The 41,282-nt window shown below is 60.9% G+C and carries 29 protein-coding genes, 1 tRNA gene and 1 pseudogene; 16 read left to right on the top strand and 15 right to left on the bottom strand.

Annotated features, from left to right (window positions below):
- Positions 1–101 precede the first annotated feature (101 nt).
- Positions 102–542 carry a winged helix-turn-helix domain-containing protein gene (locus CKO42_RS20470; protein WP_200248131.1) on the bottom strand — a complete coding sequence of 147 codons (441 nt, stop codon included), beginning with the start codon at positions 540–542 and terminating at the stop codon, positions 102–104.
- Between the two features lie 40 nt (positions 543–582).
- The gene (locus CKO42_RS20475) at positions 583–3,450 is read right to left on the bottom strand and encodes a ribonucleoside-diphosphate reductase subunit alpha (RefSeq protein WP_242479571.1); all 2,868 of its coding nucleotides are present in this window, start codon (positions 3,448–3,450) and stop codon (positions 583–585) included.
- A 987-nt stretch (positions 3,451–4,437) separates the two neighbouring features.
- On the opposite strand from CKO42_RS20475, the gene CKO42_RS20480 reads away from it, so the two are divergent.
- Positions 4,438–5,247 (top strand): c-type cytochrome, encoded by an 810-nt coding sequence (locus tag CKO42_RS20480; RefSeq protein WP_200248135.1) that lies wholly within the window; start codon positions 4,438–4,440, stop codon positions 5,245–5,247.
- Positions 5,248–5,298: 51 nt separating this feature from the next.
- On the opposite strand, the gene CKO42_RS20485 is transcribed toward CKO42_RS20480, so the two are convergent.
- Together CKO42_RS20485 and CKO42_RS20490 are read right to left on the bottom strand one after the other, a co-directional pair.
- Positions 5,299–7,110 (bottom strand): oxygen-binding di-iron domain-containing protein, encoded by a 1,812-nt coding sequence (locus tag CKO42_RS20485; protein ID WP_200248137.1) that lies wholly within the window; start codon positions 7,108–7,110, stop codon positions 5,299–5,301.
- A 356-nt stretch (positions 7,111–7,466) separates the two neighbouring features.
- Positions 7,467–10,700, bottom strand: a complete 3,234-nt coding sequence (locus tag CKO42_RS20490; protein WP_200248138.1) for an efflux RND transporter permease subunit — start codon at positions 10,698–10,700, stop codon at positions 7,467–7,469.
- A 232-nt stretch (positions 10,701–10,932) separates the two neighbouring features.
- On the opposite strand from CKO42_RS20490, the gene CKO42_RS20495 reads away from it, so the two are divergent.
- Complete coding sequence (locus CKO42_RS20495; protein WP_200248140.1) at positions 10,933–11,100, top strand: hypothetical protein; 168 nt, start codon at positions 10,933–10,935, stop codon at positions 11,098–11,100.
- 14 nt (positions 11,101–11,114) lie between these two features.
- Entirely contained in the window at positions 11,115–12,077 is a 963-nt protein-coding gene (locus tag CKO42_RS20500) for a Gfo/Idh/MocA family oxidoreductase (RefSeq protein WP_200248142.1), read from the top strand.
- Between the two features lie 5 nt (positions 12,078–12,082).
- Here the strand turns inward: CKO42_RS20500 and pdxA are convergent, their stop codons facing one another.
- The 3 genes from pdxA to CKO42_RS20515 are packed head-to-tail and all read right to left on the bottom strand — an operon-like array spanning position 12,083 to position 16,518.
- A complete protein-coding gene (pdxA, locus tag CKO42_RS20505) occupies positions 12,083–13,099 on the bottom strand; it encodes a 4-hydroxythreonine-4-phosphate dehydrogenase PdxA (RefSeq protein ID WP_200248144.1) in 1,017 nt (338 codons plus the stop codon).
- Entirely contained in the window at positions 13,083–14,426 is a 1,344-nt protein-coding gene (locus CKO42_RS20510; protein ID WP_200248146.1) for a peptidylprolyl isomerase, read from the bottom strand. The genes pdxA and CKO42_RS20510 overlap by 17 nt, the downstream gene beginning before the upstream one ends.
- Positions 14,407–16,518 (bottom strand): LPS-assembly protein LptD, encoded by a 2,112-nt coding sequence (locus CKO42_RS20515; RefSeq protein ID WP_242479569.1) that lies wholly within the window; start codon positions 16,516–16,518, stop codon positions 14,407–14,409. Before CKO42_RS20515 ends, CKO42_RS20510 begins: the two co-directional genes overlap by 20 nt.
- Positions 16,519–17,257: 739 nt before the next feature.
- On the opposite strand from CKO42_RS20515, the gene CKO42_RS20520 reads away from it, so the two are divergent.
- A complete protein-coding gene (locus tag CKO42_RS20520; protein WP_338034964.1) occupies positions 17,258–18,310 on the top strand; it encodes an aminoglycoside phosphotransferase family protein in 1,053 nt (350 codons plus the stop codon).
- Here CKO42_RS20520 and purD read toward each other — a convergent pair.
- Positions 18,277–19,701, bottom strand: coding sequence for a phosphoribosylamine--glycine ligase (gene purD / locus CKO42_RS20525; protein WP_200248148.1), 1,425 nt, complete (start codon positions 19,699–19,701; stop codon positions 18,277–18,279). The two genes, CKO42_RS20520 and purD, sit on opposite strands and share 34 nt — an antisense overlap.
- Positions 19,702–20,176: 475 nt before the next feature.
- Here purD and CKO42_RS20530 point away from each other — a divergent pair, with 475 nt between their 5' ends.
- From CKO42_RS20530 to CKO42_RS20545, 4 genes are all read left to right on the top strand, one after another.
- Positions 20,177–21,697, top strand: a complete 1,521-nt coding sequence (locus tag CKO42_RS20530; protein WP_200248150.1) for a mannose-1-phosphate guanylyltransferase/mannose-6-phosphate isomerase — start codon at positions 20,177–20,179, stop codon at positions 21,695–21,697.
- 221 nt (positions 21,698–21,918) lie between these two features.
- Entirely contained in the window at positions 21,919–23,010 is a 1,092-nt protein-coding gene (ychF, locus tag CKO42_RS20535; protein ID WP_200248152.1) for a redox-regulated ATPase YchF, read from the top strand.
- An 80-nt stretch (positions 23,011–23,090) separates the two neighbouring features.
- Positions 23,091–23,167, top strand: a tRNA-Met gene (locus CKO42_RS20540).
- A 356-nt stretch (positions 23,168–23,523) separates the two neighbouring features.
- On the top strand, positions 23,524–23,688 hold the full coding sequence (locus CKO42_RS20545) for a hypothetical protein (protein WP_200248154.1): 165 nt from the start codon (positions 23,524–23,526) through the stop codon (positions 23,686–23,688).
- Between the two features lie 80 nt (positions 23,689–23,768).
- On the opposite strand, the gene nadN is transcribed toward CKO42_RS20545, so the two are convergent.
- Entirely contained in the window at positions 23,769–25,709 is a 1,941-nt protein-coding gene (nadN, locus tag CKO42_RS20550; RefSeq protein ID WP_420844338.1) for an NAD nucleotidase, read from the bottom strand.
- 271 nt (positions 25,710–25,980) lie between these two features.
- On the opposite strand from nadN, the gene CKO42_RS20555 reads away from it, so the two are divergent.
- The gene (locus CKO42_RS20555) at positions 25,981–26,622 is read left to right on the top strand and encodes an outer membrane beta-barrel protein (protein WP_200248156.1); all 642 of its coding nucleotides are present in this window, start codon (positions 25,981–25,983) and stop codon (positions 26,620–26,622) included.
- A gap of 236 nt (positions 26,623–26,858) precedes the next feature.
- On the opposite strand, the gene CKO42_RS20560 is transcribed toward CKO42_RS20555, so the two are convergent.
- Positions 26,859–27,056, bottom strand: a complete 198-nt coding sequence (locus tag CKO42_RS20560; RefSeq protein WP_200248158.1) for a hypothetical protein — start codon at positions 27,054–27,056, stop codon at positions 26,859–26,861.
- A 464-nt stretch (positions 27,057–27,520) separates the two neighbouring features.
- Here CKO42_RS20560 and CKO42_RS20565 point away from each other — a divergent pair, with 464 nt between their 5' ends.
- The 3 genes from CKO42_RS20565 to CKO42_RS20575 all read left to right on the top strand — a co-directional run bounded on the left by CKO42_RS20565 (position 27,521) and on the right by CKO42_RS20575 (position 29,626).
- Positions 27,521–28,408, top strand: a complete 888-nt coding sequence (locus tag CKO42_RS20565) for an IMP dehydrogenase (protein WP_200248160.1) — start codon at positions 27,521–27,523, stop codon at positions 28,406–28,408.
- Positions 28,409–28,602: 194 nt separating this feature from the next.
- The gene (locus tag CKO42_RS20570) at positions 28,603–28,764 is read left to right on the top strand and encodes a hypothetical protein (RefSeq protein ID WP_200248162.1); all 162 of its coding nucleotides are present in this window, start codon (positions 28,603–28,605) and stop codon (positions 28,762–28,764) included.
- Between the two features lie 292 nt (positions 28,765–29,056).
- Entirely contained in the window at positions 29,057–29,626 is a 570-nt protein-coding gene (locus tag CKO42_RS20575; protein ID WP_200248164.1) for a YMGG-like glycine zipper-containing protein, read from the top strand.
- 40 nt (positions 29,627–29,666) lie between these two features.
- Here CKO42_RS20575 and CKO42_RS20580 read toward each other — a convergent pair whose 3' ends face one another.
- The 5 genes from CKO42_RS20580 to CKO42_RS20600 all read right to left on the bottom strand — a co-directional run bounded on the left by CKO42_RS20580 (position 29,667) and on the right by CKO42_RS20600 (position 36,790).
- On the bottom strand, positions 29,667–31,112 hold the full coding sequence (locus tag CKO42_RS20580) for a hypothetical protein (RefSeq protein WP_200248166.1): 1,446 nt from the start codon (positions 31,110–31,112) through the stop codon (positions 29,667–29,669).
- Between the two features lie 135 nt (positions 31,113–31,247).
- Positions 31,248–32,111, bottom strand: a complete 864-nt coding sequence (locus CKO42_RS20585) for a hypothetical protein (RefSeq protein WP_200248168.1) — start codon at positions 32,109–32,111, stop codon at positions 31,248–31,250.
- 51 nt (positions 32,112–32,162) lie between these two features.
- The gene (locus CKO42_RS20590; RefSeq protein ID WP_200248170.1) at positions 32,163–32,708 is read right to left on the bottom strand and encodes a hypothetical protein; all 546 of its coding nucleotides are present in this window, start codon (positions 32,706–32,708) and stop codon (positions 32,163–32,165) included.
- A gap of 7 nt (positions 32,709–32,715) precedes the next feature.
- Positions 32,716–33,357 carry a tetratricopeptide repeat protein gene (locus CKO42_RS20595; protein ID WP_200248183.1) on the bottom strand — a complete coding sequence of 214 codons (642 nt, stop codon included), beginning with the start codon at positions 33,355–33,357 and terminating at the stop codon, positions 32,716–32,718.
- A gap of 28 nt (positions 33,358–33,385) precedes the next feature.
- A complete protein-coding gene (locus CKO42_RS20600; RefSeq protein ID WP_200248185.1) occupies positions 33,386–36,790 on the bottom strand; it encodes a caspase family protein in 3,405 nt (1,134 codons plus the stop codon).
- Between the two features lie 514 nt (positions 36,791–37,304).
- Between CKO42_RS20600 and CKO42_RS20605 the strand changes: the two genes are divergently transcribed.
- The 4 genes and pseudogenes from CKO42_RS20605 to CKO42_RS20620 form a co-directional block, all read left to right on the top strand.
- Positions 37,305–38,030, top strand: a complete 726-nt coding sequence (locus CKO42_RS20605) for an OmpA family protein (RefSeq protein ID WP_200248188.1) — start codon at positions 37,305–37,307, stop codon at positions 38,028–38,030.
- Positions 38,030–39,667, top strand: a complete 1,638-nt coding sequence (locus tag CKO42_RS20610; RefSeq protein WP_200248190.1) for a caspase family protein — start codon at positions 38,030–38,032, stop codon at positions 39,665–39,667. The genes CKO42_RS20605 and CKO42_RS20610 overlap by 1 nt, the downstream gene beginning before the upstream one ends.
- A 200-nt stretch (positions 39,668–39,867) precedes the next feature.
- The gene (locus CKO42_RS20615; RefSeq protein ID WP_200248193.1) at positions 39,868–40,959 is read left to right on the top strand and encodes a CsgG/HfaB family protein; all 1,092 of its coding nucleotides are present in this window, start codon (positions 39,868–39,870) and stop codon (positions 40,957–40,959) included.
- Positions 40,960–41,082: 123 nt separating this feature from the next.
- Positions 41,083–41,282 (top strand): annotated as a pseudogene (locus CKO42_RS20620) (hypothetical protein); the annotation flags it as partial.

Below are 41,282 nucleotides of genomic sequence, written 5' to 3' on the forward strand. Positions count from 1 at the left end.
GTGGTGGTATTCTTCAATGTGAAACGCCAGATTCTCTTTCAGCGAGCGCAAGGGATCTTGCCGTGCAAGGCTTTGGGTTTTGACCATGAGACGTCCAGAATCTATTTGTTACGAGCTGCCTGGAAAAATGATAACAATATCAGATGCATAGAGCAAGATAACAAAGTAGTATTATCCGCGATCCCATCCGTCGCTGATGAAGGGCTGCGGAAGTTTCGGTACTCATCAAACTGCTTCAATATTTTCAAGTCTATTCGGTCAGGGAAGTCGCGGAGCACTTCCCGACCACGATCGGTGATGACCGAAAGACCTCGCCTAGGTGATGCGAGGAGGCCTGCCTGTCGGATGTGCGTTTTAGCCCATCCGATACGATTGTCGAATAGGCGCGAAGTGCCACTTGGCAACATTTCCCGCCGGTCTTCATCGTCTAGTTCGAAATGGTCCGCAAGCAGCGCGACCAAATCTCGATTGCGATGCTCTACCCCGTCGCTATGGGCCTCAAGCAATGGCCGCATAATCGATTGGAAATCGGGTATTGCCATCGATATCAGCCTTCTACCAAGAGAAGCGCCAAATCCAGCATCACTGACAGCTCTCGCACTCCGGATCATCGATCGAGCAGGCTTTAGGAGCCGGGTCGACAGGCTTGCCGCCACCATTCGACTTCGCCTTACCCGGTGACTGATAGGAGCCACCGACGGCTGAGAGGCGGTTCGCTCTGCTGGTATCCGCCATGGTCGACTTCTCGACGTGTGTGGCGCCCATGGAGCGCAGGTAATAGGTGGTCTTTAGCCCCCGTACCCAAGCCAGCTTGTAGAGGTTGTCGAGCTTCTTGCCACTCGGCTCGCTCATGTAGAGGTTCAGGCTCTGCGCCTGATCCAGCCATTTCTGCCGTCGGCTGCCGGCCTCGACCAGCCAGCGTGGATCGACCTCGAAGGCGGTCGCATAAAGCTCCTTCAGCTCATCGGGGATGCGGTCGATCTGCTGCAGGCTGCCGTCGTAGTACTTCAGGTCGCTGACCATGACGCTATCCCAGAGCCCTAGTGCCTTGAGATCACGCACCAGGTAGGGATTGACGACGGTGAATTCGCCCGACAGGTTCGATTTGACGAACAGGTTCTGATAAGTCGGCTCGATCGATTGGCTGACGCCGACGATGTTGCTGATGGTGGCGGTGGGCGCGATGGCCAGGCAGTTGCTGTTGCGCATGCCGATCGTCGTTACCCGCTCGCGCAGGCCGTTCCAGTCCAGCGTTGTGCTGGTGTCCATCTCCAGATAGCCGCCGCGGCCTTCGGCGAGTCGCTGAACGCTGTCGATTGGCAGGATGCCCTGGCTCCAGAGGCTGCCATCGAAGCTCTGATAGCGCCCACGCTCGGCGGCGAGATCGCTGCTGGCCTCAATGGCGTAGTAGCTCAGCGCCTCCATGCTGTGATCGGCGAAGCGCACCGCGTCTTGGCTCGCGTAGGGGATGCGCAACTCATAGAGCGCATCCTGAAAGCCCATCAATCCGAGCCCGACCGGCCGGTGGCGCAGGTTGGAATTGCGCGCTTGCGGCACGTTGTAGAAGTTGTAGTCGATGACGTTATCGAGCATCCGCATCGCGGTGCGCACGGTCTTGCGCAGCTTGGCGGTGTCGAGCCCGCGTTCCGTCACATGGGCGGCCAGGTTCACCGAGCCTAGATTGCAGACCGCGATCTCCCGATCGTTGGTGTGCAGGGTAATCTCGGTGCACAAGTTGCTGCTATGCACCTGCCCGACATGCTGATTGGTATAGCGCAGGTTGCAGGGGTCCTTGAAGGTGATCCAGGGATGGCCGGTCTCGAACAGCATCGCCAGCATCTTGCGCCAGAGGTCGACCGCCTTGATGCGCTTGGTCACCTTCAGCTCGCCACGATCGGCGCGGGCCTCGTAGCCGAGATAGGCCTCCTCGAAGGCTTGGCCCATGAGATCGTGCAGATCGGGCGTCTCGTCGGGCGAGAACAGGGTCCATTGCTGATCCTCGGCGACGCGCTTCATGAACAGATCCGGCACCCAGTTGGCGGTGTTCATATCATGCGTGCGGCGGCGTTCATCACCAGTGTTCTTACGAAGATCCAGGAACTCCTCGATGTCGATGTGCCAGGTCTCGAGGTAGGCGCAGACCGCGCCTCGCCGCTTGCCCCCTTGGTTAACTGCCACCGCCGTATCGTTGGCCACTTTGAGGAAAGGCACCACACCCTGGCTCTTGCCGTTGGTGCCCTTGATATGAGCGCCCATTCCGCGCACGCGCGACCAGTCGTTACCGAGACCGCCGGCGAATTTGCTCAGCAGCGCATTGTCCTTGATCGCGCCATAGATGCCATCGAGATCATCCGGCACTGTAGTCAGATAGCAGGAACTGAGCTGCGGGCGCAGGCTGCCGGAGTTAAACAGGGTCGGCGTGCTGCTCATGAAATCGAAGCTCGACAGCAGCTCGTAGAACTCGATCGCACGCTCCTCGCGGTCGATCTCGTTGATCGCCAGCCCCATCGCCACGCGCATGAAGAAGGCCTGTGGCAGCTCGATGCGCGGCCCTTCGGCGGTGTGGATGAAGTAGCGATCATACAAAGTCTGCAGGCCGAGATAGGTGAACTGCAGATCGCGCTCGGGCTTGAGCGCGGCGCCTAAGCGGGTCAGGTCGAAGCGGCTTAGCTGTTTGTCGAGCAGCTCCAGGTCGCCGGCGGTCTTGATGTAGGCGCTGAAATAATCGGCGTAGCGCTCGGCCAGATCGGCCTGGGTCTCGACCCCGACCGCCATGCCCAGCTCGCCCAGTGCCTCGCGCCGCATCACATCGAGCAGCAGCCGCGCAGCCGCTTGGCTATAGGCCGGCTCGCGCTCGATCATCGCGCGGGCTGACATCACTAGCGCTTGGCCGACATCGGCCTCTTTGACCCCATCGAACAGGTTACGCAGCGTATCGGTGATGATCGCCTCGTCATCGACCCCCTCGAGCCCGGCGGCGGCCTCGCGCGTCAGTCGGCGCAGGCGATCGACGTCCAACGGTCGCGTGCTGCCATCGGCGAGGGTGACGTTGATCCCCGTCGTTTCGTCGGCCGCTGTGGTCGTGGCGCTGGCGGCCTTCTCGGCGCGCTCACGGGCGCGGGCGTCGCGATAGATCACATAGTCGCGCGCGACCTTGTGCTCACCGGCACGCATCAACGCCAGCTCGACCTGATCCTGGATATCCTCGATATGGACGGTGCCGCCACCCGGTAGACGGCGGGTGAGTGCCGAGACCACCTGCTCGGCAAGCTCATCGACCAGATGATGGATGCGGCTGGATGCCGCTGCGCCGCTGCCCTCGACCGCAATGAAGGCCTTGGTCATCGCGACCTTGATCTTGCTCGGGTCGAAGTGAGTGACCTTGCCGTTGCGACGGATGACCTGGACCTGCCCCGGGCGATGGCTGGCGACCTCGCTGCTTGGGCTCATCGCCGAGATGGCAGCCGAACTAGCAGCCGAATTGACGGCCTGAGACGACTCCGGCTCGACGCGAGGCTGATGCAGGGTGGGCGTTTGCGCAGTGGCGTCGGTCTTCTCGGAGGCGGCGGCCATAGTTCAGTCCTCGTCTGATGTCATCTGGTGCAGTTTGTCTGGCGCTGTTCGCTGCGTTGAAACAGACAGCGATTGGGGCCCTTGATCGGTCCGAAGCCCAGTGGGTTTCGCTGGGCTTAAGGCGATTTCTGTCAAAGCTCATACCGCCTTGCTAGTCTTTTCGCTCGCCTTCTTCGTCGCGCCGCCGGTCACATAGCCCGGCTATGCTCCCGGCGACGCTCCTCGAAGGCAAACGAAAATCCTGCGCAATTCGGTACGAGCTTTTCCGGCAATCGCCTAAGCGAGCAGGTATTGATCGCAAGCGACTACGGCTGACCGGGTCCACGATCTGCATGCTGACCTGCTCCGCGCGAACTCTGCTGAGTCAGGTGTTCAGCCCGGATGCAGTCAGGCAAAGGTGGTCTGACAACGCAGTCGGTGGCCCCTGTCGCCGGGTTTAATATCAAGGATGTCAGTTGCTAGCAGCAGCGGCGAGCAAGGCGAGCAGGCGAAGGCTTGGTCAACTGGAGCCGCTCTCGCGATCTCAATATATACCCATCGGGTTCACTGTCAACCACTATATCTTGTGGTTTAGTTGCTGATAACCGCATGTGCAGCCTGTGCCTGAGCTGTGGATAATTTTGTCTGATTCGGCGTTTGAGGGCGCCGTTGAGGGGTTTTGCTGTGGATAACCTCAGCCTGCAATTTGCCCTTGCTGGCTTGGGCCGAGACGGCATCAGCAGCGCTATACTCAACCCTCGCCGTTCGCCCAGTCGGGACGTTTCGGCGCACACTCGAAACAACACCAAATGGCGCCGTCAGCGCCAAGCCAAGACACGGCGAAGAAACCGTGGTGATGGCCTGGACGGCACAACGGAGGACTGTATGAGCCGAACGATGCTGCGCACCTGCATAACCCTACTGGGTTGTGCGCTAGCGATGCCGTCGCTGGCCGACACGCCAGCCGAGACCCCGGCCGAGATCGCCAAGCGTGAGTACGATCAGGTCTTGACGCTGACGCCAGATATCGAGCGTGGGCGCAGGGTCTATCTGACCTGCGCCGTGTGCCACTTGCCGGAAGGCTGGGGCAGCGTCGATGGCGTCTATCCGCAGATCGCGGGTCAACTGCGCACCGTGATCATCAAGCAGCTTGCCGACTTCCGTGCCGGCAATCGCGACAATCCGCTCATGTATCCATTCTCCGTGCCGGAGATCTTGGGCGGTCCGCAGGAGATCGCCGATGTTGCCGCCTATGTCGCCGCATTGCCGATGACGGCGAACAATGGGCTCGGGCCAGGCACCGACTTGGCGCTTGGCGAGCAGCTCTATGGCGAGCACTGTGCCGATTGCCACGGTGCGGCTGGCGAGGGCGACGAGGCAGAGCACATTCCTGCCCTTGCTGGGCAGCATTACGCCCATCTGATGCGACAGTTCGATGCCATCCGCAGTGGCGAGCGTAAGAATGCGGACTCGAAGATGACCGACGAGATCAGGGACATCGACGCGCAGCAGCAGTCAGCGTTGTTGGACTATACGGCGAGGCTGCGTCCAGCGGCCGACAAGCTTGCAGCGGAGGGTTGGCATAACCCCGACTTTCCGCAGTATGTGCGTGATGCAATGGGATTGAGAGCACCGCCGCCAGCGGTGCTTGCGCCCCAAGCGCCAGACTCGGAGGCGGCGCCGTCGCAGCGGTAGGCGAGCGCGGCGGCAGCGCTCTCGGCCTCGGCAGCGCTCTCGGCCTCGGCCTCATTCGGCGATGGTGAAGCGATCTCGGCCGGCGCGCTTGGCCTCGTAGAGTGCCATATCGGCATTGTGGATCAAGGCTTCGAGTGATTCGTCGGGCTTTAGTTGGGCGACGCCGAGACTTGCCGTGACTTTTAACGGGCTGTCCGCATCGATGTCGAACGGATGTTCCGCGATCCCAACGCGGAGCCGTTCGGCCAGCTTGGTCGCGCCACTCAGCGTCTGACCGATCACCAGCACCAGGAATTCTTCACCACCGAAGCGCACCGGGACATCGACACTGCGGCACTCGCTTTGGATCAGCTCCGCGACCTGTTCGAGCACCCGATCTCCAGCGCCATGCCCATGGGTGTCGTTGATCTGCTTGAAGTGGTCGAGGTCGAGCATCACCGCTGCGACCGATGGGGCCATGTCGCGTTCCTGCAGGGCCAAGTGGCGTTTCATCACATCTTGCATATAGACGCGCGTGAAGAGCTTGGTGAGCGGATCGCGGATCGAGCGTTGATAGGCGCGCTCGCGCTCGAGGTCGATCGACCGGTAGATCACCTCGCGCTCGAGCGCAATCTTCAACGGCTCGATCATCTGCACGATCAGTTGCGCGGTGCTCGAGGTGATCAGCGGGCGCCTGTCGAATGCGAGGATGGCCATCGCTTCGATCTGTTCGCTGTTCTGGGCCGTGAGTGGAACCGCGATCGTCGCGCCTCCCGAGGAGGTCTCTGGCTGCAAGCAAAAGCCCTCGGCATGGAGGTCGTGGTTTGAGGGCGCGGTATCATCGACGTGCGCGCGCTTCCAGTCGCTGAGTGTGCGCCCCACAAACTTGCAGGTGTCTGGGACCCGCGCATCAACGATGCCAACAAAGCGTGCCTTGGCGGCGAGTGTCAGCACCTGACCATCGGGCAGCGCCGCGTAGTAGTCGATATGCGTCACAGGCAGGCTGCGCTGGACGACCTCGAGGAGTCGCGTCGCGATGTCGCGGAAGTCGCGGTACAGCAGCATCGTCTCGGTGATGTCGCGCAGGGTCCGGTTGAGCTGTGAGAGCCGCCGAATATCGGTGTCGCCTTGACCGAGCAGGTAGAGGCCGCAGTCCAAGTGCCTGAGCTTGTCGATGATAAACCCGACCAGCTGCTGCGGGATGATCGAGCCATGCTGGGCCGCGATCATCTCCACCGGGTAGCGCTCGATCTGGCTCAGCGCATAGTCGAGGATGTCGCTGCTGGGCATGTAATGCTCGTGAAACGGGCGCACAGCGTCGAAGTGCGATTCATCCAGTGCGACCAATTGCGGCACTTCGGTGAAGCCGCCGAACAGATCGCTCGAGAAGAGCACGCCAGTGCTGCGATCGAAGCTGCAGAAGGCGCCCGGAAAGTGCGCATAGGGAGTGAAGATAAATTCTAGCGTTCGATCTTCGAGCTCGAGCCTCCAATCGTGCTCGTCAACGAGCCAGAATGGCATCTTCAGGCCGTAATGTTTGAGCAGTGTCGCCGCGCGCCAATGGGTGACGACCGCTGCGTCCGAGCGCGTATTGAGCTCATCGATCAGCGGCAGTGCGGCCGCGATGTCTGGATCTTGATGATGGCAGACGTAGTAGCGAATCGCGCTCAGCGAAACAACCTCCTCGACCTTGCGCAGCGTGTGGGCAAAGGTTAGGCGCGACCCGGGGTCGAACAACACCGATTGGTCGCCCTGCTCGAGCAGGTAGACATGGCACTGGAACTTGTCTTCGGGGATGACATGGCCAACCCACCAAACGCGCTCTGCGATTTCGATTGCGTGGTTGGTGTCGGCGTGACGGAGGGTTTCGAGTGTCGCTGGCATTGCTCGCTAGATCGATTAAGCGGCGTCCGATGCCGGGCTGAAGAAGGGCTTCCGTGGTTGCCAGACGCACTGCGTCGCGCCGCCGGCCACAGAGCCTGGCGATGCTCCCGGCGACGCTCCTCGAAGGCAAACGAAAATACTGTGCAATGCGGTACGCGCTTTGCCGGCAGTCGCCTAACGCGCATGGCGCGGCGCCACCCCGAACAATGAATCGCGTGAGCTGCACATGATGAACTTCACATCGTGAGCTTCATATCGTGAGCTTCAAATATTAAGTGTAACCGAGACTGCACCCGCGCGGCCGGCTTTTGCAACCAGTTCCCGTGGGTCTCTCCCGAGCGAATGGACTCACCGGTCTATGGCTTACCTTTTTGATCCCTGATGGCGGCTGAGTCTAAGCGCAAGGCATTGACCGCCCGGGCCGCTGTTGGACTCGCTGCTTCGGCCGGGGTGCGCACCGTTCGGGCGCCCAGCAGACGATAGATGCTCGGGACCAGTAGCAGCGAGACCAGGGTCGAGAAGCTGAGTCCGGCAACGATGGTGATCGCCAACGGGCTCAACATCTCCGAGCCCTCGCCAATGCCGAGCGCCAGCGGCAGCATGCCGAAGACGGTGGTGAGGGTGGTCATCAGGATCGGCCGGAGCCGCAAACGCGCCGCCTCGATGATGCCCTCATCGCGCGAATCGCCAGCCCGACGGCGCAGCTCGATGAACTCGACCAGCACGATCGCGTTGTTGACGACGATGCCGGCGAGCATGATCATGCCGAGCCAGACTGGCATCGATAGACCGGTGTCGGTCCAGCTTAGCCCGAGCGCCACCCCGATCAGCGCGAAGGGCACCGAGAGCAGGATGATGAATGGATTGCGCACGGACTCGTACTGCACCGCCATCACCACCAAGACCAGAAACACCGCTAGGGCCAGCAAGAGCCGACCGATGTCTTGTCCCTGCTGCAGGGTCTCGAGACTGCCGGCCTCATAGAGGCTGTAACCCGGCGGCAGCGGCACCTCGGAGGTTGCCGCCAGTGCTTGCTCGATGGCGCTGGCCAGCGTCAGATCGCCGCCGATCGAGGCGCTGATCTCGATGATCCGCTGCTGACGATCGCGCATGATGGTCTCCGGCTGCAGCAGGACGCTGACCTGGGCGAGGTCGCCGAGCCGGATCGGACGTCGTTCGCTGCGTAGTCTGGCGTCATCCCTGGCGTCAACCGCCGTACTCACGCGATTTCCAGGCTCGCGGCCAAAGATGATGATCGACTCGAGATCCCCTGGGGCTGCGATATCGTCGCGGTCCAAGCGCAGGCGCACATCGATGCTGCGGTCGCCCTCGATCAGCTCGGTGATGACTTGGCCCTCGAGCGCGAGCCGGAGCACGCGCCCGATGTCTTCCACGTCCAGCCCATGGCTAGCGGCGCGCTGCCGGTCGACCTCGATCGAGAGCTCGCGGGTCGGCTCCTGATTGGAGTGCTGCAGATTGCGCAGACCCTCGATGCCCTGGAGCCGCTCGAGCATCTGGTCGGCGAGTGCAATCAGGGTGTCGAGCTCGGGGCCTTTGAGCCGCAGGCTGAGATCATCATCGCCGCGATTGAAGCGAATGCCGCGAATACCCCGGGTGTAGAGGTAGACGCGCAGCCCGGGGATCGCGGCCGCCTTGATCTCGGCTTTGACGCGCTCGATCCATTCGGCCGTGCCGAGGTCGCGCTCGGCAAGCGGGACCAGCTGTACCTGAAGACTGGCGCGATGGCTGTTTTCAAAGCTCGAGCGGCCGAAGACGAAGCCGCCGACGGTGGTGAAGATCGAGCGGGTTTCCGGTTGGGCGTCGACGATGGCCTCGACTTGGCGTGTCAACGCATCCATCTGTTCCAGGTTGACGCCGCTATCTGCGGTCAAGCTGATGCGCACATCCCCTTCGTCGAGCTCCGGCAGGAAGGCGGGGGTTGCCGAGAAGAGGCTCGGCACGCTGGCGACGAGGGCGACGATGAACACTGGCAGCAGTAGCCAGGGCCTTGGTAGCAGGCGCCGCAGTATCCACTGATAGCCGTTCTCGAGTGCCTGCATGGCGCGGTCCACCGCTCGCCGTAAGGGGCCATCGCGCCCTGCGGGTAGCTGCCGTGCTAAGGCCGGAACCAGTGTCAGCGCGACCACGAGGGAGGCGACGATGGCCGCCGAGATGGTAAAGATCAGCTCCCGGAACAAGAGCCCGATCAGGCCGCCGATAAACAGAAACGGCAACACGGCGGCCAGGTTCGTCGAGGTGGATGCGATGATCGCGCCGCTGACCTCGCGCGCGGCATTGCTTGCTGCTGTCAGGGGTGGCTCGCCGCGGCGCTGATGGCGATGGATATTCTCGAGCATCACGATGGTGCTATCGACCAGCATGCCGATACCGAGCGCCAGGCCACCCAGGGTCATGATGTTGAAGGTGAGGCCGAAGGCGGCCATCAGGATGAAGGTAACCAGGATGGCGATCGGGATGGCGCTGCCGATGATCAGGGTTCGGCGCAGGCTGCCGAGGAACAGATAGACCACCAGCATCGCCAACAGCGCGCCGCCGAGTGCGGCCTGGATCGCGTTGTTCAGCGACTGGCGGATGTAGCGAGCCTGGTCGTCGACCTTGGCAATCTGGATATCATCGGGCACCAGGCCCGCGGCCTCGAGTCGGGCGAGCTCTGCATCGACGGCGTTGACCACGGCGACCGTGTTGCTGAGTGGTTGCTTCTGGATCGAGAGCTTGATGCCGGGGGCGTCGTTGAGCCGAATGCGCAGGCGCTCCTCGGCACCGCTATCGATCACCCGTGCGACCTCGCCGAGCCGCAGCTGCTCGGCACCGCGGTTGGCGGCATCGCCAAGCGGCAGCCCGGCGATCTGCTCGACCGAGTCGAAACGCCCGCCGGTGCGCGCGCTGATCTCGCCATCGCGCATCAGCAGCCGACCGGCGGGCACGTCCTGATTGGCCGTTTGTAGCCGCGCCTGCAGATCGAGCACATCGAGCCCGAGACCGGCGAGTCGGAATTGATCGGCAATAATGCTGACCTCGCGCTCGAGTCCGCCGCCGACCTCGACCGCCGCCACCCCGGGCAGGGTCAGCAGCTGGCGTCCGAGATCGTAGTCGACCAGATCACGCAGTTCGATGGGGTCACGCAGCCTCGAGCCGACCACATATTCGGCCACGGGTAATTGGAACGGATCACGCTTGTAAATGATCGGCGGATCGATGCTGTCGGGCAGAAAGCGTTTGGCGCGGTCGAGTCGCGCGCTGGCATCGCGCAGGGCCTGGTCGACATCGTCGCCATAGCGAAACGAGAGGTCGATGGCGGAACGGCCTTCGCTGGTGCGTGACTGAATCGCGATCACGCCCTCGGTGATCGCCAACTGCTCTTCGAGCTGGCGGGTGATCTCGTCTTCCATCACGGTCGCCGGCGTGCCGGGGTCGAGCACGCGGACGCGCACGTCCGGGTAAGTGATCTGCGGCAACAGGTCGACGTTTAATTGGTTGAGCGCGAAACCGCCGAGCACCATGACCGCGAGCGTCATCATGACGACGCCGATTGGATGTCGGACAGACCAGGTCGAGAGTCCTGAATTCATTGCATATTCCGAAGCGACAAGCGGTCGATAGGCAAACTGCGGCGGGTGCGCCGGCGGTTCTCCCGAGCGGGTTCTAAGACGCGCGCGTCAGGCTAATGTGATCCAGTCCGCAGACATCGGGGCGATGGTCGTGGATAATAAAGTACCGTTAGGCATAGACGGTTCAGCCTTGTCCCCAAGGATCCTCCGATGGGCACCACCTATTTACCGCCAGAGCGAGTCCACCGAGCACATGTCACCGAAGCGCCGCGGCCGCCAACCCGATCTCTTCAAGGTCCTCGTGGTCACGTTAGCGATTGGGATGACCCTAACGCTTGGCTACCAGATTAACCTGTACTACGTCGGCCAGGTCCAGCCGATGGCTGAGCGGACGCCAGCGCCGCCGATCATCGATGGCTAAACGGTGCTGACTGCGTGAGCCAATCGCCTCCACTCAAGGTTGGGGTCGTCGGAGTCGGTTACCTCGGACGCTTCCATGCCCTCATCTATTCTCGCCTCGCACAGGTCGAGCTGGTTGGTGTTTGCGATACAGACCCTGAGCGTGCTGCGAGTGTCGCTGCGGAAGCGGTTTGCGCGGCTTGGGATGATCCATTGGCCCTTATCGGACACGTCGATGCGGTGAGTATCGCGGTGCCGACCAGTGCCCATCATGCGGTGGCCTGCGCCTATCTCGAGCAGGGCATCCATGTGCTCCTCGAGAAGCCGCTCGCAGTGGACGCGCGCGAGGGTGCCGAGATCGTGCGGATTGCCGAGCAGCAGGCCGCAGTCTTGCAGGTCGGTCATCTGGAGCGCTTCAACGCCGGCGTGATGGCGCTGGCGGCGCGCATCGATGCCCCGCGTTACATCGAAGCTCAGCGCATGGGCGGCTTCGTTGAGCGAGCGACCGATGTCGACGTGGTCGCTGATCTGATGATCCATGACATCGATATCATCCTGGCCCTAGTTGATGCCGAGCTAGTCGATGTGCGGGCGGTTGGCACCCCGGTGATGACGCCACGCGTCGACATCGCTAGCGCACGCCTTGAGTTCAGCAACGGAACCGTCGCCAATGCGGTCGCGAGTCGTGTCTCGGACAAAAAGACGCGGCGTATTCGGGTGTTCCAGCCGCAAGGCTATCTGTCGCTCGACTTCATCGGCCAGACCCTGGATAGCGCAGTGCCGCAGCAACGCGAAGCCGGCGAGCGCCCTGAGATCCAGCGCTCGCGGGTGATGGTTGAGCCGGTTCAACCGCTGGATCGAGAGATCGAGGCCTTCATCGACTGCGTGACCCATCAAACCCGGCCGCTCGTCGATGGCCGTACTGGGCTACGTGCGCTTGAAGTCGCGTTGCAGGTGCAGGCCAGCATCGCTGACCAGCAGAACGCAATGCTCGGCTAACGGTCCTAGCGCGTCGTCTGGACCATCTCCGCCGCAAGGGCGATGGCCGCAGTCAGGCTGCCGAGGTTCGCGCGCCCCGTCCCGGCGATGTCCAAGGCCGTGCCGTGATCGACCGAGGTGCGGATGATCGGCAAGCCCAACGTCACATTGACCGCCTGACCGAAGCCGAGATGCTTGAGCACCGGCAGTCCCTGATCGTGATACATCGCCAGTACCGCGTCGGCCTGCTGTAGTCGATGCGGCACAAACACCGTGTCGGCTGGTAACGGCCCTTGCAGGTCCATGCCCTCTGCCTGCAGTCGGCTGATCACCGGGATCAGCACCGCTTGCTCCTCGTGCCCGAGATGCCCGCCCTCACCGGCGTGCGGGTTCAGTCCGCAGATCAGAATCCGCGGGTGGGGGATGCCGAGGCGTTCGCGGAGGCCGTTGACCATGATCCGGATAATGCGTTCGAGTAGCGGCTCGGTGATGGCCTTGGGAACCTCCGCGAGCGGGAGATGGGTGGTCGCTAAGGCGACCCGCAGCCCGGGCGTTGCGAGCAGCATCAATGGGGTTGGTGTGGGCTCACCGTCGCGTCGGCAGCGCTCGGCAAGAAATTCGGTGTGACCGCTGAAGGCCAGGCCGGCGTCGTTGATGACGCCCTTGTGTACCGGTCCGGTCACCATGGCGTCCCAGCGTCCATTCAGGCAGCCGTCGCAGGCGGCCCGCAGCGTGTTCAACACGTAGGCTGCATTCGCTGGGTTCAGCTCGCCCGCTTGTGCGGGGGCCGCAAGGGTTGCTGCGGCGTCGAACAGGAGCCTGCCGGGGACTGATGGAGTCGGCGGTCGCTCTGGATCGAAGGGCTCCAGTGCTAGCGGCAGTCTGAGCCTGGCTGCCCGCTCCGTCAGTAGCTCAGGATCGCAGACCGCGATCAGCTCCTCCGCCTGTGCCTGTTGAGCGGCCGCGATACAAAGGTCGGGGCCAATCCCGGCCGGTTCGCCCGGTGTCAGCGCCAGCCGGCAAGTCTCAGTCATCGAGCTCATCGAGTCGAATCTCCACATAGGCCTCGTCACGCAGCCGCTGCAGCCAGAGCTCTTTGGCCTCTTCGGCCTTGCGTAGGCGCAGGGCATCCTTGGCGCGCAGCCTGAGCAGTTCGTCAGCGGTATCCTGCTCGCGGCGCTCGGTGACCTGCAGGATATGCCAGCCAAACGGGCTCTCGAAGGGTTGGCTGATCTCACCGGGGCTGAGCGCATCCATCTCGCGCTCGAAGGCCGGTACCGTGTCGCCAGGGCTCACCCAGCCGAGGTCACCCCCGTTTAAGGCCGAACCGGTGTCGTCGGAATGCGAGCGGGCCAGGGTGGCGAAGTCGTCACCGCCGACGATGCGCATGCGCAACTGTTCGAGCCGCCGCTCGGCGTCTTGGTCGGACACGACTTCACTGGTGCGGATCAGGATATGACGGGCTTGGGTTTGGGTGATGGGCTTTGGTGTGTCCCCTTTGATATCGCTGACCCTGATGAGATGGAAGCCGCTGGGGCTGCGGATCGGGTCAGTGACCTCGCCGCGGGCCAGGGTTTGCGCCGGCTGCGCGGCTAGGCTCGGGACCTCGCCGAGCGCGAACCAGCCGAGATCGCCGCCTTCCTGTGCACGGCCGCCGTCTGACTTGGCGCGTGCCAGGCTCGCGAAGTCTTCGCCCTGGCGTATGCGTCCGGCTAAGGCCTGAGCCTCGTCCCTGGCCTGTTCGACCTGCGCCGCGCTTGGATTCTCAGGCAAGGCGATCAGGATGTGGCTGAGTCGGACCTCGTTGCGTGTGACCAGGCTGTCACGTTCGGTCTCGACGAAGCGATCAACCTCCTGTTCGCTGACGCGGACCTCTTTGACGACCTCCTCTTGTTGCAGTCGCGAGGTGATGATCTGGTTGCGGGTGTCATTACGAAAGGCGTCGTATGAGACCTCGTTGGCCTCGAGGGCCTCGCGCAACTCCATCAAGCCCATGCCGTTGCGGGCCGCGATGTTGGTCAGCGCTTCGTTTAGGGTGGCCTCATCAACCTCAATGCCGAGGGTCTTGGCGCGTTGAATCTGAAGTCGCTCCAAGACGAGCTGATCGAGTACCTGCTCTTCGAGGGTTGTCGGGTCGGGAATGGTCGCGCCGCGCGCTTGCAGCTCGGGAATCAAGAGCTCGATCTGACTATCGAGCTCGCTCTTTACGATCACATCGTCATTTACCACGGCGACGATCGCGTCAAGTGGTTGTATCTGAGCCTGGGCCAAACTGCTGTCGGCCCAAGCGCTCGCCAGGCAGGCGCTCAGGAGCATGATCAGTGCTGGCGCTGTAGGGCGCCCTAGGTCTTTAATCGACTTGATAGCCATAGACTTCTCGTTGCAGGAAACTGTCCACGGAGCTGCCAAAGGCGCCGAGGCCGGCGAGCTCCACTTGTAGCATGACGGATGTATTCGCTGGGCTGTCGGCGCGGTTCTTGAAGTGGCGCCCGAGCACGCGGATCTTCCAGCAGCACTGGCCGAACTCGATGCCGGCGAAGGCGTCGCTGGTTTCCTCGGTTTCGAGTGAATAGAGCCAGCGGCCGACGACATTGACCTCGTTTGAGACCGGCAACCGGAAGGAGAGATCGGTGGTTTCAAAGCGGTTGTCGATGTTATTGCCGCGATCGAAGCGATAGGCCAGATTGACCAGCCGCTCGGCATTTGGCTCTATGTATTGTAGCTGCAGCGTGCGTCGGCCCCACTGATCGGTCTCTTCTGCCGGGTCCCACTCGAAGCTTGCGCGCCCGCGCCAGCGGTCGAAGAGCTGGGCCGCGATCTCGCCGGTGACGGGCGACTCGTTCGCGACCTCAGTCGGTCCGAAGATCTGCACCTGCCGATCGGCAAAGTACAGGATGCGGCCAACGCTCAAACGCAGCATCTCCGCGCCGGTGCGTGCATCCAGGAAGCGCGAGCTGAGGGCGGTCGTGATCTGGTTGGCGTCACCGATACGGTCGCGGCCGGTAAACCGATTGCTCCTGAAGAGATTGGCGAAATTGAACGTGAGGTCAGAGCTATCGAACACCGGCGTCGCTGACTGATCCTCGAACGGGGTGTAGAGGTAATAGAGCCGAGGCTCCAAGGTTTGCAGTGCTGCGGTGCCAAACCAGTTCGCATCGCGCTCAAAGACGAGCTTGCCGTCGACCTCAATCGAGGGGATCGAATGACTTGGCGAGGTGGGCTGACCGACCGCCGTGTTGGTCAGGTCATAGCCGCTCAGGTTGAGCGAGAGCGTCGGGATCAGGTGACCGTAGCTACGGCGAAGCGGCAGGCTCAGGCTCGGCTGCATTGCCAGGCGTTGACCGTAGACGATGTGGTTGTGATCGAAGTAATCGTATTCTGCGTTGACGCGGGCGATGAGGCCAGCACCTACCTCGACCGGGCTCAGATTAAAGATTACCTGCGGCAGCCGACCATAGGGCCGCTGCTCGGGGGTGAGCTCGGGGTCGACGGTCTGATAGCCCTGCAGCGCCGTCTGCAGTGACCAGCCATCGCCGAAATAGCTCACTGTTCCACGTTGCAACAGCTGGCGGGTACTGGTGATATCGAGCCCGTTGCCGAAATCCTGGAGATAGCGGTCATCGGAGACCGCGCTGAACTCGACCAGGGTGTTGAAGCGGCCAAACCAGGTGCCGGTTTCCTCCAGATTCAGCGCCCAGCGTGCCCCGTTTCCTTCGTACTTCGCATCGTTGGGGATGAATTCGCCCTCGATCCGGCCGCTGTCGTTGCGCGTCATGTAGCGCAGCTCAGTGCCCATGAGCAGGCCGCGCTCGCTGAGGAAATGCGGTGAGAGGGTCGCGTCGAGGTTCGGTGCGATATTCCAGTAATAAGGCACGATCAGCTCGAATCCGCTCTCGTCCGAGGTGCCGACGGTTGGGATCAGGAAGCCGCTTCGGCGACGATCGTCGATCGGGAAGCGCAGGTAGGGCGTATAGACCACCGGCACGCCCTTGATGCGTATGCGAGCGTTGCGAGCAACACCGATGCCTTCGTCTTGATCGAGCTTGAGCGTTGCCGCCTTGATCGACCAAGCGTTCGTGCCCGGCGGGCAGGTCGAATACACCAATCCGCGGTAGCGCGTCTGCGACGGGCTGAGCACTTCGGCGAGATCGGCCGTTCCGCGCAGATTGGCTGCATCGGAAAAACGGTAGCTGACGTTCTGCATCTGGCCCTGGTTGGTCTCCAGATTGAGACGGGCGCGGTCGCCGATCATTCTCAATCCGGGCCGTTCCATTAAGGTCGCGCCTTGGGTTTCGATGTCACCGGTGTTGCGGTCATAGGTCAGGGTGTCGGCGACCACCCGCTCCTCTGCCCGGCGCACGTCGACACCGCCGCTGAGCGTGAGGATGCCGGTGTCTTGCTGATAAGCGACCGCACCCGTATCGATATCAATGGGCGTATCCGCTGCGAGCGGCGCTGCCATCGGCGCCGAGCCGAGTCGAGCGGGACGGGGGCCGCAGTATGCCCAATCCAGTCCATCGTGGAGCAGTGTTTCGCGGTCGGCTGGGAGGGGCTCGGTACCTCCGGGCTGTTGGGTCGTTTCGGACCTCGCCGCAGCTTCGCTTTGGACGCCAGCTTCGGTGTCCCTGACTCGAGCATCGGGTTCCGATGCTGGCGCGGGCTCGAGCAGGGACGAGCGCAGCTTTGAGGCTGGCGGTGGCGCGGGCGCAGGCATAGATCGGCTGTCTTGAGTCTGCTCTAGCGCCAGCTGCTGGGCCAGTGTCTGGGCGAGGAGCAGGCCAGGCGCCCCGATCAAGACCCAGGGCAAGAGGCTCAAGGCCCTCGCAAGGATTCGTCTGCGGTCCAAAGCGGTCATGCGTTCGATGCTGGGTTCGGTGCAGGGTTCGATGCTGGGTGCGATGCTGGGTTCGATACAGGGCGTTTGCGGTTATGGCGAGCAGAAAGAAAGCACCGCGCCGATGCGCTGATCTCGCACCACAGTCGGCAAAATCCAGGTAAGGTCGCACATCCGCCGCGATGCGGCAAACTCAGGCGCTGTCTATCCGCTGTCGATCCGCGGCTGATCCGATCTCGAGGACCCGTCTAACGGCGGAGGCTTGCGCGGCGATTCGCAAGCCGGATTGACCAGGGCAAGAGGGTAAAGCCCGCTCGATGAACGACAGGTCGATAAAGATGTTGATGATGATGATGGAGGAGGCTCGGTGTCTGACGAACGACAGATGTTGCTGGAGCAATGGCTAGCGGTGGTGCTCGGCGAACGGGTTGGCCCGCTGGCGCCGGCCTCGGCGGACGCGAGCTTCCGCCGCTATTGGCGCTTCTACGATCAAGGGCGCAGCCTGATCGCCGTCGATGCTCCGCCCGAGCATGAGGATAGCGCCCGCTTTACGCGGCTGGCGCGCGCGTTTCGCACCGCTGGGCTGAATGCGCCCGAGGTGCTGGCCGAGGACCATGCGCGCGGTTTCTTGGTGGTCTCGGATCTAGGCTCGCGAACCTATTTGGACATGTTGACAGCCGTTCAGGCGGCTGCGCGAGATTCAGACCAGAGATCAGCTCAGGCCTCAGCGATGGCCGCATCTCAGGACGACCGATTGTACGGCGATGCGATCACGGCGCTGATCAAGCTGCAGCGCGGACTGCCGACCGACGAGCTGCCGGTCTACGATGCTGCCTTCTTGCGCCGCGAGCTCGATCTCTTCCGCCAGTGGCTGCTCGCCGAGCTGTTGCAGCTCGATCTCTCCGAGACCGAGGCAGAAGACCTTGAGCGGCTCTTCGCTCTGCTGATCGACAACGCGCTCGAGCAACCGGTCGTCGCCGTGCATCGTGACTTCCACAGCCGCAACCTGATGCTGACCGATGCGGATAATCCCGGCATCCTCGATCTGCAGGATGCGGTCGCCGGGCCGCTCAGCTACGATCTCGCCTCGTTGCTCAAGGACTGCTACATCGCCTGGCCGCGAGAGCGCGTGCTGGCCTGGGTCGAGGTCTACGCCGAGCAGGCGCAGGCCGCCGGACTGCTGAGCGCCGCCGATCGGCCCCAGCTCGTGCGCTGGTTCGATCTCATGGGCGCCCAGCGTCATCTCAAGGCCGCGGGCATCTTCGCGCGCTTGGCGGTGCGCGACGGCAAGCGTGGTTATCTCGCCGATCTCCCGCGCACCTTGGACTATCTGCAGGCGCTGGGGCCGCTCTATCCGGTGCTAGAACCGCTCGCCACGCTCATCCGTCAACGGGTCGTGCCGTGTTTGAGCGCGCGATAACCGATGTCGCGCCGATAAAAGGCGCCCTCGAATTGAATCCGCTCGGCCAGTTCATAAGCCTTGGCTGCGGCCGCGCCAACATCGGCGCCGAGTGCCGTCACACAGAGCACGCGGCCACCGTTCGTGAGTGTCCGCTCGTCATCGCGCTTGGTCCCGGCATGGAAGACTTTGGCCTCGCTCCCGCCCGTGCCCGAGCCCATGTTCATGCCGGTGCTTGGCGTGCCCATGCCCATGCCCATGCCCATGCCCATACCCAAGACCATGACCATGCTCGCTCCGGTGCTTGCGCTGCTCGTCTCTGCCTTGCTGTTGTCGTCGAGCGCGGACTCGAGCCCGCTGATCGGGTGGCCCTTGGCATAGTCACCGGGATAACCACCCGCGGCCATCACCACCCCAAGCGCAGCCTGATCACACCACTGGGCTTCGACCTCCGCCAGCCGACCCTCGGTTGCAGCCAGGCACAGCTCGAGCAGGTCGCTCTCGAGGCGCATCAGGATCGGCTGGGTCTCGGGGTCGCCGAGTCGGCAGTTGTACTCGAGCACCCGCGGGGTGCCATCGGCGCCGATCATCAGCCCAGCGTAGAGGAAACCGACGTAGGGTAGGTCCTCGGCACGCAGCCCGGCCACCGTCGGCTCGATCACCTCGCGCATGATGCGCTGTTCCAGTTCAGGCGTGACGATCGGTGCCGGCGAATAGGCGCCCATGCCGCCGGTGTTCGGCCCCCGATCACCCTCATCGCGCGCCTTGTGATCCTGCGAGGTTGCCAGTGGCAGCACCTGCTCGCCGCTGACCAAGACGATGAAGCTGACCTCTTCGCCGAGCAGCTTCTCTTCGATCACCACCCGATGTCCGGCGCTGCCGAAACGCCCTTGGCCGAGCATCGCATCCACGGCCGCTCGCGCCTCGTCCAGGTCCTCGGCCACCACCACGCCCTTGCCAGCGGCCAGGCCATCGGCCTTCACCACCACCGGCGCCCCAACTTGGTCCAGATAGGCCAGCGCCTGCTCGCGATCGCTGAAGGTCCGATAGGCCGCGGTGGGGATGCCGTGGCGCTGCATGAAGGCCTTGGCGAAGTCTTTCGAGCCCTCGAGCTGCGCGGCGCGTTGCGAAGGACCGCAGCAAGGCAGGCCGGCCGCGACCAGCGCATCGCTCACGCCAGCGACAAGAGGCGCCTCTGGACCGATGATGCAGAGTGCGATCTGATGATCGTTGGCGAACGCGATCAGCGCTGCCGCGTCGGTCGGGTCCAGGTCGACATTCTCGACCCCTGGCTCAGTGGCGGTGCCGCCATTGCCGGGGGCGACAAAGACCCGGGAGACCTTTGGCGATTGGGCGATCTTCCAGGCCAGGGCATGCTCGCGGCCACCGGAGCCGATGATAAGAATATTCATGAGGTGTTCTACTGAATCAGGATTACTGTTCGAATGCGCGGGAGCCGCTCGTCGCTATCAGGCCTAACACGCATGGCGCGGCGTCCCCCGGACAATGAATCGTTTGAGAGTCAGGTTCAGGCCGGGCGAGCCGGCGCGAGCGCGCTGTGATGCAAGCAGCGTCTGCCAAATCAGCGCAACGACTTCGGCAGCCATCATGATACCGACGCCTGGTTGCGATGGCATCGCGAGTTGTCGAGCGAGTTGTCGAGCGAGTTGTCGAGCGAGTTGTCGAGCGGGTTGTCGGGCCGGCTGTCGACCAAGGTCGCCGTGAGCCATCGGAATCAGTCGGTATATACTGCCGTCGCTCAACTGATTCATCACGCTGGATAACCACACTGGGTAACCACATTGGGTGACCATACTAAGCCCTGCGCTGACTCGGGACAGAGTCGAGAGACGCGGACGCCCCATCGATCGCTTTAGAGGAAACGTCATGCACTTGCAGCCCGTGATCCTATCCGGAGGCTCCGGCACCCGGCTCTGGCCACTCTCGCGCGAGGCCTATCCGAAACAGTTCCTGCCCCTGACTGGTAGCAAAACCATGCTGCAGGACACCGCATTGCGGCTCGACGGTTTGGTGGATGAACATCCGCGTTTGGGGCTCCTAATGCGCGACCCGATCATCGTCTGCAACGAGGCGCATCGGTTCCTGGTTGCCGAACAATTTCGGCTGCTCGGGCGCTCGCCGGCGGCGATCCTGCTCGAGCCGTTCGGTCGCAATACCGCACCGGCGCTGACGCTGGCCGCGCTCGAGGCGGCTGTGGTTGGCGCAGCGGGTGCGGTTGGCGCGGCGGGCGAAGAGGATCCGATCTTGCTCGTCGCCCCCGCCGACCATGCCATCGCCGATGGCGAGGCCTTTCGTCGTGCGGTCGCCGATGGTGCGGTGCTGGCCGAGCAGGGCGCGGTGATCACCTTTGGCATCGTGCCGGCCAAGCCCGAGACCGGCTATGGCTACATCCAGCAAGGCGAGAAGCACGCCGACGCTGAGCTGAACGGCACCGCCTATCGGCTGCATGCCTTCGTCGAAAAGCCGGATCGCGAGACCGCCGAGCGCTACCTGGCGAGCGGCGAATACCTCTGGAACAGCGGCATCTTCATGCTCCGCGCCTCGGTCTGGCTGAACCTCATCCGGCGCTTTCGCCCCGAGATCGCCGAGGCCTGTGAATTGGCGATGGACGCGGGCCGGGCTGACGGCGAATTCCGCCGGCTGGAGACCACAGCGTTCAAGGCTTGCCCAAGCGATTCGATCGATTACGCGGTGATGGAGCGGCTCTCGCAGGCCGAGGCTGTGCCCGAGCATCCGGCCATCGTCCTGCCCCTCGATGCTGGTTGGTCCGACGTCGGCGCCTGGTCTGCGCTCTGGGAGGTGCGCGAGCAGGATGGCGACGGTAACGTGTTGGATGGCGATGCCTTCGTGCATGAGTCGCACAACAATCTGCTGATTGCGCAGAGCCGAATGCTCGCTGCGGTTGGGGTCGATAACCTGATCGTGGTCGAGACTCCAGACGCGGTCTTGGTCGCCGATCGCGAGCGCGCGCAGGATGTGAAGGCCGTGACCAAGTTCTTGAGCGATTCGCAGCGCAATGAGCACCGCCATCATCAGCGCGTGCACCGTCCTTGGGGCGCGTTCGAGTCGATCACCATGGGCGATCGCTACCAGGTCAAGCGCTTGACGGTGAAGCCCGGTGAAGCGCTCTCGAAGCAGATGCATCATCATCGGGCCGAGCACTGGGTCGTGGTGTCGGGCACTGCGAAGGTGACCAACGATGACAAGACCTTCCTACTGACCGAGAACCAATCGACCTATATCCCGGTGGGTACCACCCACAGGCTTGAGAATCCGGGCACCATTCCGCTCGAGATCATCGAGGTGCAATCCGGCAGCTACCTCGGCGAGGACGACATCGTGCGTTTCGACGATCTCTACGATCGCGGCGGCGACAGTGGCTGCTGAGCGATAAGCGGCATCGCTGTCATCAAGAGCGCGGGGCCTGACGGGACGCATGCCGGGCGGGGTCGTGGTCGTGGTCGTGGTCGTGGTCATCGCTTATGGCGCGCTCTCGGCCGCTCTCGGCCGCTCGCGGTGCGAGCTGAGGTTGCAGCGGCCGCGATCGCCACTGGCCGCGCCGGCTGGCTTCGGCTACTATCGGCGGCTTTTGCCAGCGGGGCACCAGCATGGGTTTTAAATGCGGCATCGTCGGACTGCCCAACGTCGGCAAATCGACGCTGTTCAATGCGCTGACCAAATCGGGAATCGCCGCCGAGAACTATCCGTTCTGCACCATCGATCCCAACGTCGGTGTGGTGCCGCTGCCGGATGAACGGCTCGACGTGATCGCCGGCATTGCCAAATCGGCCAATGTGATCCCAACCACCATGCAGTTCGTCGACATCGCCGGGCTGGTTGCGGGCGCATCCAAGGGCGAAGGGCTTGGCAACAAGTTTCTCGCCAACATCCGCGAGACCGATGCCATCGCCCACGTGGTCCGCTGCTTCGAGAACGACGATGTGGTGCATGTCGCCGGGCGCGTTGATCCGATTGGCGATATTGAGGTGATCGATACCGAGCTGGCGCTGGCGGATATGGAGTCTGTTGGCAAGGCGCTGGATAAGGCGACCAAACAGTCCAAGACGGGTGATAAGAGTCAACTCGCGCGCAAGGTGCTGCTGGAGCGGGTCAGCGCCCATCTCGATCAAGGATTGCCGGTCCGATCCATGGATCTCAGTGCCGAGGAACGCGCCGAATTGCGCGAATTCTTCCTGCTGACATCCAAGCCAACCATGTACATCGCCAACGTCGCCGAGGATGGCTTCGATGACAACCCGCTGCTCGAACGCATCCGCGCGCATGCGGCGTCAGAAGGGGCCGTGGTGGTCCCGGTCTGTGCGGCCATTGAGGCCGATATTGTCGAGCTCGATGAGGCCGAGCGTAACGAGTTCATGGCCGACCTCGGGTTGCAGGAGCCAGGCCTAAACCGAGTCGTCCGCGCCGGTTATCGGCTACTGGGCCTCGAAACCTACTTTACCGCCGGCCCCAAGGAAGCGCGCGCCTGGACCATCCCGGCCGGTGCCACAGCACCTCAGGCCGCAGGCGTGATCCACACGGATTTCGAACGCGGCTTCATCCGCGCCGAGGTCATCGCCTACGATGATTTCGTCACCTGCAAGGGCGAGCAAGGGGCCAAAGAGGCCGGCAAGCTCCGCAGCGAGGGTAAGGAGTACATTGTGCAGGATGGCGACGTCGTCCACTTCCGCTTCAACGTGTAAGCTTCAACGAGTAAGCCGCAAACGCTGTGCGCCGGATCTTGACCAATATGTCATGCGCGGCTATGCTTATCGGCTTGTTTGGCTACGTAGCTCAGTTGGTTAGAGCGCGGCACTCATAATGCCGATGTCGCTAGTTCGAATCTAGCCGTAGCCACCATAAAATTAGATACAAATCAGCCGCTTGATTGCGGCTTTTTTGTGCCTGATTGGTCGGCGATGCTGCCGCTCGATTGTTGGGCTGCGCCTGAGCTACAGTGTTCCGGCAGCGCTCAGGTCGTGCTCGGCAACCACGAATTCTATGCCATCGCCTACGCCACCGAAGACCCGAGGCGCCTGGCACTCATCTGCGCCCGCGCAGCGAGAAGAACTACCTCCAGCACTAGGACTTCCTCAACGAGGTCGGGCAGCACCCTGAGGTTCACGCCGACATCATCGACTGCTTCCGTAGCCTGCCGCTCTATCTCGAGCTGCCTGGCCTATGCGGTACTCGAGAGCCTGATCAAAGGTTTGGAGATGGCGCTACTTGATGGTCATTGCTTTCAAGACAAGACCGGCCATTGGCGCACGAATGATATCGAGTCGCGCTCGCCTGGACTGGCGTGCAAGCAACTCGATGCCCATCGCCATATCGCCGAAGTACTTGAGCGCACGGGTACCTGTGGCACCCAGCGCAATTAACCTAGCTTCTCCGCATCCGTAGTTCGATCTAAAAAAAGAGGGGGCTAATGCCCCCTTGTGCTAAGTGCGTCGACGCAGGCCTATTCGCAGGCGCGCAGGAACTCGGCATCGGGCAGCTGGGGCTCGCTGTTTTCGTTGATAAAGAGCTGTGTACTGTAATCACTGCAAAAGGGTGGAGTGACCAGGGGCGGGGTCGTCAGGACCGAATCGCCCGGCTCGGCTCCGCCGAGATCCTGTTGCATGTAGTCTATAAAGGCCTGAGCGTAGTCGATGTAGGTATCGACCATCCGTCCGTCGTCGCTGACGTCGCCGAACGTGAGGTAGCCGTCACGGCCTGCGGCGATGAAGCTGTTGGTGACGACCGTCACATCGTCCACGTCCTGAAGCGGGACCCAGACGTCGGTACCCTTGCGCCGAATCTCGATGTTGGAAAAGCGGCTGCCGAAGGGCTGGCTGAGGTCAAGTTCCCAGCGCAGATTCGCCGCGTACGGGTAGGAGCCGGTGGACCCGTCGCTGTCCTGGAAGTTGGAGACCGCCTCCTCGAGCACCTGCTTGATCTCGGCGCCGCTCATCTCGAGGTTGACCAGCGTGTTGGCGAAAGGCAGCAGGGTGTAGACCAAGTTGATGTTGATGTCACCGGCGGGGATATCGATCCGCACGCCGCCGGCGTTCTGGATCGCGACGTCCGCCTCGAAGCTGCGGAGCAGATAAGCCTCGGTGACCAACTGCTGGATATCGCCACCGTTGGCCTGGGTGGCGCGTACATCACAGATGGCACTGCGGCCTTGGCCGGGGACGCGCTCCAGACAGAAGTCCTTAGTAGCGACGCCGACGATCTCGGTCTTCAGGACCTCGACGTCCTCGGCGTAGACATCGACGATCTCCTGGGTAGCTGGGTCAGGCTCGACGATCCCGAGTTCTGGGGTGGCAACGATGGTATCGAGCACTGCCTGGAGTTCGGCACCCTGCAGCGGCACGTCGTTGCGCTCGAAGGTGTCGCCGAGGAGGAGGTGGGGTGTGCCCGAGCAAGCGGAGACGCGGCCCTCGCCGTCAAAGGTCAGGTGAAGCTCACCAACCACGTCAGCGTATTGCCAGGCTTGGACCACGCACACGGTGTTGCCGTCGAGGTCGGTGACTTTTGTGGGATACGGGCCGCCGGGGTTGAGGCCGAAGTTGGCGAAGCGCTCGCCAAGCAGGGTATGGGAGTCGCCGCCGACGATCGCGTCTACACCGCGTAGGCTTTGCGCGAGTTCGACCTCGTTGAGGTACTGGAAGTGGGTGAGCAGGATAATCTTGTTGATGCCCTGTGCGGTCAACTCGTTGATGAAGCCCTGGGCCGTCTCGCGTTCGTCGAGGAACTGGGTAGTGTCGAGCGGACTAGAAGAGTTCTTGGTCTTCCCGGCAATGTCGATGCCGATGATGCCGATCCGCTGGCCGCCGACCTCCTTGACCACGTAGGGCTGGATCAGGGATGTATCTGGGGTCGGGCGCAGCGGGGTGCCGATCGTCGGGATCACGTTGGCGGCAAGGACTGGCGTCTGACAGCGGTTCGGGTCGGCATTTAGGTAGCCAAGGAACTGGGCGAGTCCGGCATCGCTGTCGTCGAACTCGTGGTTGCCGAGGGCGAAGGCATCGAAGCAGACCTTGTTCATCACCTCAGCATCGGCCGCGCCCTTGAACAGCGAGTAATAGATGGTGCCGGTGATCGCGTCGCCAGCGTGCAGGGTCAGCACATTGCGGCCGCTGGAGCGGATTTCGGCGATCTTGGGGACGACGCGGGGAAAGCCGCCGGTCTCGACGTCAGTTTCGACCCCATCGAATTCGAGTTCGGCACCGGTGTTGGGCTCAAGGTGGGAGTGGTGATCGTTGATGTGCACCACGGTGAGTTCGTAAGCGGGGCCACCAGCAGCCATGGCTGCGTCGAGGGCGGTCCCTCCTAAAAGATTGGACGCGGCGGCCATTGGGCCGAAGGTCAAACCAACGAAAAGGGCGGCGAGGGAGGGCAGAATCTTCTTCAACACGGTCGGCTCCTGTCGGGATGCTATGTAGCTATCTAATGAAAGCCTATGCGTCTACCGTTACCCGTTTATGAACGAACGTTGAACGATTCTTGAAGATGGTTATTGTTGCGCGACAAGGTGCAGTTGCGTGCATTCTCGGGGGCTGTAGCCGCCGGCTCACGTTATATTAAAGATACTGATAACAAAAGTTCGCATGAGCGTAAAAAAAGCTTAACAGAGCATCTGTACGATCCTTATCGCTATTTTGCTTCTTACGGTATAGGCAGCTCCCATGAACATTGCGCTCCGCTTCTCGCTCGCCCTGGGTCTCGCGGCCGCCGGTCCGGCCGCGTGGGCAGACGCTACCACGCCCGGCTTCTATCTTGGCGCTGCCGTCGGCAAGGCTTATGCGGACCTCAACAAGGGGGACGTAACCGGTCCTCTGATTGACGTTGGCTTCCCCGTCACCGGATCGTCCGAGGACGATGACGACACCGGCTGGAAGGTTCTAGGCGGGTATCAGGTAAACCGCTACTTCGGGATCGAGGCCTCTTGGGTCGTCCTCGGTGACTACAGCATCAACGCCAATCTTGGCGGGGCGAATCCCGGGCAGGTGAAGTCCGAACTGGACTTGGGTGGGGCCTTCAATCTTGGGGTCACCGCTGGCTACCCATTCACCGATCGACTCAGTGCTTTCGCCAAGCTCGGGGCGGTGTTCTGGGACGCCGATGCCAAGAGCACCGCGAACCTGGCGTCCGGCAGTGCCGCCGCGAAGGACGGCGCTAACGGCAGCGATTTGAGCTTCGGGCTCGGAGTAGCCTATTATTTGACTGACCACATCGCCGTGCGCGGTGACTGGGACCGCTACCAGATCGGTGGCGACGCGGATACCGACGTGAACCTCTGGTCCCTCGCCGTCCAGTACAAATTCTAGGCTCTGAAAAGAACAACAACGGAACAGGCGTCAGGACCTCCAGTGTCAGGATAAATGTCGCCTGCCCCTGTTAACCTTCTTGAGATTGGTTGGGGGAGAGCGGGGCACATTATCCCTCGATATTCACCGTTGGTGAACCACACATCTATAGTGCCTCGATAGCGTCGCCAAGATTGCGTTGAGCCGGCTTGGTCAGCTTATCGAATTGGCGCTTGGCCGCCTTGGTGAAGATGATGTTATAGGCTATGTTCGGCCTTCACGGCTTCCCACGGGATTGTTTCCTCGCCGCCGCGTTCGATCTGAGCCAGCGCCTCGCAGGCGTCTTCTAAGTCTTCAAGCCGTTCGATCAAGGCTTCGTATTCAGCGATCGGTAGCACGACTGAGAGCCGCTTTCCATCCGGGGCGGTTAGCAATTGTGGATGTAGCTCGGGCATGGTGTGAACCTCGATGGGGTGTCAGAGGTCATTTAACGCACGCAGTCACACCGCAAGTTCGCTGCGCAGTGAGACGACGTTGTCGGTGTGCTATTTGGTGCGCCTGAGGATGGTATCCTCGACCTATAGCGTGGTCGGCGTAGGTCCTCGGTCGTGACCTGGGCATAGTGCAAGCTCCTCGTATGGTGCATCAAGTCCTGCCGTAAGGGGGGCTCTGACCTCAACGTTCGCGGTCAGCTCCCGGTCAGCAAATAATTCGACTTGCCGCTTCATTGCGGCTTTTTTGTGCCTGATGGGTCGGCGATGCTGCCGCTCGATTGTTGGGCTGCGCCCGAGCTACGGTGTTCAGCAGCTCGGATATCACCGATCCATCGCCGGAGCACGGCTGTATGATGGGGCTTTTGATCCGAGTTCGCGATCGATCGGTGACGGCTATCCGTCGCCGCGCAACCTGAGACTGACCCATGGCAACGAGTAGCAGGCAGAACCTGGACGGCGCCCGCGCCTCAGCGCCGGACGAAGCGGCGTTCTGGACCGGCAGGACCTTCGACGATTTCTTGTTCCGGTCACAGAAGACGGAGTCGCAAACCCGTCGCACGATCAGCGTCAAATCGCTGCTGACGGCAGAGATCGCGCTGGATCTGCCAATCGTTTCATCGAACATGGACAGCGTCACTGGCGCCGACATGGCGCGAGCCATGGCCATGCACGGAGGCATTGGGGTCGTGCATCGCGGCATCACCGGCATCTTGATCGAGACCGCCAGCGGCTCCAACCTGCTGGCCGGCTTGCTCTCGAACCGGGATACGCCAGTACAGGATGCTGACGCGGATCGAGCGGTCGACGATTTCATGACCCCGTTGTCCCGCTTGGTGACCGGCGCACCGGACATCTCCACCGACGAGGCCGAACGGCTGATGTTCGACCACCGCGTCGAGCGCCTGCCGCTCATCGATGGCGCGAATCGCATCCAGGGGCTGATCACGCGCCGCGACATCAATCTCAACCGCAAACAGCCCGGCGCCAGTAAGGATAGCGCCGGCCACCTGCGCTGCGCTGCAGCGGTCGGCGCCCGCGGCGATTACCTAGAGCGGGCCGCGGCGCTGCTGGAGGCTGGCGCCGATCTGCTGTTCGTCGACATCGCTCACGGTCACTCGGTGATCATGGAGCAGGCGGTTGCCGGGCTGCGGGGCCAGTTTGGCAGCGTGCCGCTGGTGTGCGGCAATGTCGCCACCAGCGGGGGCGCGCGCTTCATGCGCGAGATCGGCGCCGATGCCATTAAGGTCGGCGTCGGCCCCGGCCGCGGCTGCCGCACGCGGCTGGAAACGGCGGCGGGTGTGCCGCAGCTGTAACCTACGAGCGCTGAGCGCTCGCATGTCCTCCGGTTTGAACGCTGGCCTCGATCACGCCGTCAACGTCGTAGTCGGAGGCGCATGGCCATAACCTGTTGTTCTTTCATCCTGGGTAACGACCTTGCCGGGCCTTTCGGAATGTGCTGACCAAAGCCGATGGATGCTTTGTCAGGCGAACTTGCGGGCGTTCTTACGTGATCCCGCCAAAAGGAGTCGAAGACTTCGCTCGCCTCTTGGCTACTTGGTTCCGCAGCCTACCGCTCTATCTCGAACTACCCTGGCTGCGCGTCATCTACGTCTGCTGGAAGTCGCAGCAGTTCGCCGTCTTCCGCGATGGCATCGGTGACCAAGGGTGACCAAGGGTGACCACGGCCTCGACAACCGCGGCAATGCAACTCGTAGCGGGCACTCAGGCACCGGCTTCGGTTGGTGCACAGCGCTCGCCACCCGCTATCGGGCTGAGATTTGGGAATAATTATGTCCGTTCGACACTATATTGCTCCCGCATAGACTCAGTCGCCATTGTGTTGAAACGCTGAACCGAATCTAGTCTAGCATTTTTGACGATGCTGCTATAACCTTTGCATTCGGATTGATTTACGCAATCTTAGGCTCATGATTCTCTCTACCACAGCATGGAAGATTCCAATGCATAAACTCTTGGTCTTAACGATCACAGCATTAATCACGATCAGCTTGTCGGGATGCCTTGCAACGACTGGTGGCACGAATGAACAAACTGGCACAGCGGTCGGAACGGCAGGCGGCGCACTGCTTGGCGGCATCATCGCCAATAATACGGGCAACAACACATTGATGGGTGCACTCATCGGTGGCGCGGTTGGCGGGCTGATCGGCAACCGTATCGGTGCTGCCCTTGACGAGCGAGAGCGCAAGGAGCTCGCGCTAATGACGGAACGCGCTGCGCGGGCGAAAGCCAATCGACCTATCACAACAGAAATTCCGCCAAAGCCGCAAAAGGTTGCGAAGACATCATCGTCTAAATCGAGTTCGTCTTCGGGTAGTTCCTCCAAGTCGAAGGCCGCAACAACAGCAAAGCCAACTAAGCTTACTGTTACGCCTGGCGAGATCTACACCAAGTCTGATGGTCAGCAGTGCCGGAACATATCCCAGGTGGCAGTGAAGGACGGCAAGACCTATAAAGACAGCGCGACCATGTGCAAGTCCGGCTCCGACTGGACCGCAGCCGCAGTCTAGCCCCATACGCATGAAGGCCCCTGAACGGGGCCTTTGCTGGTTAGAAGTTATTAATTTCGTTGATCACGGCGGCATTTGATCCGCCATCACGCTGTTCCGTGAGGAACGCAACTGCATCAGGGTTGATCATCTCAACCTTTTTTAGCGTGGCCTCGTTCCGAGCTACATGTGCAATACGCGCAGGAGAGGCATCCGCCAAGGCGGCCGGCGGCTTGGAGTTAAACTCAGACACCAACTCTTGTTCGTTCTTATCGGACTGAAAGACCAGCGTCACCACATCACGCGCCAGCGTATCGACGCTGAAGACTTCACTTCCAAACTTGGCATTCAGCGGTATGATGACGGCGCTATTGATGGTCTGTGCAAAACTGTCCTGTCCGCCGGCAAAGTTTACCTCGTAAGAGGTCAGCCCATGAGTCGAGTAGTTTCGTAGCGAAACATCCAGAAACGGCCGTAATCCGATCATCTCCTTCTTGAGCAAAACGCCGATATCATAGCTAGGTAGGCCGATCACGCGTAACTCAAACAGATGGCTCGGCTGAACAAGATGGGACTCAAAAAAGTCCTTCGAAAACTCCTGACCAATCATTCGGCCAACATCTTCAAGTGCCTGATCTTCAGTTGGCCAGCTATTGTGCCTGGGTATCTTGTTGTTGAAGTAGATCTCTTCACCGGTATTATTGTTGACGCACTTGACCGTCCAGGAGGTGATCAGATGTTTCTTCAGCCGAATGCCAGAGGAGCTCAATCTGACTTCTCTGACATCGAATCGAACACGCCCGATGATCGAAAAGTCGGCCGCCTTGAGATGCGAAACCGATACTGTGGTCTGTGTCTGATTCGAAAGTGCCGAAGATTCCATCATTTCGGTCTTTAGGGCTTGCGTAACATCTTCTGACCAGACCCGGTATCCAAATGCAGAAATCCGCTCCTTCAATAGGTTCTCGGCGATGTCCGAACGCGTTTGTCGGCTGCCCCGATCAGCATCCTGCGCTAAGACAGCCACTGAGATACGCGGATTGCCATACTCACGAATGTAACTGATGCGGCTTTGGCGCGACATTGTCTTCAGCGCCTCCTCTACGCCGCCTAAATAGACCTCGGCTTTGACCAGCATGTGAACGAATCCGTCCTCACCGAGCCACGGCTTACTCTCTTTTATCACTCGTTTGATCAGGCCCTTGCTTTCACTCAAGACCCGGTCGTTGATCAATACGTAGTTCTCGACAAGGGTGCTGCCCTCGACGAAGACTCCCACCGCCTTTTCGATTGCCTGTCGTCTGGCATCGCGCCGAAGGTCATCGATTAACAGTCCTTTGTCCCGCGCGTAGGTGTCGGCGTTTGGGTCAGCGAGTCCCTCGGCCGTCACGACAATGGTCTCCTGCGCGAAGACGGGGCCTGGTAGAACCAGGGATAGACCGCAAAGTAGATAGATCATCCCTTGCAGGAGCAAGCGCCTTGACCAACCATCTGCCCGCTTGCGCATGCTTGCCATCATCGATTAGCCCCTGAAGCCTGTGTGACATCCTTGCAGATCCCGCACGACCCGGCTGATCCACCTTGCCGTGCGATCAAAGTCCAGCCGTCCGTGGCCAGACCCTCTGACACCCGTCGCTCCAGATCAGCGGAGAAGGTCCACCCCACCACCAGCACCATTGGTATCTCGTGTCTGACCGCCGACGCCACTGGAAACCGGTACGTCAATGATGCCTTCGCGAATCTCAGCGCCGCGACCAACGGTGGCGGCCATTCCGATACCGCCGGTTGGTGCCTCGCGGAAATCATCCACCTGAGCTCCGACGCCTTCGACCTCGATGACCTCGTCGTCGTAGTTCAGCTTCTGGTTGAGAACGTCTTCGACCTGACCAAAACGCAATCGCATCTTTACATAGCCGTTGCCATCCTCGTCCCACCGGTAATCGACGAGGTCTGCACCATAAATGGCTGCCATCATGCGCGCGCGAACATCATCGGACTCCAAGAGGTAGTCGCGCACCGAAGTCTTGCTATCGATCTCGAAGCCAACAATGACCTTGGCGAGCTGTTTGTAAGCATCAAGCTCCGCGGCCCGAAGTGCTTGCAGTGGTCCAGCCATCGCCGGCGTGGACGTCGCGAAACCGAACCGTTTGATGGTCTGGCCACCATAATCAATATTTTTGCCAACGATATTGCTCACCTTGCCTAACTGGATGCTCGCTTCAACTTGACCGATATCCTTGTCCGGGTCATAGACGATATCGGTGTACTCGATTCCCTTGATCGCAGCGGCAGTCTTTGCATCCACCCGGACCTCTTGCGCGATCAGGTCTTCGACACTCTCTCGGCTGCGCACTTTTAGGCCAATAACGCTTTCTACCACGGCTCGTTCTGCGATGACCTTGGCCGCGTTGACGGTCATGAGTTTCTTATTACCTGCGAATGTGTGCACCGAGGCACCGACCAAGGCCGCACCCAGTATGACCAACAATACCTTCTTCATTTTCATATAGACTCCAGACACCTTGCCTCGATCCAATAATGGCCAATCAGGCCTCTCTCACCAGGATTTTAAGACGCTGCCACCACCAAGCGGCGCCATAGAACGCGTAACCGGCGGGTCTGAAAGACCAAAGCTGAGATCGGTCATCGCCGAATCCAGACGCCGTAGGGCAGTCGGCCAAGTCGACGGCGTGGCGCCAGCGCCCAACAAAGGTGCCGGCACTGAGCCAATCGAAATGGTGCTCTGATAATCACCATCGCCAACCAAGGCGGACGGCGAGAAAACCGCCCGATGAAGCCGAGACTTACCATAAAGCGAGTCGTCACTTGCTGCGGAACCGGCTTGCGATTTGACGTCTCCCGCCAGTGGGCTCCATTGGAGCCCATTGAGGCTGTACCGCCTAGTTGGCTCCTGACCGATGACCCAGCCAGAAAACTGATAGCGGCCATCGATGCTTTTCGGCACCACGGCATTGACAAACTCGTTTGCGGTTCGAACTAGACGTTCCGCATTGTCGGCCATTAGCGCGCTGTTTCCGGCAAGATTTACGCCGGCGAATGCAACGGAGCTGATGATGATTAGGCGCAGCCAGAACGTCTTCATCGACGCACTACCACTCGCTGGGCTTCAGTGCCCGTCCACCTCCTGTAAAGACATCTGTCTTTTGATAGGTCGGACGAGTCGGCGTTCGGGTCGATGTCTTGCGGGTACCAGAAGACTTGCAGACCTCGCTTTGGGTGCGTCTCAGACCGTCCTTTGCATCGAGGAAAGCAGGATTGAGGGCTAATGCCTTCTTGAACATACTGACACTCGAGTTACACTTGCCTTGCATCCGGTAGATCTCGCCGAGGTAATAGAACGGAGCAGGATCTGATGGAATAAGTGTGGTCGCTTTGTTCAGATAGGCCTCGGCTGGGCCGTAGTCCCGCTGCTCGAAGTACAGCCGACCCGCAGCTGCCTGGGCCTTGCCGAGACTCGGTTGCACTGCGATTGCGTCAAGATAAGCTTTCAACGCCAGCTGTTTACGACCAGTGGCCTCATAGGCCTGCCCGAGCCCGTAGAAGGCCTCGCCGTACCTCGGATCAAGTCGCACAGCCTCTTGGAAGTTCTCGATTGCGGCACTGAAGTTTTCGCCGAGCAACGCTGAGCGTCCGCGCTGGTAGTAGTCTGACGCAGCACCCGGCCCCGTTGGCACGGTCTGACAGGCGGCGAGGGCGAGTATCATTGGGAGTAGGAGAAGCAGTTTTCGCATCATTGATCTCTCTGTGGTTGCTCAACAGTCACAAAAGGCCATTCTGGTCTTTCGCTGCAAATCGCCAGACTTCGACGCGTCGTAGGGCGGGGACCGGCTTCTCGGTCAGGCCCGCGCTGGTTACACCCTTGGGGTTTATCGCGATTGCGAAGTCCGAGATCGTTGATGGCGTCTTGGAAACGGGTGTTTGTTGTTTCTGGGTCAGCTTTTTAACCCGATTACTCAGGTACGCGTCGAGTTCTTTGATGGTGATGTCGCCGTCTTCGAAGATATCGGCACCTCCGTTCAGGCCTTCTACGAGAGCCTCCGTAAACGCACCGTTCTCCCATGCCGAATTTTCGAGTGAGGCCTGCTGTCCACTCGAGCTGCTGTAAACGATGACGCCGTTCTCCGCTGCTGTCAGGTCATTAACGATGCCATTGATGTCAGCAACGCCGCCCATGAGATTGCCGGAGTGGCAGGTGTCGATGAACGCAACCACCTTCCCGGGCAAAGACGACAGCGATTTTCGAATATCGTATTGAGGCACGGCCGTTCTCGTGATGCGCTCCGGATTAGCATCCCTGGCCAGAAAATAATAATCACCATCGTCATCGTTGACGCCATGTCCAGCAACGAACAACATCGCTACGTCTCGCTCGGTAACTTCCAGATCGAGCCATTCCAAGCCGTCGAGAAAATCATCATGGTCGGGATCGCTGAGTACCTTGACAACGACATCGCCATAGAGCCCGTCGTGCTGCTGCTCGATGACCTGCGCGAAGTCTTCGGCATCCTTGGACGCGTAGCTAAGGTCTTGCAGACGTTCGTCATCATAGTTCGAGACACCGATCGCCAGAACATAGAGCTGAGGCTTGACGCTCGACTCAGCCGCTGTTCCACCGTCCCAATGCAGCTTGATGGTGCTTGGCGGTGAGGTACCGAACTGGTTCTCGGCGACCACAGTGACCGATACATCACGCGCCGGCAGTCGGATCGTCGTCGCTTCCCGCTCGTCGGCTGCCTCCGGTTTATCGGTTTCATCCGCGCCTGCGTTAGCTGGCACTGACGCACTGATCCGCTTCAGCCCGCGCGTCTCGCTGAGTGGCCGGCCATCGACCAGGATCTGCACGCGCTGTTCATGAGCACCGCCCTGGTTGCGAACTAGGTAATGGATGGTGACGCTGTCCTCATTAAAGGGGTCTCCATCGGCGGGCGATAAGATGTCGACGAGTGGGGGCAACGAGTCCGTGACTCGAACACCGGTAATGGAGCGCGCGCCCTTGACATTTGCCGCCGCTACTGCCTCTGACTCATCCAGTGTCATCAGCACGGTCTCGACCACCTTGGGCCGGTAGAAGCGCTGCCGAAACACATTTACCGGGAAGAAATCGGAAGCTTTCACTGAACGAAGCGCCTTGCCGACCACCGTGCCAAGCCGCGGCGGCCCGCCGGGCTGCGCTGAGGCAAGCAAGACGTCCACATCTGTTGATGTCCCGTCGCGTAGGACCAGGAACCTCAGCGAGTCGCCGGCGGCACTGCTGTGCAGCCGTGCGACTAGGTCATCGCGCGAGTTGATTGGGATGTTATCGATCGCTTGGATCACGTCGCCAGCGATCAGCCCGGAAAGATCTGAAGACGACCCCGGAACCACATACTGAATCGCCAGCCCCGGCAGTTCCTCGTAGCGGTTGATTTGCCACCCGATCAAGCGATCGCCCCCGGGGCTTGCGTCATAGTAGCCGCTTGGTGTCCAAGCGACCCATTCGCGGCTGCGCTGATGGATGTAGACCGCCAGCAGCTGTTCCCCGTCGGCATAGCGGTACCACCGCAGGGTGCCGTCACCCAAGGCCGCAACCAAGACCTTGCCGTCCGCGCTGACGTTGACGCCCCATGCAGCGTCTGGCACCGGCTTGATCCAGCGTGGCGTTCCGCTTCGGTCGAACGCACGCAGGTGCCAGCTGGTGCCGAGCACAAAACTTTGCTCATCAGGCGCGATCGCCAAGGCATGCGATTGCTCGTAGGGAGCCAGCGGTAGCGGCTGGCCGTTTAGGGTCGTCCCGGCCGCATGTTTCCAGCTCTTGATCGAAAGGTCGGCTGCCCGGGTGCGAGCGCTGGTCAGCGGGCTGAGGCCGAGCCGCTCCCTGACTCGGCCATCGAAACCGCCCGTACCAAGCCCGACATCGGCGCGCCAGGCGTTGAGTGCTCGTGCAGTCGAGGGACCGTATTGACCATCGGCCGGCCCTGGATCGTAGCCGAGCGCCTGGAGCTCGCGCTGCAGCAGCCAATTCTCGTTGAGCGCGCCTTCCAGTAGACGCCGTTCGTCGAGATCGAGCAAGACCATGGCGTCAGTGCCGTAGCCCAGGCCAACGGACACTCGCCGGGCATCCGCTGATACCTCAAACGCATTGCCGAGCTTGTCACGATAATCAGGCACGGTCCCGCGACGCAGATCGATCTGATTGCCACTGGCACTCAATTTCAGCCAGGCCGGGTAATCGGTGCTCACCAATAAGCCGCCATCATCGAGCGCATCGAGATCGGTCACGATGCTTGCCGTGCCATCCCAGAGGCTTCGCCGCCCGCTGCCCGCAGCGGCCCAGACCAGGATCGGAAACTGTCCGTCGGTTTGGTACCGCCCAGCGGCGAAGAGCCGTTCGCCATCCTTGGACCAACCGACCTTGCTGAGGCCGCCTTTGCCTAGTCCTTGCGTGTTGGGTGCTGGCAGCTCGCTCAGATCGAGCGCCGAGAGCAGTGCAACCCGAGAGGCATCTGCAAAGCCGATCGCAATGCGCTCGGAATCTGGGGAGAAGGCGATACCGAATGGTTCGCTGCCGGCTGACAACTGGACCTTCTGTAGGAGGCCGAAAGAGTCGCCATCATAGAGCCGCACATGCCCATCCAGCGAGGTCGTTACCAGCTGGCCGCTCGCGGAGAACGCACATCCATGACTCGCGCCCTCGTAGGCCTCATCGCTTGCGACTAGCTGCCAATCGTCCACCGACCAGATGCGGACACCGCGACTGCCAAGCGAGGCTGCAAGGTATCGGCCATCGGGCGAGAAACAGAGATGATTGATCACGTCCGGCAGACTGGGGATGAACCCGTCAAGCGCCTTGCTGGTACGATCAAACAGATAGATATGGTAGTTGCCGCGCCCCTCGGTCACGGCCTGGGTGAGACCCCCTGTCGCCAACCAGCGTCCGCCAGGCGAGGCCGCCAAGGCATAGAGTCGCCCTTCATCGCCGGCACCGGCTGGGACGCGGAAGGTCTCCACCAAGCGCCCATCAGCGAGCGACCAGGCTCGTACGGTCTTGTCATCTGAAGCGGTGAAGAAGAAGCCGCCCGGCTCATCCACTGCCAGCGCCCGCACCGATGCGGTATGCATCCCGGTCTCGACGCGCAACAGCGGATCTGCCGAGAGCACCGCAAGTGCAGGGAGGCTCAGCGCCATGAAGATCAAGCCAAACAACACCGTGCACAGTCTTCTAAGGCCAGGGCAATTCATTGATCCATATCCCTTTCACTAAGACATCCGATTCAGCGCAGCACATGATTCGGCAACTTGGCGAGTAGCCAAGCATACTATCAGTGCGCACGCTAGGGTGCTCGTAGAGTCTAGCCACCAATACATGAGGAGGCATTGCGCTTGATCAGTTTGTCGTCATAACCCCATGGCAACTGGGGGCACCTCAGGACGGATTCTGGCACACTAATTCAGGGGCTCGAGCGCCGAGCCAGCAACCTGAATCAGACTCAGCAGGAGCAGGATCGTGATTCGTTTAGATCTCTTTGTTCTCTCTGTCGCGGCCGTCTTTTCTTCGCCCTCTTTTGGCGATTGCGAATCACTCGCGCAAACAATCCAAAAGGCTGCGCGCGCCGGTGATCTCGTCACCATCGGCGATCAAGCATACCGGATCGCAACTGAGCCCGGCTGTCCAGACGCCTACCGTCCGAAGCTGGCGCAAATGGCGGCATATGCCTATCTACGCGTCGTCAACGAACGCGTACGAGCAGGTTCCAGCCTGCCTGAGCAAAAAGGCCTGTTGGTTGAGTCATTGGAGCTTGCTCGGACCTGGCAGGCACTGGCGATGCTCGGTGACATCGAGCACGACCAGAAGCGCTATGAGGAATCCTCCCTCTACTACCAACAGGCCCTTTCGCTGATCAACGACCCAGCCGCAACCGAGACTGAGCCGCCGAAACAAGTCATCGAAACCATCCATAGAAAGGCGTCCGAGGCCCGCATGCTCGCTGATCGTTATGTGTCGACGCCGATTAACCATCGCTCGGGTGCTGCGGAGGGGCTTGCGCTCAGCTCGGTGCGCAGCTTCACCGTGAAGCGCGTCCCTCTTCCAGTGACCTTTGAGAGTGGCTCGACCCAGTTCACTCCTAAAGGCACTGAGGCGGCAGAGGATCTGGCGGCAACGCTTCTACAGCGCGCCACCAGTTCGATCTCCATCATCGGGCATACTGATGACCGGGGCTCCGCGGTGCAAAATCAAGTGCTCTCGCAGCGCCGAGCCGAGGCCGTGGCAGCGTTCTTGCGCAGCCACGGCTATAAGGGCCAGATCATCACCAAGGGTTTGGGCGAATCGGAGCCTGCCATCCTGAGTGACCCTAGCCGCTACAGTCAGGAGGAAATCTGGCAGCTTAATCGTCGCGTTGAACTGGTCTGGCCAGGAGATTCCTAATGCGCTTCTCGATGTGCTCGAGACCTTGGCTGCACTTTTTTCGAGCCAGATGCCTCAATGGCTTCTTACGCCGACTGTCTGGCCAGCGTATGCAGGTTTTGCTGCTCCCGACTTTGTTATGCGCGGGATTTTTTAGCGAGACCCATGCGGATATTCGGGCACTTGTGGTCGGTATTGACGATTATCAGCATGCTAGCCCCTTGCATGGCGCAACCTCGGATGCCGAAGACATCGAGCAGGCTTTGCGTACGATCGGCGTCAAGGACCTGATCAAGAGGCTCGATTCAGCGGCCACGCGTGACCGACTCAGTGCCGACTGGCAGCAGTTGCTCGCCCGCGCCAAGCCAGGCGATATGATCGTTTTTAGCTACGCGGGCCACGGAGCACAGGAGAAAGAGCGGATTCACGGCTCGGAAGAAGACGGCCTAGATGAGGTTTTGCTGCTGTTCGACTTCGATCCCAACGCGCCACCGCCGACAGGTCGCCTCTATGATGACGAGTTGCATGACTGGTTCGTCAAAGCGGACCAGCGCGATGTCGAGGTGCTCTTCCTAGCCGATGCCTGTCATTCCGGAACCCTGACCCGTAGCGTCGACCCGCGCGCTGCAAAGCTCAGTTATCGCAATTACGGCTACGAGATCCCCGACTTCGATCTCGAACCGGTCCCCGACCTTGCAGCAGGTGCCATTGAAGACCTTGACAATGTCACCTTTTTTGCAGCCGCTCAGGAGTATGAAAAAGTGCCCGAGTTCATGCTGTTCGATGCAAACTGGCAACCGGCACAGCGTGGTGCCCTGAGTTGGGCCTTTTCCCGCGCGCTGGAGGGGCCAGCGGACGAAAACGCCGACAAGGTGCTCACCCTCAGCGAACTGAAGCATTTCCTCCGCGCGAACGTCAGGGCCATCGCGAACTCCAGGCAAACTCCGAACCTGCTGCCTGAGGGCAAAGACGATCGATCGCTGCTGCCCGTCGCCAGCCTAGGCCCCAGTGACTCCAGATCCAGCTGGCCGAAGCCGCGCATCAAGGTGCTTGGCAATCCTTTCGCCGTCGAACGTGTCGGCCGGACTTCAGAGCATTTGATCGACGCTACCCCAACAGACATGCCGGATATCACGTTTGACATGGAAAAGCGACAAGCGATCTCGATCGAGGGCGATGTGATTGCGCACAACCTGGATGATCACGATGTGCTAGCCGTCATCGAAAAATGGCAGGCCCTAAAACGGCTTGAATACGAGCGTTACGGAGACCGTCTCAGCACGAAGATCATACCCCACGACGGTATTCACAGACGAGGCGAGGAAGTCAGCTTCTATTTTTCAAAGATTGAGCAGCCCTATTTCGTGCTCTACAGCCTCTCTGGGGATGGAACCCTGTACTTCCATTACCCGCTGGATGGCGATCAGGCAACTATTGATGGATCAAAGCCTTTACAGCTTGGCTTCGAGGTGACCCCACCCTACGGCGCCGACCATATGGTCGCTGTGACCAGTAGTGAACCACTAACCCAACTCATCGAAAGCTTACTTGAGCTAGACGGCACGCAGAGCGCTCGCACTGCCGCTGAAGAAACGCTCGCTGCGATACGTAGTGGGCGCCGACAACTTGGACTGCAAGGCCTCTATACCGCGCCATGAGAACGCGCCTTATTTTAACGCAAGAGCCGACCCTACTAGAATGCGTCTGCGCTAAACGACATTGGGACCGCACTCGTGGGCTGATGCTCGTCGTTTCGCTAATCGCCTGCATCTTTGCGGCCGGACGGGTTGCGGCTGATGAAGCCGAAGACGGTCAGGGGGTTAGCGGAGGCGGCTTGATCTTGCACCAGGAGTCGGCGATGGACGAATTCTGGGACGCGGATGAAACTCTGGCTAACGATGCCGATGATTCTGGAGGCGGCGCCCGGCTTGGCGAGGTCACGGTGTCCGATAGCGTGCTCGAAACCGAAGATGCGGCGCCGGCGGATCTCGATCAGAGTGTAGATCAGAGCCTAACAGAATTGGCGCAAGAGTCCGAGTTATCAGCATCGGCCATCATCAAGCCCAGAATCGCGGTGCTCGCCTTTGAGATCCAAGGTAATCTTGGCATTCCTGATGCGGGGTCGATCATTGCTGAGTGGATGCTCCGCGAACTCGAGAAGAGCCAGGCATTCACCATCACCGAGCGCGCACAGCTGCGTAAGGTCTTGGATGAGCAGGAGCTCCAATCAAGCTACCTGGTCAACCAATCCAGCCAGGCGGCCCGTGTCGGCGAAATGTTGGGAGTCGAGGCGATCGTCGGCGGTACCGTCATTGAATGGGCGGGCGTCATCTCGATCGTAGCGCGGCTGGTCGATACCAGCACTGGTGAAGTTTTAGGAACTGCCGAGGTCAAAACCAAGCATCTCGATCGCATTCCAGACCAAATCAGCCTACTTGCACGCCAAATCGCCATGCCTTACATGACGCTCACCGAAGCTCCCGCTGAGCCTGGGCCGGTCAGCAAGCCAGATTTCCTCTCTGGAAATTCCGCCCAACTGCGACTTGAACTGCTCCCCGGACCGCGTTTCAAGCTTGGCGAAGAGATGCGCTTTCGCGTCACCACGGCACGCGCAGGGCATCTGCTGGTCTTGAACATCGACGTCACCGGCGAGTTGTCGAAGCTCTACCCTTTTCCCTGCTTCAAACAGGGCTGTGAAGATCTGTGGTTGGCGCCTGACAAACCTCTAACCGTACCGTGCTCTTATGACGGCATTCAGCTGCTGGCGAGCGAGCCGCTGGGCCGCGGCTACTTAATAGCCATCTTAACCAAACGGCCAATCACCGCCAAAGACGTTGCATTGATTGCGGCACAGGATGAGGACCAAGCGAGGCTTCGCTGGAGTGAATCCGCACGCCCACCGATTGAGTATTCAGTCGCCACCGTTCCGTATTGGATCACGGAGCGCTGAGTTCCATGCCATTACTCATAAATTTCCCCGACACAGCGTTCAAATAGGGTGCAGCCTTGTAATGATGTCGCCTTGAGGAGTACGCTATAACCTCCTGATGAAGCAGACAGTGAGGTGGTGGTGATGGCGCAAGTGATCCGGCGTTCGGGTGACGAAGTGACAGTCGAGGTGACGGTGCGCCTGAGTGGTAGCCTGCTGGAGATGGAGGAAGCCATTCTGGAGGCGACTAACGCCGTCGGGTGTTGTGCGACCGAGGAGGCCCTTGGGCGCTTTGACACCGACGGCAGCCCGATTCGCGTCGGCGAGACCAAGCTCACCGCCCG

It is taken from the genome of Lamprobacter modestohalophilus (assembly GCF_016583905.1).
GTDB lineage: Bacteria > Pseudomonadota > Gammaproteobacteria > Chromatiales > Chromatiaceae > Lamprobacter > Lamprobacter modestohalophilus.

What these genes read in the sequence shown, in the direction of transcription:
- CKO42_RS20490 (WP_200248138.1), bottom strand. Translation starts at nt 10,700, where the DNA reads ATGAATTCAGGACTCTCGACCTGGTCTGTCCGACATCCAATCGGCGTC.
- CKO42_RS20585 (WP_200248168.1), bottom strand. Translation starts at nt 32,111, where the DNA reads ATGAAAATGAAGAAGGTATTGTTGGTCATACTGGGTGCGGCCTTGGTC.
- CKO42_RS20470 (WP_200248131.1), bottom strand. Translation starts at nt 542, where the DNA reads ATGGCAATACCCGATTTCCAATCGATTATGCGGCCATTGCTTGAGGCC.
- CKO42_RS20560 (WP_200248158.1), bottom strand. Translation starts at nt 27,056, where the DNA reads ATGCCCGAGCTACATCCACAATTGCTAACCGCCCCGGATGGAAAGCGG.
- CKO42_RS20600 (WP_200248185.1), bottom strand. Translation starts at nt 36,790, where the DNA reads ATGGCGCTGAGCCTCCCTGCACTTGCGGTGCTCTCGGCAGATCCGCTG.
- pdxA (WP_200248144.1), bottom strand. Translation starts at nt 13,099, where the DNA reads ATGAGCTCGATGACTGAGACTTGCCGGCTGGCGCTGACACCGGGCGAA.
- CKO42_RS20575 (WP_200248164.1), top strand. Translation starts at nt 29,057, where the DNA reads ATGCATAAACTCTTGGTCTTAACGATCACAGCATTAATCACGATCAGC.
- CKO42_RS20545 (WP_200248154.1), top strand. Translation starts at nt 23,524, where the DNA reads ATGGCGCTACTTGATGGTCATTGCTTTCAAGACAAGACCGGCCATTGG.
- CKO42_RS20495 (WP_200248140.1), top strand. Translation starts at nt 10,933, where the DNA reads ATGTCACCGAAGCGCCGCGGCCGCCAACCCGATCTCTTCAAGGTCCTC.
- CKO42_RS20565 (WP_200248160.1), top strand. Translation starts at nt 27,521, where the DNA reads ATGGCAACGAGTAGCAGGCAGAACCTGGACGGCGCCCGCGCCTCAGCG.
- CKO42_RS20475 (WP_242479571.1), bottom strand. Translation starts at nt 3,450, where the DNA reads ATGAGCCCAAGCAGCGAGGTCGCCAGCCATCGCCCGGGGCAGGTCCAG.
- CKO42_RS20485 (WP_200248137.1), bottom strand. Translation starts at nt 7,110, where the DNA reads ATGCCAGCGACACTCGAAACCCTCCGTCACGCCGACACCAACCACGCA.
- CKO42_RS20580 (WP_200248166.1), bottom strand. Translation starts at nt 31,112, where the DNA reads ATGCGCAAGCGGGCAGATGGTTGGTCAAGGCGCTTGCTCCTGCAAGGG.
- CKO42_RS20590 (WP_200248170.1), bottom strand. Translation starts at nt 32,708, where the DNA reads ATGAAGACGTTCTGGCTGCGCCTAATCATCATCAGCTCCGTTGCATTC.
- CKO42_RS20615 (WP_200248193.1), top strand. Translation starts at nt 39,868, where the DNA reads ATGGACGAATTCTGGGACGCGGATGAAACTCTGGCTAACGATGCCGAT.
- CKO42_RS20510 (WP_200248146.1), bottom strand. Translation starts at nt 14,426, where the DNA reads ATGGCTATCAAGTCGATTAAAGACCTAGGGCGCCCTACAGCGCCAGCA.
- CKO42_RS20480 (WP_200248135.1), top strand. Translation starts at nt 4,438, where the DNA reads ATGAGCCGAACGATGCTGCGCACCTGCATAACCCTACTGGGTTGTGCG.
- CKO42_RS20530 (WP_200248150.1), top strand. Translation starts at nt 20,177, where the DNA reads ATGCACTTGCAGCCCGTGATCCTATCCGGAGGCTCCGGCACCCGGCTC.
- CKO42_RS20610 (WP_200248190.1), top strand. Translation starts at nt 38,030, where the DNA reads ATGCGCTTCTCGATGTGCTCGAGACCTTGGCTGCACTTTTTTCGAGCC.
- CKO42_RS20515 (WP_242479569.1), bottom strand. Translation starts at nt 16,518, where the DNA reads ATGGCAGCGCCGCTCGCAGCGGATACGCCCATTGATATCGATACGGGT.
- purD (WP_200248148.1), bottom strand. Translation starts at nt 19,701, where the DNA reads ATGAATATTCTTATCATCGGCTCCGGTGGCCGCGAGCATGCCCTGGCC.
- CKO42_RS20555 (WP_200248156.1), top strand. Translation starts at nt 25,981, where the DNA reads ATGAACATTGCGCTCCGCTTCTCGCTCGCCCTGGGTCTCGCGGCCGCC.
- ychF (WP_200248152.1), top strand. Translation starts at nt 21,919, where the DNA reads ATGGGTTTTAAATGCGGCATCGTCGGACTGCCCAACGTCGGCAAATCG.
- CKO42_RS20595 (WP_200248183.1), bottom strand. Translation starts at nt 33,357, where the DNA reads ATGCGAAAACTGCTTCTCCTACTCCCAATGATACTCGCCCTCGCCGCC.
- CKO42_RS20605 (WP_200248188.1), top strand. Translation starts at nt 37,305, where the DNA reads ATGGCGGCATATGCCTATCTACGCGTCGTCAACGAACGCGTACGAGCA.